Below are 57,671 nucleotides of genomic sequence, written 5' to 3'. Positions count from 1 at the left end.
TTTCAGGATCCGCACCAGGCCTTCCCGACGATCTCCCAGCAGAACTATTTGTTCACTGACTTTACCCTCGACCACTTTCCAGACTTTTTCCGAGCCCGCAAACTGAACGACCGCATCAACGGGAATGACGACGGCCTGAGCATCTGGATCGACAATCACGCTAGCCTCAGCAAACAGACCGGCTCGCAATATCCCCTCGGAATTTTCCACAACCGCTTCAAACATTAGTGCTCGGCTCATTTGATCGAGCAAAGGGCTGATACGGGTAACATTTGTTTTTTGAGGATCAGAAATCGATTCAATTTCAAGTTCGACCGGCTGGCCGATATTAATCATTTGAGACAATCGTTCCGGGACTGTGCCGCGATAACGAAGTTTGTCGACGCGAACGAGGACAACCAGCGGGTCTCCCACTTTGACATAGGTTCCGGGTGCAACTATCCGACGCTGTACTACCGCATTGAACGGAGATTTAAGGACGGTATTCGCCAGATCTTCTTTGGCCAGTTCGTACATCGCCTGCTGGACACTGATATTGGCAATCTTCTCCTGCACACTGTTTAACGAAGAATCATATCGAGCGGCAGCAACTCGCTCGGCGGAGGCGATCTGATCGTATTCGGCTCTGACTATTGCATTTTGAGCAAGCAGTTCATCGGCTCGTCTTAAGTTGGCAGTGGCTTCATCCCATAACGCCCGTTGTTCTTTGACGGGTGGAGCATTAACTGGCTGAAGTTTTTCGATGGGATCATCCGGCTTGAGTCCGACAGCCGAGCGTGCTTGCCGCAGTTGAGCCTCGGCCTGATCAACCATCAGTTTGAAATCGTCCTGATATACAGTGACCAGCGGTTCGCCAGCGGAAACAACATCTCCCAGGTCGACATGCACATCGACCACACGACCTTCAACTTTTATTCCCAGCGTGGCGACTTCATCCGGAAACAGACTCCCCTGACTCCGCACGATTCGCGGCCAGTCCATTTCTGATACGGTAATCGTTTCTGCTTCAATTACAGGTAATTCAGTCGATTTAGCAGAACTTTTCGGAGCTTCTGATTCGGAACAGCCAATCAGCATCAGCGCAATAAGCAGGAAGTATCGGGGCATGATAGTCACAAGTCGTCAGGCAGGGTGGATACGAGGCGTGGCAGTCTTTCCAAACATAGCCTAATGTCTAATCAATGTCTATGAATTTGTAGTTATTGGGCCATCGATACTTTAATAAACCGGTCTTATTGGATTTTGTTCCGATTCGCATCGTATGTCCACCAGATAAGGAGAAGTGCTACGGTTTGATTTTTTCGCTAGTGCGATACTATTAACCACATGAGCATGACATCGACATCACCAGTGACCGTTTCGGAATTGACGCGGGAAATCCGCGATTTGTTGCAGGCGAATTTTGACAGTGTCGCTTGCGTGGGCGAGGTCTCGAATTTGATTCTGGCTCGTTCCGGGCATCTCTATTTTACGCTCAAAGATGACAAAGCTCAGATTTCAGCAGTCATGTGGAAGAGCAGGGCGGAACGGCTCAAGTTTGATTTGCAGGATGGTCTCGAAATCGTAGTCATGGGGCCGATCGAAGTTTATCCACCCCGCGGAAGTTATCAGCTGATTGTCGAGCAAGCCTTTCCTCAGGGGATTGGCCCACTCGAACTCGCGTTTCGACAACTGCAGGAAAAACTGGCCGCCGAGGGGCTGTTCGATCCCGATCGAAAAAAAACACTTCCTCGCTTTCCACGCAAGATCGCACTGGTCACAAGCCCAACAGGGGCGGCTGTTCGCGACATGCTGCAAGTACTGACGAAACGCTGGTCACTCGCGGAAATTATTGTCGTACCTGTTCCCGTACAGGGAGCAACCGCTGCTCCCAAGATTGCCCAAGGAATTGAATTGGCGGGCAGAATCCCCGATCTCGATTTAATCATCACGGGCCGCGGCGGGGGAAGCCTCGAAGACTTGTGGCCTTTCAATGAAGAAGTAGTCGCCCGAGCGATTGCCGCTTCGGAGATTCCGATTATCAGTGCGGTTGGTCACGAAATTGATGTCAGCATCGCCGATCTGGTCGCCGACCGTCGCGCATTGACGCCGACCGAAGCAGCTGAGATGTCGGTTCCCGATCAGGCCGATCTCCTCAGCTTTCTGAGCGAAACCCGGGGACGTTTGCGGCAACTTCTGATCAATCAAGCCCGGCAGGCTCGTTTCGCGATTGAATCACTGGCCAACCGTCGGTTGTTTACCAAGCCAGGCGAGTTGTTCAGCGATGTCCGCCGCAAGCTCGATGAACTCGATGAACAATTGAATCGGCGGATGAGAGATCGATGTGAGCAGAGCCAGTCCCGTCTGCAACTGATCGCGTCTCAACTTGAGGCCTTAAGCCCACTTCGTGTACTGGCACGAGGTTACAGTTTGACACGCGATGCCGAAACTGGAGCAACTCTCCGCTCGGCGGATCAAGTTGAAATTGGCCAGACCGTTAAAACCAAACTCGCAACCGGAGAAATCACCTGCGAAGTCAAGCAGCGGGAACTTGCGAGTAAATAACAAGTACAGGGAACACTTTACAAGCACGAAGCGCAAGCGAGTGTGTTTATCATCATTACAAGTCAACACACTCGCTTGCGCTTCTTGCTTGTATAAATATTACTCATCAGGGTTCAAGTAAACGAAATTGATCATGGCAAAAAAGAAAACTACACCTAAACAGGAAATGCCCACTTTTGAAGAGGCACTCTCTGACCTGCAGACGATCGTCGGGCAACTTGAAGAGGGAGAACTCGGCCTGGAAGAATCCCTCGAACAATATGAAAAGGGGACCGGACTTCTGCGTCAATGCTTCTCGGTATTGAAGAATGCTGAACAGCGAATCGAACTGTTAACCGGAGAAGATGCTGAGGGGAATCTGGAAACCGAACCTTTCGACGCGTCCGCGACTCTTGATCAACGGGAACAATCAGCCGGTCGACGCAAACAGAACAAATCGGCTTCCACAAAAGAAGACGAAGCCGCCGGTCGAAATCTGTTTGGGGAATGATTGCTTTCCAATCGACTCTGTAATTCACTTTTTGAGATGACTATGAAATCGATCGAAAAATTATTCCGTCCCGCTGTTCAAGCACTTGAGGGATACATCCCCGGCGAGCAGCCTCAGGATGCGGGCTGGACGAAACTGAATACAAACGAGAACCCGTTTCCGCCGACACCTGCAGTCGTGGCCGCAATGCGGGAAGCGGCTGAATCGTCGTTGAATAAATATCCCGATCCCCTCGTCACCTCGTTCCGCAAAGCGGCTGCGGAATTGTTTGATGTCGATCCCGAATGGATCATCCCCGGCAACGGCAGCGACGAGATTTTAACAATTCTCTTCCGCACTTTTGTCGATCCTCATGAGACCATCGCATTTCCCTATCCCAGTTACGTGTTATATGGCACGCTGGCCGAAATTCAGGGTTCGAAGTATAAACATCTGGCTCTCAATGCCGACTGGTCACTCACAAGAGAGGCGATCGCAACCGCGAAGCAGCAGAAGATGGTACTGATTCCCAATCCGAATTCGCCGTCGGGAACTGTCTGGACAACTGAGGAAATTCTGGAACTCGTCCCTGAACAAGGGGTCCTGGTTCACGATGAAGCGTACGGCGACTTCAGAACGGAATCAATTTCTCGAAACTTACTCGATAGTGATGTCGGCAAGCAGATTATTGTGACTCGTACGCTGAGTAAGTCTTATTCATTAGCTGGCATTCGCTTTGGTTTCGCTGTTGCTCACCCGGAAGTGATTGCCGGGATGCGAAAAGTCAAAGACAGTTATAACTGTGACGCGATTTCAATTGCAGCCGCGACCGCTGCCATTAAAGATCAGCAGGGCATGCGGGAGCATGTCGAGACCATCCGTAAAACTCGCCAATCTTTAACGGCCAGCCTGGCAAAACTTGGCTTCCATGTCCAACCCAGCCAAGCCAACTTTGTCTGGACGACGCACCCCGAACGCTCCCATGCCGAGATCTTTGAAGCACTCAAGAAACGAAAAATCCTCGTCCGCTTCATGAAGTTCCCGAATGCCGGGCCAGAACTCGATCAACTCGTCGATGGTCTGAGAATTACGATAGGTACTGACGAGCAGATCGCCACACTCGTCAACGCCCTGCAGGAAATTATGTAGTTCACGAGAGAATTCATGTCCCATTCCATTCGACTGATTGGCCCTTGGATCGTGCAACCGCAAAACGGTTTACGGTTTGTCGACCAGAAGGGGGATTCGACAGCGAGTCGACGCATCAAGATGCCTGCCTCGTGGACAGAACTCTTTGGGACAACATCCGGTAAGGCAACATTCACGCGGACTTTCAACTCCCCCACAGGCATCGACAAGCAAACTCTCATAATATCCCTGGAAGAACTCCACGGCTATGGAACGGTAAGTTTCAACGGTGAGCAGCTCATCGAATTTGGTATGGATGATCAACGATTGCAGATTGATGTTACCAGTCAACTTGTGTTGAATAACAAAATTGTTGTGGAGATGGTTTGCGATCCTTCGGGGCATCCACTGTGCGGATTGCATCGCCCGGTGATCCTGGTGATTGAAGAAACGTAATCCTTTTTACAAGCACGAAGCGCAAGCGAGTGTGTCATCACGCTAATCTACACACTCGCTTGCGCTTCGTGCTTGTACACATGTGGGGCTCCATGCGAAATTTGGAAACGTGATTGACCCTTCAATCGTTTTGACATTTCTTGAGTTTCAAGCCACAATGCAATTACTCATCAATTGTCTTGATTTATCATTCAACTGATGAGAAGACTCGCTCGAAGACGACCAGACCGTCCTTATTGCCCCTCAGTGAAGGTTACTCCTATGACGTATCATCAATCACTCAGCCGTCGAGGTTTTCTGCAAGGTTCTGCTGCCCTGGCCGCGTCCCTTCCTATGCTCGGCTACGCCATGCCTGTTCAATACGACTCTCTTCAGGGGAGATTCTACAAGACCCTCAAAATCGGCATGGTTGGCGTGAAGGGCTCGCTGGTCGATAAGTTTCGAGCCGCTAAAGATGCTGGATTTGATGGCATTGAACTCAGCGCTCCCGGCTTCAATATCGATGAAGTTAATCACGCCATTCAGGAAGTTGATTTTCCTGTCGATGGAAACGTTTGTGCGGGGCATTGGGGAGTGCGACATACAGACCCAGACCCTGCCGTCCGAGCTGAAGCCCTGAAAACTCTCAAGCAGGCCTTACGGGATACACACGCCATCGGAGGGCATACGGTTCTATTGGTTGTTGGACATGGAAAAGATGGAACCCCCGAGGAATGCTGGGATCGTTCCGTCGAGAACATTGCTCAGGCGGTTCCGCTGGCTGCAGAACTCGGTGTTCACATTGCCATTGAAAATGTCTGGAATCAATTCTTGTACGATCACGACGGCAACGAAAAACAATCCGCCGATTTGTTCATCAAATATGTCGATGAATTCCATTCCCCATGGGTTGGCATGCAGTTCGATATTGGCAACCACTGGAAATACGGAAATGCAGCCGAGTGGATCGAGCAACTCGACCATCGCATCATTAAACTTGATGTGAAAGGCTTCTCCCGCAAAGACGATAAGTTCACAAAAATCGGTGAAGGCGATATCGACTGGCCTGCGATTCAAAAAGCTCTGCTGAAAATCAATTTCCAGGGCTGGTGTGCCGCCGAAGTCGGCGGAGGGGATTTGGAACGCCTCAAAGAAGTCTCTGCGAATATGGACAAAGCTTTTGGTTTGGTTTGATATAGCACCTATGAAATGGGATGGGATGGCCTGGATTTGTGCGCCTTGGCCATCCCTTATTTAAAACTCTGTGATTAATAAAATACTCCGATACGAAATCTATTTGAAAAATGAACGAACGTTACGAACAACTTGTCAGTCAATTGCACAAACTCGCACTCCTCGGCTCCACAGGCAGCGTCCTAGGTTGGGAGCAGGAAACTTATATGCCTGAAGGCGGGGCGGAACTGCGGTCGCAACAGCTCAGTCTGCTTGCCGGCATGGCTCATCAGGCGGCGACCTCTTCGCAACTGGGCGAGATTCTCGACGAACTCTCCACGGAAAAGTTTGACGATCCGCACTGCCCAGAAGCAGTCAACATTCGGCAGGCCAAACGGGAATTTGAACAAGCCACCAAACTCCCACAACGACTCGTCGAAGAGATGACCCGTGTAACTGCCTTGTCTCAACAAAAGTGGAGTCGTGCTAAGAAAGCCAACGATTTCAAATCCTTCGAGCCTTGGCTGCAGCAGGTCATCGATCTAAAACGGGAAGAAGCCCAGTGCCTGCGAAATGGCGATGGTCCACTCTACGATGCCTTGCTCGATCGCTACGAACCGGAAATGACGACCGCTCAGGTGCAGGAAACGTTCCAGCCGTTGCGGGAAAAGCTTGTTCCACTGGTTGCTGAAATTGCTGAGGCTTCCAATCGTCCCGATGCCTCCATAGTCTCTCGCAACTTCCCCGCTGAAGAGCAGAAGAAGTTTGCAGCCGAGGCTGCTAAGGCAATTGGCTTTGATTTCGAACGTGGCCGCATCGATGAATCTGCTCATCCTTTCTGCAGCGGTTTTGGCCCTGGCGATTGTCGTTTAACGACCCGTTACGATGAAAACTTCTTCAACATGGCCTTCTTCGGCACCTTGCATGAAGCTGGTCATGGTCTGTATGAACAAGGCTTGAATCCAGAAGCCTTCGGCTTGGGAATGGGTTCATCTGTCTCGCTCGGAATCCACGAGTCGCAGTCCCGTATGTGGGAAAATCTGGTCGGACGCTCGCACGCCTTCTGGAAACATTTCTACCCCCAGGCTCAGGCTCACTTCCCGACCGCCTTGAAGGATGTGTCGCTCGATGACTTCTATCGGTCGATCAATGTCGTCGAGCCCTCTTTCATTCGTGTTGAAGCCGATGAGGTCACTTACAACCTGCATATCATGCTGCGATTTGAATTGGAGCAGATGCTGATCAGCGGGGAATTGAACGCCGCTGAGGTGCCGGACGTCTGGAACGAGAAGTTCGAAACCTACCTCGGCATCACCCCTCCCGATGACACTCACGGCTGCCTGCAAGATGTGCACTGGTCAGCCGGTCTGATTGGCTACTTCCCAACCTACGCCCTGGGCAACGTCTACGCCTCCCAATTCTACGCCGCAGCCGGAGACCAACTCGGAGACCTCTCCCTCCAGTTCAAACAGGGTAAGTTCGACACACTGAAAACCTGGCTCAACAAAAACATCCACGAACGAGGCCAGCAATACCCGGCCGCCGAACTCGTCAAAGTCGTCACCGAAAACGAATTCGACGCTCAACCGCTGGTGGATCATTTAACGACGAAGTTTCGAGCGGTTTATGTGCTCGGTTGAATTTCTATTTCATTCTCTTTTTTAAGTGTGCAGAAGTTCGGAATTCTTCAAGTTTGTTAATCAACAAAACCATATCTTCCGGGATTTCGTGAAGTTTCATAGAGTTAATTATCTTTGATGGACTAATTGTTTTATTATGCTTATTCTGGATTTCACGATTTACAATAGATAAAAACTTCTTCCCCGATACTATATTCATTCGTGTTTCTAATGTGTTCCACATGCTTTCAAATCTCTTGTTCGATTCGGTAATTGATGTAACCGGATCAATACCAGATTTCTGAAAATATGTACTATGACATGCAGAATATTTAGCCATTAAGTCAGAACGAACTTCATTTGACAAACTGTCAATTATTTTGAGAAAATCATCTTCATTTCCAGAGATTTTATCTACGAATCTCTTTAATACAGATGGCACAAGAAAATAATTTTCTATTTCCTTCCTTTTATGTATATGCACGAAATTGAGCTTGTCGCTTAGCTGATTTTCGATTTCTTGAATTTCTTCATTACTTCTAAAATCACGATCTAATACAACACCAAATATCATCTTCTCTCCCACAGATTGCTCAAACGCCCATTTATAAGCATCTATACGAGGCCATCCACTAAATCCACCTATTGGGATGAAAATAATTTGATCGCTACTGGCCAGTTCATTTTTTGACAATGTTCGGGCAAACATTCTCAGCATTCTGCTATCGGTACCCTCTACAAAGCAGACTCTTTTACTTCGAGCGATTCTTGCTAGTATTAAATTATGTCCAGAACCCAAAACATCCAATGCATCCTGAACTTGAGCTGCCTTTCTTATTCTCCTACCGGAACTCGATTCTTTATCTATGATTACTACTTCATTTGGTTCAGTTTCAGATAGAATTTCGCTTGAATGAGTAGCAATGACAAAGTTAGGCCCCATTTCTCTTAAAATATGAATTAATTGTCGTTGGAGATCTGCATGCAGATAAATTTCTGGCTCATCAACTACCACTAAATCAGAATTTCTAGTTCTAATGAGATGAGTTAATAGCTGACACCATACTTGAAATCCAAATCCTGCCCAGAAAACTTCTCTTGACATTCGATTCTCTTTACAGGTCATGAATATTGCAGAAGCGTGACTGCCAAAATCTAGATATGGAAATTCAATTTCCATCGATGGCCATGTCTCATGCAATTTATTTGCAAACAGTGCGAAGTCTTTTCCATGGTGATACCAATAGTTACGGAAATTAGCAGAAGCTCGGTGAGAATTTAAATTGCGACGTACTGTAACTTTCTCCAATGGGCGTTCTTCTGGATCTAGTGGTCCAAGAGTTGGGATATGATCAACTACAAAGGGGAAAGCTTTCTTGAATGCTGATACGGATGTAGGGATTTTGTCACAATTTCTTGCAAACATCATACAACCGCCACTCTCTGGGAACTCAATTTCAATTGATGTTGAGTTCTGAAATTCAAATTCAATTGAAGTGTCTGTGTCTTGTAAATCTGTGTGAATATTGCCTGTAATAATTGGAAGATCGGCATTCGCCAACTGATACCCTCGAGAAGGCCCCTTTGAACTATCTAAAACTTCTGGATTTCTACTTCGTGCTTTTGAGAGTCCAGCGGCCAGAACTCGTAATGCAGATAATACAGTGGATTTACCACAGTTATTTGGCCCAACTAATACATTCATTGAACGTATGTCTAAGCGGAAATTCCTAAGTGCTTTGTACTTTTTGAAGACAATACGTTTAAGCACATTGTCAGCTACCATAAAATCACCTCTGCAACAAATGTCAATAGTCTGAGTTTTTTAAGTAATGTAGTCGAGTAGGGTTCGTCTGGACGTACTTTTCATGATATTCAGTTTTGAATTGACTTATTCTTGCATCGGCAATGGAAGTCTTTTTCGTATATTGAGTTTGCGTCAAGCGTAACTCAATTTGCTTGTAATTGTGGTTAGTAAGAGTTTTATTCTGTCTTTACGGTGTTTCACTATGCTATCCGAACATGTAAGTGAATCATGCTCCAAAAACATCCTCTAACGCCTTTCGCATCACACCCGCATCAGGATCAACTCCCGTCCAGAGTTTGAAGCCGATGACGCCTTGGTTGACGAGCATGCCAAGACCGTCGAGGACGTGGCAGCCGGCTTTACGTGCGTCTCGTACGAGGCGGGTTTCAGGGGGATTGGGGATGACATCGGCTACGACCATGTTCGGGCTGAGTGTCGTTGTGTTGAGAGCGATGCGGGCATCGACATCGGGAAACAGGCCGATGGACGTTGCATTGATGACGATATCGGTTCCCTCAGGAATATCGTAGTCGCCCTCCCAGTTGACGAATTCTGCATGCACATCTGCAAGTTCACGAACCTTGGTGTTGAGCAGTTCAACGAGCGATTCTCCTCGACTGGCAGAGCGATTCACGATGGTGAAGTTTGAGGCCCCTGCCAGGGCAAGTTCAACAGCAATTGCGCGAGCGGCCCCGCCGGCTCCCAATATGACAACTCGTTTTCCGGACGGATCAGTCACCCCGCGGAGGGATTCAACGAAGCCTTTGCCGTCGGTGTTTTCGCCGATCAGTTTGTCGCCGTCCCGCACGATACAATTAACGGCTCCCATCAGGCTGGCCGCTTCGGAAAGTCCATCGAGCAGCGGAATGACGGCGACTTTATGCGGAATCGTCAAATTGCCGCCCCGAAAATTCATCGCCCGCATCCCCTGAACCGCAGCTGGCAAATCCTCGGGAGCGACTTCTATCGTCAGGTATCGCCAGTCGAGATTGTGATGGCGATAAGCGGCTTCAATCATCGCCTGCGTCGGATTCTCGGCCACCGGTTGCCCGAAAACACTCGTCAATTCCTGCTTGAAATTCAGCTCAGCCATCGATTCTATCTCGCTAATTAATGTGTACTGTTTTGATACTTGGATCTGTCATATTGCCAGATATTGATGTTACAGTTTCGACTTCAAACTCGCGAGTCATGAATACATGTTCGAATCGCTGCTGTACGAACATGATCGTCATGTCATTTTGATTCAGTTTTCCATGATCCAGGATGTCATCACTTTCGTTACTGAAGTCGATGTGTCGAGTGCGATCAAGATTGCATTCGCGTCATGAAACCGTCACGATACTTGAACAACATTGAATCAATCGCAAATTCCAAGAGACGGCTCGCAAAGGATATATCATGTCGGACGATCATTCGATTTCTCCAGAAGCTAAAAAAACGCTCGAACGCCAGGGATTGCCGAAAAGCATTTATCTGGTGTCGTATCCCAAAATTGTGTTCATGTATCCAACTGTCCTGACGGCTCTGATCGTTGCGATCTGGATGCATCTTTCGCATGGGCTTTATGCCACGGAAGATATGGGAAAGATCTCCTACTTTCTCGGGACTGCGTTTCTGGCAATTTTCACATTGAATATGGTCGTGATCTCGTTCGATTTTCCTCGGACGACTTCGCTGACCCTCTTTTTCTTCATCGCAGCTTTTGCGCTTGGAGGCTACGTCATGCTGGTGAATTATCCCAACATGGTGCCATTTTTCAGTGGGCTGGTTATGGGCATCCGCCCGGTGGCGAATGCTCAGTTTTATTACCTGATCTTTGGGATGTTTGTCGTTCTCTTTTTGCTGGTCAAAATGGGCGTGCAATTTGACTATTGGGAAGTCCGTCCGAACGAACTTTTGCATCATCACGGATTCCTGAGCGACATGGAGCGGTTCTCAGCTCCGAACTTGCGTATTGATAAAGAGATCAACGACCTGTTCGAGTACATGCTACTCGGCTCAGGACGTCTCATTCTGCATCCGAGCAACGAACGCCGTGTGATTGTGCTCGAAAACGTCTTTTTTATCGGCAATAAAGAAAAGACAATCACCAAAATGCTGGGAGCTCTGCAGGTGCAGGTTAGGGATGACTCGAACTAAAGCAGGTGACTTTAAATGACAAAGTGGAGGGTGGCACCGGTTGACGCAAAGCGGCTACCGGTGTGACGAAGTCACAAGAGCCAGTGACTGAAGAATCTATCGTTGAAACTTAGGTGACATCGCCGCTTTGATTTCCCGCTGGACGTCGTCTTTTTTGAGCTTTTGGCGCTTGTCGTAAAGTTTGCGACCGCGGGCGACTCCGATGTTAATTTTGACAATGCCGCGAACGAAGTAAGCCGAGAGCGGAATGAGCGTCAGTCCCTTCTGGGTCGCTGTCTCGGCAAACTTGCGAAATTCTTTTTTGTGGAGCAGCAATTTCCGATGGCGTCGAGGGATGTGATTCATCACATTTGCCTGTGGATATTCGCCAATATGACAGCCCATCAACCAGAGTTCCCCATCTCTGATGTGCGCGTAGCTTTCCTCCAGCGAAATCTGACCATCACGGATGCTTTTGACTTCACTGCCGTGGAGAACGATGCCACATTCGAGTTCGTCCAGAATTTCATAGTCGTGCCGGGCTTTGCGATTGACGGCTGCCGTCTGTGAATTCGGATCTCCTTTTGGCGTTTTCTTTTTCTTAGTCGCCATCGTAATGGACTTTCCTGCCTTTTGAACTGATCGAGTGCACTGCTTGATTGTCGCAGCAATTTGAGCACTCTCTATTGTATGATTCTCACATCATGAGTTGCAAAGCCTGACTCAGGTTCAGATGTATTTCAAGTCAATGGGAGAAATCTCAATTCTTGGCCTGATCGGACGTCTTGAGTTGGTCCAGAATTCCGTTCACAAAGGAGGCGGAATTTTCGGCTCCGAACTTTTTGGCCAGATCGATCGCTTCGTTGATGACCACCGAGGACGGTGTATCGAGATGCTGGAGTTCGAAACAACCCAGTCGCAGCAGATTTCGATCTGTCGGAGCCATCCGCTTGATGGACCAGTTTTTTGCAACAGCGGTAATTGCCGCATCGATTTCTTCGGTATGGGATTGCGTGCCTGAAAAGAGCTGCCAGCTGAAGCGGGAAACCTCGGGATCGTCAATCCGATCCTGAATCATGTGCAGAATCGCGTCGCCGTCGACATCGGGATTCATGTCGACAAGAAACAACATTTGCAGTGCTAATTCACGGGCTTTGGAGCGTTTCGACATGCGGTCTCAGATAAATAATAATGTGTTAACGACGATTACAGGATGATTTAAAAAATGTTGATACTGCTTAAGTCCAAGTGAAAATCAGGGTGGCACTGGCTCTGCCAGTGCATAGTACATCATTTCTGGACTCGACTTGCACTCGCGAAGCCAGTGGCACACAACCCGGTGTATTAACGGGAACGATCACTATGGGTTCGTGGATTTAACCGTCAGTGGGGCCTGGGATTTTCGTCAGCAGGCTCGTCATTTCGATGGCGGCCAGGGCGGCTTCTTCCCCTTTGTTGCCTGCTTTTCCGCCAGCTCGATTGAGAGCCTGATCCAGATTTTCGCAAGTCAGAATCCCAAAGGCAATTGGAACACCTGTCCGCTGCATCGCAGTCATTAACCCCTGAGCGACCGCATGATTGATGTAATCGTGATGCTGGGTTTCTCCCTGCACGACGGCTCCCAGGCAACAGACAGCCACATATTTTCCAGACGAAGCGGCTGTTTCGGCGGCCAATGGAATTTCAAAGGATCCTGGCACATGGATCACTGTAATACGATCTTCAGCCACGCCGTGACGACGAAAGGTATCGATGGCAGCAGAAAGTAATCGGCCGGTGACCAGTTCGTTCCAGCGGGCCACAACAATGGCAAAGTTGCCACTCTCGGAAAGCATCTGTCCAGAAATCGTGTGCGTCATGGGAGCGTTCTAAATGTTTCAAGTTTGTAAGTGAAAAATGCGGTGTGAAGAAATGTCTCAGGCGAGCCGTGAAAGTTATGCCACGGGTGTTGTCAAGATCTTTGGAGCCCGCATGGTTGAGCAACATATCCGAGTCAAGACTGACTTGTCTCCCTTTGCTCTAGTGCGACTTCCACACTCATTATTTGGGTACATTTTTTATCAAGCATGACAACGGAGTGCGTTACAGTTATTTGAGGCCCAAATCTAAGGCCTGAAAGGGCACTAGCTCAAGTTCATACTTTTGAGAAATTCTTCGTTGGTTTTGGTTCGTCTCATGCGATTGACGAGCAAATCCATCGCTTCGACAGGATTCATATCGTTGAGAACACGACGCAGAATCCAGACGCGTCGCAGTTCTTCTTCGTCCATCAGCAATTCTTCGCGGCGAGTTCCCGATTTGTTAACATCAATCGCAGGCCAGATTCGTTTCTCAACCATCCGTCGATCCAGATGCAATTCTGTGTTACCAGTCCCTTTGAACTCTTCGAAAATTACGTCGTCCATTTTGCTGCCGGTATCGACCAAAGCGGTTGCGATGATGGTCAGGCTGCCGCCTTCTTCCACATTTCGGGCAGCTCCGAAGAAACGTTTCGGATGCTGCAGCGCGTTGGCATCAACACCACCTGTCAGAATTTTTCCAGAGTGAGGAACTTCGGTATTCCAGGCACGAGCCAGACGAGTGATTGAATCGAGGAAGATAATGACATCCTGACCGTACTCTACCATCCGTTTGGCTTTTTCAATGACCATTTCCGAAACTTGGATATGTCGGCTCGGCGGCTCATCAAATGTACTGCTCACAACCTCGCATTGAGGGCCTTTGACCTGACGTTCCATGTCCGTCACTTCTTCCGGACGCTCGTCAATCAACAGCATAATCACGTAGGCATCGGGATGATTTCTAATGACTGACTTTGCCAGATTCTGCAACAGAATCGTTTTACCTGCTCGTGGTGGAGAAACAATCAACCCGCGTTGACCCATTCCAATTGGAGCAACGATATCAACAATCCGTGAACTCAAGTCATTTGGATCAGCAGAAAGTCGCAGACGAGTTTCCGGATGCAGTGGTGTTAAATCATCAAAGAAGACTTTGTCAGACAGCAGATTCGGATCCTGTCCGTTGATCGCTTCAACGCGGAGCAGAGCAAAATAACGTTCATTTTCTTTAGGTGGACGAATCTGACCGGCTACCGTCGCTCCATTTCGCAGGCCGAAACGACGAATCTGACTGGGCGAAACGTAAATATCGTCGGGGCAGGGCAGATAGTGATAGTCTGGACTTCGCAGGAAGCCGAAACCATCCGGCAGAATTTCGAGGGTCCCTTCCCCAAACATCAGACCATTCATTTTGGTCCGCTCTTTGAGGATTTTGAAAATCAGATCCTGCTTCTTCAACCCGGTGTAATCGGAAAGCTTTTCGCTGCGGGCCAGTTCCAGCAGATCTTTCATCGTCAGACGCTGCAATTCCGCGATATTCACTTCATTCGCATCGAGCGATTCAAAAGCTTTATCGGTATCGTTGTTCGATTTCGAACGGGAAGTGCGTGAGGAAGATGTTTCCTGTCGGGTTTCAGTAGCCATGATCGAATTCCAGAAAGGACGTCTGCTCGGAAGAGCCAGGGATGTGAGAGAAAGGTATGGTGTTGAGGTCGTGAAGTATCAAAATTATCGAGAAGTGATCTGATTAGCCCATTATGATCACAGGAAAGTTGTTCAATTATGGCCTGATTCGGGAGGAAATCACCCGATACAAGCCGACAAAAAATCCAATTGTGACTATAACCATCCGAATGTGCGTTCTACGTAGTTTAAAAGTTGTTGAAATGAATTATTTAAAGGTCCAGAATTATCGATTGTGACATCACAGTGACTTTTCTTGTCTTCCAGACTCCATTGACTCTGTTCCCGTTTCTGCAGTTGCTCCAATGTCCAGTTGCGTGATTCCGTCACATTTTGCAGCCGCTGATTCTGAGAGGTCTCAATAAAAACGATTTTGTCGCAAACATTTCCCCAACCCGTTTCGAGCATGACAGCTGCATCCAGAAGGACACCTCTGACTCCCTGTTCTCGAGCAGAGTCAATTTGTTGCTGCATCAGATTCTTAATCTCGGGATGAACAATGATTTCCAGCTGTTTTCTATTTTGTATCGCTGTATTGTCTTCTCCCCACACTTTTTTACCGAGGGTCGGGCGATCGACTTCTCCCTGTTGATTCAAAATTTCTGATCCAAAGATCGTTGTCAGTTGATCTCGAACCGTATTAAGTTTCAAAACCTGGTGCCCAAGTTCGTCTCCATCGATACGGGGGATCGATAATTTTTCAGCCAACATCCGACTGAGTGTACTTTTTCCCGAGCCAACACCTCCCGCAAAACCTAACACTGCAAATCGGGAATCGGTCTGAGGCATTTAACTCGGTGATCATCAAAAATTCGAAATGACTGATTCAAAACGCTGTAACAGGGTTCTATTGATATACGTTTGAGTTCTCGAAGTGGTTCACAGAGAACGGACCGCCTCATCAAATGCTGGCAGATTTCTGGAATTCTTAGGGATTGGATACCTTCAGCAGAAAGCTGCAGGGAAAATATGAAACCGACAGAACGTCATCCATGTACGATACTGAGATGTGGATTAAAAGGTGTGATACACTATGTTCAGCATCACAAATCCATTTGTCAACCTTCAAATTGACCCGGATTGCAATTTTTACATAATCAAAACATAAGTGGTCTCTTGTGTGATGTGTCGGCTCTGTAAAAATAGCATTTGAGTTTGGCCGAGATACGACTCGATCGTTGCTAATGCAAAGTGCAATCGGTATGCCATAAGAAATGAAAAAGCCGCGAGGGGATGATTCTCACGGCTATCATTGAATTTTAAACCCGTTCCAAATGCAAACCGGACTTCCAATGGTAGATGGGATAAGCATCTACCAAGTGGCGGGGGCGCTCCGCTTTAGTGGAAGCCCCCCGGAAGTTCAACGGTTCGGGGGCTTCTCTTCGAGAGCGCCCCCACCACCCGGGTCTATATCCGTGATTCAAAGAGTGATTTATTTCTCATCGAGAACTTCAACGGCTGCAAAAGTCTGACCTTCGAGCATTGCCAAAGAGGCTCCGCCGCCTGTGCTCACATGAGAGACCTGATCAGCAAATCCGAGTTGCTGAACCGCAGCTGCACTGTCACCGCCTCCGATAATACTGACTCCATCGCCATCGGCAATCGCCTGAGCGACGGCCTTGGTTCCTTCATCGAAAGGAGGCATTTCAAATACGCCCATTGGACCGTTCCAGACAATCGTCTTGGCTGATTTCACAGTCTCTGCATACAGCTTGGCCGTTTCAGGACCAATATCCAGACCTTCGTATCCATCCGGAATTTCTCCCGCATTGACAACCAGCTTGTTGCAACTGGAGCTGAAATCATCACCACAATGAGTATCGACTGGCAGCATCAACACGCCTTCGCCTTTTTCCATCAACTCTTTAGCAAGATCGACCTTGTCTTTCTCGACAAGACTTCCACCAACTTTTCCGCCCTGGGCCAGTGAGAATGTATAAGCCATCGCTCCGCCAATCAGAACTTTGTCGCAAATCGAAAGCAGATTGTCGATGACTTTGATTTTGTCGGAGACCTTAGCGCCGCCCAGAATCGCGACGAATGGGCGTTGAGGATTGCTGATGGTCTCAGTCAGGTACTTGATCTCTTTATTCACCAGGAAGCCAACAACTTTCGGCTTACTTCCCATTGCTTTAGGAACGCCAACCATTGAAGCATCTTTACGATGGCAGGTGCCGAAGGCGTCGTTGCAGTAAATGTCTGCATAGCTGGCCAGTTTGGCAGCAAAATCGGCATCTCCCTTTTTCTCGCCCTTGTTAAATCGCAGATTTTCCAGAACCAGAGTCATTCCCGGTTCCAGTGCAGAAACTTTAGAATCGGCATAGGAACCGACAGTGTCTGTTGAAAATACAACAGGAGTACCGAGAATTTCCCCGAGACGATCAGCAACCGGTTTCAAGCTATATTTCTGATCTTCTGGAGATCCATTCCCTTCCGGACGTCCCAGGTGGCTCATCAGAATCAGTTTGCCACCACGATCCAGAACCGATTTGATGGAATCGAGTGCCATCACAATTCGCCGATCATCAGTAATGTTCTGTGAGTCATCCAGCGGGACATTGAAGTCCACTCGCATCAGCACAGTTTTGCCGGAGACATCGACATCTTCAATTGTTTTCTTAGCCATTAGGACACCTGATTATTCGTAGGAAAGAGTTGTGATTTCATTTTTGCTGAATTCTAAATGGTTCCCAGAACAGTTCCAACCAACACAGGAGAGAAAACTATTCTTAGAAGATTGAAATGGCGAAGATTCCCGCACGCTTTCAGAATAACTCCTCAATAATTAGCAATCTCTTGGGCTGTAAACCTTGATAACTCTTGGAATAGTGGTTCTGGCATGTCATAATATATACGAGATGTTTGATGTCATCTTGCCTGCCTGAATTCATGCCTCACGTTCCCTCTGAGCTTAACTCTGGAAGTTGTGATCACTCCATGAAATCTCAAGTCCATATTTTCCTGACCTGCCTGTTCCTCATTTTTGCTGCTCCCGGTATGGGATTGGCCGAGGATTCCAAGCCGATTGATTTCACAACGCAAATTCGGCCTATCCTGTCCAACAAGTGTTTCCATTGCCACGGACCAGACGAGGCCGAACGTTACGGCGGATTACGTCTCGACACCAAAGCCGGCGCTCTCGGCGAAACCGATTCCGGCTTGCCAGCCATTGTTGAAGGAAGTCTCGAAGAAAGCGAACTGTATCGCCGGATTACCAGCTCCGATGAATCCGAGCGCATGCCACCGCCGGAATCGGGCGTAGTACTCGATCAGAAATCAATCGATTTGATTCGCCGCTGGATTAAACAGGGAGGGGAATATGCCGGTCACTGGGCATATCAACAACCACAACGGCCTGAACTCCCTAAAGTTGAACAAACAGACTGGCCACGAAATGAAATCGATTATTTCATTCTCCAGCGACTCGAACAGGAAGGTCTCAAACCACAAGCGGTCGCCGAAAAAACAGCCCTCATTCGACGATTGACCCTCGACCTCACCGGCCTACCACCGACACCAGAAGAGGTTCATGCATTCCTTCTAAATGAGAATTCAGATGCTTATGAGCAAGTGGTCGATGAACTCTTGAGCCGGCCTACTTTCGGCGAACACTGGGCCCGCATGTGGCTCGACCTGGCCCGCTATGCCGACTCGGCTGGCTATGCCGACGATCCTTCCCGAACCATCTGGGCGTTCCGGGATTATGTCATCAAGTCGCTAAATGAAAACAAGCCTTTCGATCTGTTCACGAAAGAGCAACTGGCGGGAGACTTGTTTCCAGATCCCACAGACGAACAACTCATTGCGACGGCTTTTCATCGAAATACGCTCACGAACAACGAAGGCGGGACCATTGACGAGGAGTTCCGCAACGCAGCAATCATCGATCGCGTGAATACGACATTCGCCGTCTGGATGGGCACGACTATGGCTTGTGCTCAATGTCATACACATAAGTACGACCCCATCAGCCAGAGAGAATATTTTCAATTGTTTGCCATCTTCAATAATACGGAAGACGCAGATAAGCGGGATGAATCTCCGTTGCTGCAGTATTACACACCCGAACAGAAGCAGCAGCAGATCGAGTGGAAGCAGCAGATTGAAGAACTCAAAAAAACTCTGCAGACTCCAACTCCTGCTCTTCGTGATGAGTTAGCCCAGTGGGAATCACGACTCTCAAAGCCACTGGAGTTGACTCCACTGGCTGTAACTGAATTCACAGCAGAAAGTAAGACATCTGGAGAACTGACTCCAGATCATGCTGTACTCGTACCGGAAGCTCATGAAACCGACCGCTATACTCTGAAACTACAGCCAGCTAAAGCGACCGTAGAAAAATACTATGCCCTGCAACTGCAGACGCTTCCACTGGAAACGCTCCCCGGCCAGGGGGCAGGTCATGCTAATGGCAATTTTGTGGTGACTGACTTGAAAGCAACAATCAATTCGGCAGGAAGTCAATCCGCTAATGGTCGTTATGTGCGTGTCGAAATGCCTGGAAACGAAAAACTGTTATCGCTGGCCGAAGTACAGGTTCTTTCCGGGGCTCAGAACATTGCGAAGAACGGAAAAGCGACTCAAAGCAGTACCGATTACAACGGACTGCCAGAACGAGCAATCGATGGAAACACGAATGGCGACTATGCAGTCAATTCGACAACGCACACAACCGTTTCAAAAGATCCCTGGTGGGAAGTCGATCTCACATCGGCTCAGCCGATTGATCAAATTGTTATCTGGAATCGAACGGATAATAACCTGCACACACGACTGAAAGACTTTCGCATTTCCGTTCTCGATGCCGACCGAAATGTCGTCTGGCAGCAGATGGAAAGCGATTCGCCAAATCCCAGCAAGTCATATGATATTTCTGGAGACAGAACGGTTGTCTTCTCTTCTGCTCTTGCTGACTACAGTCAATCTGGTTTTGATCCAGCAGGGGTGATCGACTCGCCGGTAAATCATGAAACGGGCTGGGCCGTTGCCGGTCAGGCCTCGCAGGCTCATCAACTTACGTTGATTTCGTCGGCTCCCTTTGAGTTGAAAGAAAATGAATTTCTGACGGTGACGATCGATCAGAAATCCAAGTATGCTCAGCACACGCTCGGACATTTTCGTCTGCAGTTGATCTCCGATCCACGAACTTCCGAGTTAGCAGGATTACCCACGGAAATATTAGCTCTCGTCCAGAAAACAGGGGATGAACGAACGACAGCTGAAGAGAAACAATTGACAGAATACTTTCTGGCAAATGTTGCCCCCGGCTTAAAAGCGGAAAGAAAGCAACTTTCCAAATTAGAAAACCAATTGAAAAATATGAAGCCGACGACCACAGTCCCTGTCATGCAACAACTCCCTGAAGAGAAGCACAGGAAGTCTCATATTCAAATTCGCGGTAACTACACTTCATTAGGAGACGAAGTTCAGGAGGGCTTGCCTGATCTGATTCAGGTTCCGATGGAGTCAGAACAACCGAGTCGGCTCGAGTTGGCAGAATGGCTGGTACACCCAGAGAATCCGCTCACTGCTCGTGTGATTGCCAATCGCTATTGGGAAAAGCTGTTCGGCATCGGACTGGTCAGTACCAGTGAAGAGTTCGGCTCTCAGGGTGAACTCCCTTCGCATCCTGAATTACTTGACTGGATGGCGACGGAATTGCATCGACTCAATTGGGACTCTAAAGCCTTCATCAAAACGCTCGTCATGTCGGCTGCCTATCGACAGTCGTCGCGTTCGACGCCCGAGTTACTCGAGATCGATCCCGATAATCGTCTCGTCTCACGCGGCCCGCGATTTCGCCTCTCTGCGGAAATGGTGCGGGACCAGGCTCTGTTTGTGAGTGGCCTGCTCAGCGAGAAAATGTTTGGTCCACCTGTTAATCCTCCTCAGCCCGACATCGGCTTGAAAGCTGCGTTTGGTGGAGGGATCGATTGGAAAACAAGTTCAGGAGAAGATCGATATCGCCGAGCATTATATACAACGTGGCGAAGATCAAATCCCTATCCTTCGATGGCGGCCTTCGATGCCCCCAATCGGGAAACATGCATCGTTCGACGTGACAGGACGAATACTCCGCTGCAGGCGTTTGTCACATTGAATGACCCCGTTTACGTCGAAGCAGCCCAGGCTTTGGGACGTCGCATGCAAGAACAATCTGATGAGGGGATTTCCGAAAAAATCGCTTTTGGGTTTGAATTGTGCACATCGAGAAAGCCGACTCATCTGGAAACGAATCGGCTGGTATCTCTGTACCAAACCGCTCAAGAGGAATATGCAAAAACACCAGAGGAAGCCCTGAAACTGGCAACGGATCCCTTAGGTCCGTTACCTGAAGGAGCGAGTCCTGCGGAATTCGCCGCCTGGACACTGGTTGGAAATGTGCTGTTGAATCTCGACGAAATCCTGATGAAACCGTAATACAAATCGCGGAAAGAAATACGAAATGTCGACACAACATGATCACTTACTGAATGTGACGCGACGTCATTTTCTGAATCGATCCGGCGTCGGGCTAGGTAGTATGGCTCTGGCATCTATGATGCCGGGCAGTACCCTGGGGGCTCCGACAGGCGGGGATAATCCATTGGCTCCCAAAAAACCGCATTTTGAGCCGAAAGCCAAGCGGGTTATCTATCTGCATATGACTGGCTCTCCGCCGAACCTCGATCTGTTCGATTACAAACCGGAACTGATCACACGAGACGGCGAAGATTGTCCGCAGTCTTTCCTGGAAGGCAAAAAGTTTGCCTTCACATCGGGGGTGCCGAAATTGCTGGGAACTCCTCAGAAATTTCAACAGGTTGGCGAAGCAGGCACCTGGATGTCGGAAGCGATACCGCATTTGCAGGAGGTCGCCGACGAAATGTGCCTCGTACATTCGATGACGACCGATCAGTTCAATCACGCACCTGCTGAACTTCTGCTGTATACGGGCTCTCCACAGTCCGGGCGTCCCTCCCTCGGTTCCTGGACCACTTATGGCTTAGGTTCCGAAAGTGACAACCTCCCCGGCTTTGTCGTACTGATTTCCAGTGGCGTTCAACCAAACGGCGGCAACAAATCTTTTGGAAGTGGTTTCCTGCCTTCGGTTTATCAGGGTGTGCAATGCAGAACCCAGGGAGATCCCGTCCTGTATGTTTCAAATCCTGATGGTATGAGTCGTGATATACGGCGGATGAGTCTGGATGCGTTGAAAGATCTGAACGAAATGCAAGCCGAGCGTGTCGGACATCCAGAAACGCTCACGAGAATCGCTCAATACGAACTGGCATTTCGGATGCAGGTTTCCGTGCCGGAAGTGATGGACATCACGAAAGAAACAAAGCAGACTTTGGAAAATTATGGAGCAGAACCAGGAAAATCTTCACTGGCGAACAACTGTCTGCTCGCGCGCAGGCTGGTCGAATCTGGGGTCCGGTTTGTGCAACTATTTGACTGGGGCTGGGATTACCACGGCACTAGCGCTGGTTCGGGGATCGGTGAAGGCCTTCGAGACAAATGCACAACAATGGATAAACCTGTCGCCGCCTTAATCAAAGACTTGAAACAGCGAGGACTTCTTGAAGATACGCTCATCGTCTGGGGCGGAGAATTTGGACGAACTCCCTTCCGGGAAGGCCGGACTGCGAAGAGTAAAATACTCGGACGCGATCATTACCCCGATTGCTACACAATGTGGATGGCAGGGGGTGGAGTCAAAGCCGGATACAACCATGGACAGACCGACGAACTCGGTTTCGGTGTGGTCGAAAACAAAGTTCACATCCACGATTTCCAGGCGACGATTCTGCACCTTTTAGGATTCGATCACGAGCGACTCACCTACCGCTTCCAGGGACGCGACTATCGCCTGACCGATGTGCATGGACATGTAGTTAAAGAGATTCTCGCCTGATGTAATTACACCATTATTATATTTTTTGAACCGCAGATGAACGCAGATGTTGAATATCCGCGTTTATCTGCGTTCAAAAAATGATGTTTCAATTATCAACAAAAAAACGCCGCAGTGTATGCGGCGTTTTTTATTGAGTGAATATGAAGTCTATTTTTACAGATTCGGTACTTTGATCTGATCTCGCATTGAGTCGTAGCGAGGGTCACGGAAGACATCGCGGAATTCGAAGCCGAAGCCATTGTTCAATTCCCAGTTTGCACGTTGTGCCCAGGGAGTTCCAGGATGTTGCTTGTTGACGAAGGCAAATTGCTCCTTCGCTTTTTCAAGCTGTTTGTTCAACTCGTCCATATCGACTTTTGTTCGCTTGATCTGATCCGCGTCAGGTTCCTTCATCTTCTTGGTACGCACCACATTCCATTTGTTGGATTGTGGACTTTTCGGCTTGGGGAAGTCTTTCAATTGAGTGTCGACGGCCAACATGAACTGGAATAGGCGGACACGAAACGCAAGGCACTGGGCATAAGCCAAATCGTAAGCGGCACGCCACCGCTGCGAATCTTCCCGAGCTCGCAGGGGTTGAATCTCTTCAAGCCGACGGATGGCTTCGTTCATAATACCGAATGCTCGTAATGCACGGCTGGCATGCTCCAAAGCCTCTGGTCGGAATTCATCAGGAGTAAATGGATACCAGATTTCCTTGATGTTGAGCTTGTCATCCTGATATGGGTTGAGCACATTGATGATGTTCCAGATTTCTGCGCGGAACTTGCTCTTGGATCGCTCCTGCTCATAGTCTCGACGCGCAAGCAGGAGTGGTTGATACTCCTTCATCGCCAGAAATTCAAATTTACGTTCCAGATGAGCAGCACGTCCAACGAGATTTTCTTCATCGCCCGGAAGCATGAAGTAAACACCACCCGATTCCCGAGCCAGACGAACCTGCTCATAGCAGCCGAATCCACTGGAGAATGAATCCCAGCGTCGGTGAAGACCATCGTACTGCAGTGCTTCCACGAACGCGGTTTCGGGGCCTCGTTTAACATCAATCCAGAAATTGAGACCGAATTTAGGATCGGTCCACCTCATCCGTGCAAAAGGATAACCGAAAATCGCCTCTCGTCCCATAATATAAACAGGGGCTTTGAAACGCTTCACGCGGGAAATCGCTTCTTCAACTGCTCCACCATCGTCTCCCCCTTCATCGGAAAGAACGACCAGAACAAGTTTCCGCTGAGCTCGAAATGCCAGCTGGCCATATTTGTCGCAGACTGCCATGATTGACTGGAAGAGATTCTCTTCGCCGGTTTGATCTACAGGGATATTGTCAATCGCTTTTTGAATTTCAGGAATGTTGCCTGTTGGATTAGCTGTATGAGTATGTATTCCTGCACCATAGCTCAGAATTGTCGTCAGTAATGTTTCATCAGAAGCCTTACTTTTGAGTTTTTCATCCTGTTCCTGAGCAATTTTCAGCTCCTCGTAAACTTTAGCAAACTGATCGCGAATTTCTTTCTGATCATCTTTCATACTGCCGGATTCATCGAACAGCCAGACGACATGCACTTTATCATTTCGCATCAGTCGAATGAGCTCCTGAGTTAACCGGCTCATGGCTGCTCCATAACCTTCAACGACGGCTCCGGCTTCTCCTTTGATTTCCGACTCGCCTAAGTCCGTACCGAGCATATTTGCACCAGGCATGGTGACTGAGGCAACATTGACCTGAATTTCAGGTTCGTTGAGAGATTCAGATTGTTCTATTTTTGTTTGACTGACTGCCGGTGCAGAGGATCCACCAGAAGCCGTTGAAATTGTAGCGCCTGAGATCACCGAAAGGTTCTCGGAAACCTCTGTGTTGATATCGAGTTCCTGAGTGAACTCCTGTTGTTCCCGCTCGTCAGTAAAGACGGTTTCGACAGCAACCTCGCTGCCGTCATCGAGCAATGTGAATTTGATCAGGGCCATGAGGACAAGAATGACGACATGAACGCCGACAGACATTGTCAACGCGGTCGAGTCACTGGATATTTTCGACATATGATTTGTTCGCGGGAGCAGCCGCGATCCTTTAAATGGAATACAACGTAGTTCTAAGTGAAATGAATCTGTAGGACTATATTATGAGTAAAACAGAACCGTTTCATTCATTCTTAAATTTCAGTCAGCAAAGTCAACTCTGTTTTGAGTTTACTCGAGTCTATTCAATTCCATTTGATTGCTCGAAATTCCGTTCTGTACTCGAAGAAAAATTACCAGCTCGATACTAAAGTTTTGGTACGTTCTTTGGTTTTGGAGGCTGCTTAGCCATCTTCTTTTTCTTTTCTTCTTCAGCCAGTAGTAGCATGGGGTCATCGGGATTCATGCCATTCATTGATGACACTTCCCGTTTGAATTCACGCCATTCCCAACCCAGAGGTTGTTCACGTTCTCGCGTGGCGAGCATTTCCCATGGGGTGCCTGGGTGCTCTGTGATCACACGGCTGAGATATTCATCAGCCTTGTCGGCAAACTTTTTCACGGTGGAACCAGCTGAGATTTCAGCAGAAGGAACGAGTCGCCAGTGATTGTTTCCTTCCTCTTCGAACTTCTTGGGAACGGATTTCATTTCCGCACACATTTCGTTGTAACCTAATGCTCGGGCACGCATCGCCAGCACACGACCAGCAGCCAGATCGTACCCAGCACGCCACCGCGGTTCGACAAGTTTGTCTCGATCTTTGACGCCGTTTTCGAGGATTGACATCAATTCCTGCAGTTTGTAATCGAGGACTGCCAGTGGCTTCTGGGCTTCGGTCAATTGTTGACGCAAAATCGTATCGGTATCAGCCCGGAACTGAAGTGTGGGAATTGGAATGTCACCCACGCGGGATCGCTGAGCGGCCATCAAGAGGGACTGCTTAGCGTTATTTTGTCGCAAATCGAGATCAACAAGTCGAATCGGTCGATAGTCGGGAGAATAACTTCGCATGATCGAGGGATCGAAGGTCGGACCATTCTGTACATCTGTTGAAACCAGATACAATCCGCCAGTTTCTGCGCACAAACGTGTCAGAGCATACGGGCCGTAACTGGCCGACATGCGATCGTATTGACGTTGATCCCCACCGAAGAAGGGAAGTTGCAGTCGTTCGGGATAAATGGTCTCCGGCCCTTGATCCGCAGGCAGGTCTTCTGTGAAAGTATTTTCCCCTTCTGTCCAGGTGGTCGGCATATACCCTTTATCACGACCAAAAACCGCAGCATTGCCGACGCAATAAATGGGAATGCCTAATCGCTTATTGAAGGCGATTGTTTTTTCAAGATGATCAACATCATCCCCTTTTTCATCGGTGACGATGATCATCATCACATTGCGGCGAAGTTTTGTTTTGTAGCTCGACCATTTGAAACTGGCTTTGTCGACGGCATCAAAAACAAACTCTTTCCCACTGACATCGGATTTGATTTCGCGAATTGCTTTCACGAGATCCTTAACATCCTCGACTGGTTTTTCAGTAATGAAATTGGTCGATTCCCCGTAGCTGACGACCGCAGTTTCCAGCGGGATTTTATGCTGTTTCTGTTCATCGAACATGCCGAGTTGCTTGTAGACGATTTCAAATCTCTTCGCGATGGCTTCGCGTCGTTCATCTAGAGAAAGTGAGGCATCGAACAACCAGATGACCAGGGTCGGTTTGTCGTTCAGGGAAGAAGCAATTTCGAGTGTCAGTCGATCCATTGCTCCTTCGACACCACCCGTATGTTCGGTTTGGCCTGCCACTTCGACAGATTCGACCAGTTCCGCATCACTGGGACGCGAGACCAGATCGGTATTTGGCATTTCGACTTCGAGTAATTCTTCCTGCAGTTTTTCCTGAACAGGATCGACATCGGCTTTTGTAGGATCCTGAGTTGCGGCCAGGGAAGCCGTCAGGGAATCGAAGTTTGACTCCGTTCCCAACTGATCGGAAACCGTGACATCAAACTGAAATTTGTTGTCGAGCGGTTCATCGATCGTGCTGGAGAGCAGCAAGTTTCGGTCTGGATTTTGAGCCACATAAGTGATACTCGCCATCAGCATCAGAATGACAACATGAATTGCCAGACTGACCGCCCATGCGGGGGCATCCTTGATGTGATCCAAATAGACATTGTCAAATTTGTTCATCATGTATCGGGACTCCGAACATTCCTGATCGAGAATAGTGCCCTGTCAGGGCTTTGTTTTGGTATTCGAACAACTGCTGAACAATTCGCTATTGTGTCTAACAACTATTCTACCGGAAAATAAAGCAGAAACGGAACTCTAGTGAACGTAGCTCCTCTATTTCAAATAACGATAACCTGAATCCGCCGAAATCTCAAGCAGATCTTACGGAAATCCCTGCAAGTTCAAGACTTGTGCAATATTCGTAAAATACGAGGTGACCATTTATGAATCTCTACTATTATAAACCTCAGATAGTGAAGAAATCTATCGAAAAAAATGCATCAGTTCCGGTAGTTTCGTAAAATTCACCACGGGTGAAGCTAAGGATTGAGCCGATAGTATCAATTACGACCTCCGAGGAAATTTTCTATTTTTAGAGGAGTTGGCATGAGTATGAGCCACTCTGACGTGACAAAAACCAGTTTCCAGGTATCCGCAGATGTTGGAATTACCCTGCATGCTCGTAAATGGGAACCGAAACTGTCGGAAGGAGAAAGAAAATTTCTCATCGTCACTCACGGAGCCTGCGAGCACGGTGGTCGTTATAATGATCTGCTCGAACGAGCCGCCCGGCAAGGGTGGACTGCCATTGCAATCGATTTGCGAGGACATGGGCAATCGACGGGTGATTACGTACATGTCCAGCAATTTGCGGAATATTCTCAGGATTTACTGGCTGTCATGAATCATGTTGAGGCTCCCCCGGAATCAACCGTATTGCTGGGTTGCAGCATGGGGGGATTAGTTTCGATTCGAACACTGCAGAATTATTGGCGAGACCACAACTGCTGCCCATGTAAGGGTTTAGTATTGCTGTCTCCTTTGCTGGGGATTCGGCATCCGATTGAAATGTGGAAGAAAATCGTTGCCCGTGGATTGAGTGCCACTTTTCCGAGAACGCGTTTTCGCAGCACGATTGATTTGACATTGCTTTCGCACGATCCTGAAGTGGTCGAATCCAAAAGATCCGACCCGCGAATTCGAGGAGCGGTCACTGCCAGGTGGTTCTGGGAAATGCGTAGAGCGATCAATGACGCTTTCAGTGATGTGGATTGCATTCAGGTCCCTACGCTGTTGTTCCAGAGCGGGGCAGATTACGTGGTCGATCCTCTGGCCTCAAAAGTGTGGGGAAGTCTGGTGAATAACAGTGAGGCCACCGGGGCTTCACAAAAGGTCCAATTTCGAATGCTGGAAAACTGGTATCACGAGATCTTGAATGAACCACAAGGGGCAGTTGTCGCTGATGCGATTTTAAAATTTGGTTCAAGCCTTTTGGAGACCAGAGATTCCAAACTCACACTTTCTGAACTTCCTGCTGCCCATCAAGTGGCTTCCTGAGGTTGAATCAGTCCGAGATTTTAGATTGAACATTGAACATTGAAGATTTGAGAAATCTGAACTTCACAATACTGCCATTCCCTTCGATTAATTCATCGAGATGATTAGACTGAACCAGCTCATTATTTTGATGAGAGGATGTTCACTTTTCTGGGAGATCTCTCGTGAAGACTTTGCTTTTCTCAACTGCTGTTCTGGTTTGTTGTTCGTCATTTGTGCAAGCCGAGCCTCAAGCGAAGCCGATATTATCCGATCAATTTGAACGTTCGGAAAAGAATGATGCCAAAGAACAGGTTGGCAATGGCTGGACGACGAACAGCAAATCACGCGCGATGGGGGATAAGCAGGTCGACCTGCAGGATGGCACTCTGGTTGTGAAAATTTCGCCGCGAGCCGATCACGCGGTCACTGTTGTGCATCAACTCGACTTTGCAGACTGCTATGTCAAATTCCGCTTCCAGATTGCTGATAAGCATCAACTTGGATTCAACTTCAGCGACCCGGAATTGAAAACTGTCCATGCTGGTCACATAGCCGGGGTGAAGGTGACAACAAACCGGTTAGCGGTTGAGGATCACAAATATGGCAACTTTGAGATTGAGCGATACAATCGCAAAAAGGCAGGAGCCGATAAAAAGGAAATCGCCAAAGAGGTCGCACTTTATAATCGAGCCGAGAAAATTTCGATCACTCCCGATCAGTGGCATGAAATGGTGATTGTCATCGAAGGCGATCGCATTACTGCGACCGTCGATGGCAAACAAACCATTTCCCATCAGTCACCTGGCTTTGCCCATCCAACGAAACGAAAAATCGCTTTCAGTGTGCCTAAAGAAGCCGTGATTGATGACGTGACAATCTGGGATGTTGCGAAGCCTAACTTGTGAATTGCGGGTTTATCCTGCTTGGATCATGCTGATTAGGTCTCCCGAAGTCACCAGGTTTTTAATTCATAATCAGGAATTCATTTCCTGCAGCATTGGAAGAATTCTGGGGATCTTCAATTGACCCACCCAGCAGGTTATCTCGAAGCATATTTTTATTGCTATTCAGAATACGGATAGATGGCGTGACTTCCGATTGTTCCTGCTGATCGATCAGGCAATCGGAGATTCGCGATCTGGAGACATTTTCCAATTGGAGTCCGCACTGGCCGTATTCCAGGATTGAGCAATTGGTAATGTTGAAACGATCACATTCAATCAGATGGACGGCCGCCGTCTTGTGCTGTGTGCCGGTTATCAGGTTCCCATTCAGGCTGCAATCCTGACAGGATTGAATGAGAATTCCCTGCTTTGCTTCTGTCCCATCTCCATAATGATATCTTGGGTTCCGATCGAACGCGTTATTGGCGAGCACAATATCTTTGCAGTTCTCCATGTGCAAATCGCGGTTGTACCCTTTCCAGATTGTGTTGCCGGTAATCGTGACACCACGGCTGTTGATCAGCTCGATATTGGTTTGCACATCCGAAAGGATATTGTCGGCAATCGTAATGTGTCCGTGACGGAGTTCGTCGGTAAATTTCTGGAGTGTTCCGATTCCATTGATGCGGATGTTGGCAGAGTCATTCGCCACATGTGAATGTTGGATCGTGCAGCCGACAATCGTTACTTCGCCAATGGAACTTTCACTGCCATCGATTTCGATATTGGCAGAAGGTGGAGCATTTTCATCGCCCATGTTGCCTTCAATATCGCAGGTTCCGATTTGCAGATTTCGGATTTCTGAATGTCGACTGACAATTCCCCCGCCCGCATTATAACTGATGTGGCAGTTGGCGATGTTGATCTGGTGGAGGTTCAAATGATCGAGAAAAACGCCGACTCCCTGATTTTCGTAAATGTGACACTCCGAGAGTGTCACATTTCGATTGCGATCGATCAGATGCACGGCATGTCGGCATTTGCGAATCGTCATTCGCGATAATGTCAATTGCATGGTTCCATGGGCTTCCACCCCATCGGCTTCTGCGTGCTGACCGACAATTTCCAGAGCGTCCATCAATGGAGTGCGCTGGCGATCCCAGACTTCTTCCTTAACGGTCTTCGGAGCAGCTGTCCCGCCATGAGTTCCAATCCAGCGAACAGCCGGACCGGGACCGGTCATGACAATTCTGGCGACCCCCTCACCATGAAGTGACGTAAAACCGACTCGATTGAGATGAATTTCAATAGGCTTGGAAATTCGATAAGTCCCTTTGGAAAAGCGAATCGAGCCGACGCCGCGATCAATTGCCTGCTGAATTCGTTCTGTGTCATCGGCTGAACCGGGTATCGCTGCAATTTCTATGAAGCCGGGGGTCGTCGATTCGGAAGGATCGGAACTGGCTGGGTTGCTGAGCATCCAGGGCAGGATCAAAACAAAAAGAATCAACAACATTCCCAAACGAGAATAAGACATACGAACGCCCCCGGCTTTCAAAATCTGTGTCTGTTAGGTGAGAATTTCTCCTGGTGGAGAAGATTGCAGTCTGCCAGCGAATCATCATAATGGGTTTGAGATGCGAAATCATTTGTCACACTGACAGGAAAGCGAAACCATGACAAACGAATCCCCCGAAGAAAAACCAGAACTGGTTGTCGATAGCGACTGGAAATCTCAGGTGGAAGCGGAAAACGCAGCGATCGATGAAAAAAACAGGAGTGAAAAGAACCCTTCGGTTGAAGAAGAGGGGCAATCTCAGGACATCGATCCTTCACAAATTCCCCCTCCAAGCTTCACACTGCTGGTCACAATGTTCTCGACACAGGCGATGTCGGCTCTGGGCTTGATCCCGCATCCGATTACCGGCAAACGCGAAATACAGCTGGCTCTGGCCAAGCATTACATCGATTTGCTCGCCGTGATCGACGAAAAGAGTAAGGGCAACTTGGACGACAACGAAGACAAGCTCATCGAAACAACATTGCACGAATTGCGTATGATCTACGTTCAGCAATCCAGTACGATTGCCTGATCGACCGACTAAACCTGAATTTACAGATTCATCAAGTTTTCAATATGCCGACAAGTTCTCCATCTCAGAATCCTGAACAGATCGAAGAACTTCGTTTTGCATTTGGGAAAAACTGGAAGCAATTCCTGCGGATTCTCGATGGGGAACGTCTGGAAAAGGCTGAGTATTCACTGAAAGAGTTCTGGCCTGATCAGTCGCAGCCACTCACATTTCTGGACGTCGGGTCTGGCAGCGGTACGTTCAGTCTGGCTGCCCGTAATCTCGGGGCAGAGGTGCATTCGTTTGATTACGATGACGATTCGGTCGCCTGCACGCGTGCGTTAAAAGCCAGATATTTTCCGGACGATCCCAACTGGAATGTGGAGCAGGGGTCCATTCTCGACCAGCAATATCTCAGTTCGCTGGGGCAGTTCGACATCGTTTATAGCTGGGGTGTCCTGCATCACACCGGTCAAATGTGGTCGGCTCTCGATAATATCATTAAGATGGTTAAACCGGGTGGCTTGCTGGTGATTGCCCTGTATAACGATCAAGGCTGGAAATCGAAGTTCTGGAAAGTCGTCAAGCAGATATATTGTAGCGGCTTACCGGGACGTTGGCTGATGAATGCGATATTCATCCCCTTTTTCCTGATTGGATTTCTGGTCAGCGATCTAATTCGACTCAGAAATCCTCTCGCCCGCTACCACTCCCGGCACGATGCCCGAGGAATGTCGGTCGTGACGGACATTATCGACTGGATTGGGGGATATCCATTTGAAGTGGCGACACCGGAAGAGGTCCGGGAATTCTACTCTCAACGGGGTTTCCAACTTGTGCAGGAGAAATTGACGGTTGGACTGGGGTGTAATGAGTTTGTCTTCTGCCGAGAACCGAGGGGAGATACTTAAAACATTACCAGCTCGACGGAATTATTCAGAGACGCTCTCTCTTTCTCTTTCTTTTGGTAACGGTTCCCACCATTTGCACAAATCGATACGATTCGGCTAATAACTTCAATTTTTACAACACCATGAAGTACTTGAAGATAAAGTCGTTGAGATGATTACTGTCGAACATCTTTCCAAGCATTTTGAAGACCTCAAACGAGGTCGTGTCTATGCGTTGAAGGATGTCTCATTTGATGTTCAGCCGGGTGAAATCTTTGGCCTGCTTGGTCCCAATGGAGCCGGGAAGACGACGGCTCTACGAATTCTCAGTACGGTCCTTAAGCCGTCTGAAGGCGAAGTGGTTGTTTCAGGTTTTAATGTGGTCACGCATCCGACAGAAGTTCGTCAGAATATTGGCTTTATGTCCGGAAATACCGGCATTTACGATCGCATGACAGGCTGGGAACTTGTGCAATACTTTGGCAGATTGTACGGCTTGCCTGAAGATTTGCTGCAGCATCGATTGCATGAAGTCTTCGACACATTGCAGATGAACGATGTCCGCGATGTGCTCGGCTCCAAAATGTCGACTGGGATGAAACAGAAGGTTTCCATCGCCCGCACAATTATTCACGATCCCCCCGTCCTGATTTTTGATGAACCGACTTCCGGTCTCGATGTGCTGGTCGCGCGAGCCTTGCTCGAAGCGATCAATTCGCTGCGGACTCAGGGAAAATCGATTATTTTCTCGACACATATTATGCGAGAAGTCGAGAAACTGTGTGATCGCATCGCCATTATTCATAAAGGTCAGATCCTCGCGATGGGGACTCGGGAGGAATTAGCCGAGGAACATCAGCAGCCGGATATGGAAGAACTCTTCTTTGATCTGATCAAAGAATTTGAAACGAAGCAGAAGGAACTCAACCAAAAAGTATGAAGCTCAATTCTAAACCCTATTTCATATGGAAACCACATTTCTTGTTTCACGACCACAAGTACAACTGAAAACTTGAACTATATTTTATTCGGGGTGGCGGGGGCGCTCCGCTTTTGCGGAAGCCCCCGGAAGTTCAAAGATTCGGGGGCTTCTCTTCGAGAGCGCCCCCGCCACCCAGCTTAAGCATATTTTGCTGATAGACTTGATCTACTATAATCTCATCGATTAACAACCACGGACGAACCAGACGGCAACCGGATGACCTGGCGAAATATTCAACTGATTTTTTCCCGCGAAGTCGCAGATCAAATGCGCGACCGCCGCACGTTATTCATGGTGGTCGTCCTCCCACTGTTGCTCTACCCGGCACTCGGCATCGGCATGATGCAGATGACGCTCCTGTTCTCCGAACAATCGCGAACGGTTGTCATTTTGGGAGCAAATGATCTTCCTGCCCCACCGCTCCTTAACAAAGATGGCACGCGAATTATTGACCAGTGGTTCGTCAATGAGGGAGATTCGCTCACGCTGAATGTCGTTTCGGATTTATCGGTTGATCAACAGATGATTCCCGATCCTGAGGGAAAATCCACAGAAGTACCAACGAATACTTCCTCTGAAGAAAACAAATTCGATGCACGTGAAACAATTCTTCAGGTCGCTCGTGATATCCGACTCCGGCTCGATGAACTCAAACGACTCAAAGAAGAAATCGCTCAAGCCGACGAGAGTGCGAAACCCGATGTTATCGCCATGAAACAGGGGCAGATTGAAGCCTTGACCGAACAGGTCAGTACGCTGTTTGCCCGGTCGGATATCCAGGTATTGATTCTGATCCCTGAAGGTTTTGACGAATATATTCGCTCAGAAAACGAACGGCTTGCCTCCCGGGAGTCTGAAGATGATCTTACTCGAATGCGTCCGATCTTCATCCGGAATTCCGCCAATGAAAAATCGCTCATCGCTTACGGCCGCGTTCGCGAAGCCCTCGATAACTGGGAGCAGGCGATTCTCAGCGAGCGACTGCAAATGGCAAACCTGCCGACCGATCTTACACGGCCTGTCAACGAGGAACTCGTCGATTTGGCTAAGGGGGAAGAACTCGCGGCTAATGTCTGGAGTAAACTCTTCCCTGCGATGCTGGTTGTGATGGCGATGACTGGGGCGTTTTATCCGGCAGTCGATTTGGGAGCGGGTGAAAAAGAGCGGGGCACGATGGAAACCCTACTCATCTGCCCGGCTCTTCGCAGTGAAATTGTGATCGGAAAGTTTCTGACAGTCCTGCTTTTCAGTCTCGTCACGGCTCTGCTCAATCTGATCAGCATGGGGATGACAGGTCTCCACGTTTTGAATACCGCCAGCAGTGGACAACTCTCGGCTCTGGGCGACTCGGCTATTCCCGGATTTGAAGTACTGATCTGGGTCGGAATTCTTGCAATTCCCCTCGCCGCTCTGTTCGCGTCACTCAGTCTGGCATTTGCTCTGTTTGCCAAGAGTACAAAAGAGGGGCAATATTATTTGACACCACTTCTGACGGTGACAATGGGGCTGACTGTCTTCTGTCTTTCGCCAGCCGTCGAATTGACACCCTTTTACAGTTTGATTCCGGTCATGGGGCCAGCTTTGCTGCTCAAGGGGATGCTGCTTGACCCCAATGGTCAAATGCAATTGATGTGGTATGTTGTCCCCGTTTTGCTGAGTAGCTTCATGTACAGCGGACTCGCCTTGATGTGGGCCATCGATCAGTTTCAGCGGGAAGAAGTTCTGTTCCGCGAAGCTGAACGCTTTGATATGCGCCTCTGGCTCAAACATTTGCTCCGCGACAAAGAACGATTGCCAAGCTTTTCGGAGTCCATCTTCTGCTTCGTGCTGATCATGCTGTTACAGTTCGCAATGCTGAAAACCTTCGGCAACGCGTTACAGAATGCACCGGCTGGTCAGGAAAGCTGGACGATGATGCGGCTGCTGGTCATCCAGCAACTGGCAATCATCGCCTGCCCGGCTCTGTTTATGGGCATACTCCTGACGAGCAGTCCACTCTCAACGTTTCAACTGCGAATCCCGCACTGGAAATATCTGGCCTTGGGTCTCTTTCTACCGCTCATTATGCACCCGCTGGTCGTGGAACTGGCCGTGCGGCTTGCCTGGTTTTTCCCCTCATTACCGGAACACGCCAAAGCCGCGTTGGCAACCATGGCTGATGGCAGTGTTCCCTGGTTCTGGGTTGTGTTGACATTCGCCGTCACTCCTGCAATTTGCGAAGAACTCGCTTTCCGAGGATTCATTCTGGCGGGCTTTCGCAAGACAGGCCGGCATACACTGGCGATCGTTTTTTCCGGACTCCTTTTCGGGATCATGCACATGATCCCCCAACAGGTCTTCAATGCCGCATTACTCGGAATGCTGCTTGGCTTACTCGTCGTCAAAAGCGGCAGCATCTTTCCGGCCATGCTGTTCCACTTCGGCAATAATGCCCTCGGAGTACTGCACGGAAATCTGGAATCGATGCGTCAAACCTCTTCACTGACAAAAACGCTCACCGTCAGCGACGAATTCGGCGTCCACTACCCCCTCTGGCTTATCGCAATCGCAGTCGGACTGGCTATCCCGATGATTGTGTATCTGTGCCGACAAAAAACCGCGAGAATGTAATCCCGCCTTTGGTTTAAAAGGGGACCGGGTACCCCAGAGAATCTCGAAGAGTTCTCTGGGTGGCGCAGCCACAAGAGGTATTTGTACTTTTGAAGTTCTTGAATATTTATTAAATTCAGAAACTGCGGGGTGGTATCTTGGTATCGATAAGAGATTTCGCCAAACGCAGGGTTGTCCGCGGTCGTAAGATCCTTATTGTACAACTCACTCGCAATCAGAAAGCCTCTTATAGATTTCGTCCACCCAGATAGCGAAGCTGTCTGGGTCACTCGCGATACATAGACCCAAACAAATATTGGCCAGAAGATTGGTTGGAAAACCAAGGCCACAAATGGGAATGATGCGGATGGATGATTTTTTTCAAAATGTGCGATTTGATGGCTATGAAGCATTGTCAGCGCTTAAGAAACTCGATGATGTAAACATAAGGAATGATGATGGCGAAAATCTCCTACATGTTGCAATAGCCTACGCGAATACCGATGTTGCCGTTGAACTCATTCAGCGAGGAATTGATGTCAACGCTCAGGATCGAAAGGGCTCAACGCCACTGCATGTTGCATGTGCCTATCAGAATGCGATGGTTGCTCAGCAAATACTTGACCACTGCGGGGATATTGTGATTGTGGACGAACATGGGAATACGCCTCTTTGGACGGCAGTGTTCAACGCAAGAGGCAAATTTGATGTCGTGGATGTGCTGTTAGCGAAAGGTGCGGCGAAAACCGCACACCAAAAGAATAAATATGGGCGATCACCAATCGATTTCGCCAAGCAAATTGGTGACACTGATTTGGTGAAGCTGATAGAAAACCACTCCTGAGTCACTACCCTAAAACAGTCGCAGGTGGCCCCGAAAGATTCATTTGGGGTGGCGCAGTCGTAAGATTCTTCTTTTACAGCGGGTAGCGGGTAGCCCAGAGAATCTCGAAGAGTTCTCTGGGTGGCGCAGCCACAAGAGGTTGCATTTCCAAGCCCCATTTGATCATCATAAATCGATGATAACAAAATCAAGCCATGACGATGCTTTGTATGCTCATTTCGTAACGTTCTCATGTTATCGAAATCGAAACTTACTTGATCACGATCAGGCAAAACGCGTGGTGCTTGGTGTCCTCGATTCTCAACGACTAATCCAGTCGGCAAGAATATTGGGATTTGTGATGATGCCGAATCATGTGCATGCATTGATCTGGTTTCCGCAAACAGGCCAGCTCTCACAATTCATGAAACAGTGGAAACAACGAACCTCAAAAATTATCCGTCGTGATGTGATGCCGATGTTACCGGCTTACCAGAAACAAATCGAAGATGGGAGTGCCTTCTGGCAACGCAAATATCATGCGTTTCAAGTCTGGTCCGATGAAAAACTGATCGAGAAACTAAACTACATGCATCTCAATCCCGTTCGTGCAGGTTTCGTTGATAGAGCGACTGACTGGAGATGGAGTTCTGCCCGACATTATGAGTGGAATCGAACCGTTGGAATTCCGATCGAATGGTGTCCAACGGGATAAGATCATGACCTCTTGTGGCTGCGCCACCCAGAGAACCTTTCAGGATTCTCTGGGCTACCCGGTAAGACTACGATTTTTCAATCGAGGATCGTCCCAGCGCCAAATCGAATTCGCTGATGGCGGGGACGAGCATGGCCAGGGCGGTGAAGCCGTAGGCGACGCAGACGCAGAGGAAGACGCTGAAGGATTCTCCCAGCAGGAACGCGGTGATCGCGTAAAAGGTGCCGAAGGGGAGGACGCCGGCTGCCAGTGTTAAGGCAGGTGAGGGGTTTTTGTGTGTCAGAGAGACCCACAGGCCAATACTTCCGCCGACGATAAAGATCAGGAAACTCGGCAACTGCAGAGCAAACGAAGAGCGGGCTTCGACGATCAGGATCATACAGATGAAAATTCCGATGAACAGGAAAAAGACCGTCCCCATGCTGTTTATGATTGCAGTTCGCGAGTTCTCAAAACTGATCGCCGCATGCATGCCGAGCATCGCACAAAAGATACTGAGCATCAGGTAACCCGTCACCACATAAAAGGTTTGTGTTCCGGAAATCGCCCCAAATCCGTACATCGTTAAAACATAAATCAACGGCAGCAAAATCGCTTCTTTGGCATTGTAGAACACACCCGCGAGCTTGCCGTAAATGAATTGGCTGGCGCTGATTTCCGTCACCAGCAGCACTTCGAGCGTCTGCCCATCTCGCTCACTTGTCACGGACGTCACCGCTTGAGCATTGATTAACAACAGGGACAGCAAGCCGAGCAAAATGAATCCCAGCCCCGGCCAGGAAATCATGCCGAGCACGAGAGCCGAGGAGGGGGTGCCGAGCATCGCGTAGCCAATGAAAATGGCGAAAATGACATAGGCGAGTTTGATCAGAAAGACCTTACGCCCGTATGCTTTCGTCATGATTTCGCGCCAGATAATCGGCTGCGACCAGACGGTCCGCGCTTCACGGGTTCGGCCACCCGATTCGTTATTCTTCGCGGCAATATAAATCGTCTTCGAAGGATTCCAGCGTCGTAAATTGACGATCGTGGCCACGTTCAAGATCAACGCCAGTCCGACGAGCACGCTGAAAGTTGGCCACATCGAAAGCTGGCCGATGCGGGTCAAATCGGTCGAAGAAAATGGACTGACGACCGTCAGCAAGGCTCGATAAGGATCCAAAGCTCCAATCCACCGCCCGGCTGTCGTCTCTGCCCCGACCAGAAATGTGATCAGTTCAACGAAAGCCAGAAACGCGACAAAGCCGAGCAAGCCAACGGAAAGTGTCTGAAATGTCTTTTCCCGCCAGAACGCCACAAACACGCCCCAACTTCCGGCCACATAGGTCGAGGCAGCGGTGATTGCCAGCGCCCAGCCGATTTGCGAAAGACTGACCCCACCCAGAATCCGGATAAAAATAAACATCGGCAGCGAGCAGAGGAGCAATGTGAAGACATTCAGCAAACTCGCCAGCAGCTTTCCGATGACTAACTCACGATCTTTCAGATCGGTCATCAGCAGCAGGAGCATCGTCCGGCGATCTTTCTCCGCAGCGACATTCCCGGCAGAGAACAGCAGGCCAGCAAAAATCAGCAACGTCAGCTGAACGAAGGCAAAAATCTGGAAGACGTAGGCTCCAAATCGAGCGGTCGCACCAATACTGCGATATTGCTGCCAGCCGAATGTTGCCTGGGAAGCAGTGTACAAAAGAACGAAGAACGCGAACAGATACCCGGCTCGAATCAGATAACTCTTCATCTGACGGGGCAGCGTTAAGGCTTCTCGGGTAAAAATCGGTCCGGCTAACAAGGAGAGCTCCGTTGGTTTAGGGTTTAGGGTTGAGTGTTGAAGGTTATTGAGCGATTGAGAGTCAATTTATGAAATTAGTACCCTCAACCTTCAACTTTAAACCTTCAACAATTTCCCCTGAGAATACCGAGTTACGGCCTGAGAAAAAAACGTGGGGGGCGGTTTTATGGGGAATCGAAGTGAGATTAAGAAAACTTCATTTCAATGAACATCGATCCCGGTTTGAAATCGGGCTGTTTCTGCAATACTCTTACGGGACGATCTTTTCACTATGACGGATAGAAATCTGGATTTTCTCCTGATTCGTCATATTTCCTACTTTCGATTTGAATTTGCGAGCTCTCATGCAAGTTGCCCTGTTTGTTCCCTGCTATATCGATCAGCTCTATCCCAATGTGGCCTGGGCGACTCTCGAATTGCTCGAAAAGCTCGGTTGTGAAGTTACCATTCCCGATGCCCCCGTCTGCTGCGGACAACCGATGGCCAATACGGGCTGCTGGGACGATGCCCGGCCTCTGGCGAAAAGTTTCATCGAGCAGTACGACCAATACGAATACATCGTCTGTCCCTCCGGAAGCTGCACCTCGATGATCGTCAATCACTATCACGATCTCGTTGGTGAAGATGCCCAATACGAACGTATCCGCCTCAAAACGTTTGAACTCTGTGCGTTTCTGACCGATGTTCTCAAAGTCGAGAAACTAGACGTTTCGTTTCCGCACAAAGTGGGACTGCATCAAAGTTGCCACGGTTTGCGGGAACTTCAACTCGGCTCCTGCAGTGAAGTGATGGGCGAAGAGTTCAGCAAAGCCCGCACGCTCTTGGAAATGGTCGACGGGATTGAACTGGTCGATTTAACCCGTAAAGACGAATGCTGTGGATTCGGTGGAACATTTGCCGTTTCGGAGGAAGCGGTTTCCTGCATGATGGGAAATGACCGAATTCACGACCATGAACATGCCGGAGCCGAGGTGATTACTGCGGGAGATATGTCCTGCCTGATGCACCTGGATGGCTTGATCAAACGCCAGAAAAAACCAATCCGCACAATGCATATTGCCGAAATCCTGGCTGGTCGAGATGTTGCTGTTCAAACATAACATTAAGTCTGATTAAATGAATGGGGTGGTGGGTCGCTCTCGAAGAGAAGCCCCCAAACGGTATAATTCCGGGGGCTTCCGCTAAAGCGGAGCGCCCCCGACACCCGTCGTAAATAGATCGAAACCTGAAGTGTCGGACGCTCCCCCAGAAGAATATCTGATTCTACACATGCGGCTGGCTCGTCGTGTCTTTTTGTTTTTGACCGCACTCTCATTCGGTGGCCTGCTCGGAGCGGGGGCGTTATACATTCCCGAATTTCTGTCTCTGGTCGGCTGGCCTCCGCGGATGAGCAGTCTGAAAATCATTATTGAGACAAATGCTATTATCCTGCTCAGCTGGCTGGCGGTTTCGTTTGTGCTGTTGTTGCTCACTTTGATCACCTATCGCGAGTATTGGATTCTTAATGATGAATCCCTCACGCACATCGGCTTTTTTCGTAAAAAACAGATTCCGCTTGATGGTATCACAAAACTATCGTGGTGGCCTATGAGCCGGGTGATTGTGGTGAAAGATGCTCGGCAGCGGATCCCGCTGTTTATTGAAGGAATGCCGATTCAACAGAGGCTCGATGTCATTGAGCATTTGCATAACCGCGTCCCAGAGGAACACCAGAAGTATTGGCCAATGTTCGAACGGATGATTGTTCAGAAATTGAAAAACAAACTGAAACAGCTGTAGCTAACGAGCAAACAGTCGCCCGATTAACATTCCAATCAGTATTGCGACAATGCCTAGAATCAGATTGCTGGCCACATTCACTGTTGCCCAACCGAAGCTGCGGTCTCGGGCGAGTACGACTGTCTGATAGCCGAAGGTTGAAAACGTAGTGAGAGAGCCGAGGCAGCCAGTGATGGCAAACGCTCGCCATTTCCGGCCGGTCATTACGTTTTGCATCTCCAATGCGACCAGCAAGCCGATCAGAAAACAGCCCAGCACATTCACTAGCAATGTGCCGGCTGGTTCAAACTGAGGATATTTCTGCATCATCCAACCGGAAAGAAAGTATCGGGAAACTGCCCCGACTGCTCCCCCTAAACCGACTGCGATGACATCGAGAAACATACGATTCGTTCTAACGACTGATTGGAAAGCGGATGACGGAAAGCCGAAAGCGGAAACATCAAATTGCCGATGGATGACTTTCCTAACGCCCAACGACTAATAACTAACGCCTATTACTCCACCTTCCACAACTGATTATCACCCCGAAAATAAATCGCACCATCAGCTGCGGCTGGGGCGGCGAGGATTGTTGTTGAGAAATCGTGGCTGTTGATTACAGAGCCTTCTTCTGGTCCTAACTGTACGACTTGGGCAACTCCCTGTTCGTTGATGCAGTACAGTTTGTCGCCGGAGATAATCGGCGTTGCACTAAATTTTCCGGAAAGTCGACACTGCCAGAGTCGTTCGCCTGTTGTTGCATCCGCACAACTGAGCACACCCGCTCCATTGATGACGAATGCCTGAGTGTCAGTCACCACTGGACTGACCGTCGACGGATTCAATTGACTTCCCTGCCAGACGATTTCTGGAACCGTAGAATCACTCACGCCTGGCTTGATAGCCGTCAGGCCGTTCGAGGGGACAAACGCCACGCCATTGAGAACCGTTAACGAGGGAATTGTCGAGGCTCCATCGAGATATTCCCAGACCGTTTTGCCGGATTGAGCTTCAACGGCGGTCACCCCTTCCGACGATTGCAACAAGACCAGCGACTCCTCTCCCGGCCAGACGGCTGGCGAAGTCCAGTTCGCTGCTCGGGGACGTTCTAACTGCCAGCGGGTGGTGCCATCTTCGGCATTCAAGCCGAAGGTCATCGATTGGGTATCGTTCTCAGCCATGCAGACAACGGTTCCATCTTTGACAACGACAGAGGACGACATCCCGAGGCTATTACTCACATTCGGATAGTCGAACGTCAACCCGCGATACCACAACAGATTTCCTTCCAGATCGAGGCAAGCGACATCGTTCGATGAGTAGAACGCAAAAATACGTTCGCTATCGCTGGCTGGAGTTGGAGTGGCGACGGACATTTTCTCGTGGCAGATTGTGCGTCCGGTCGCCCAGAATTCACGATGCCACATCTGTGAACCATCAGCTGTATTGAAGCAGGTGACAGTCAATCGATCCTGCCGCGGTCCTTTACAGCCGGTGACAATCACTCGATCTCTCACAACAATTGGAGAAGACGTCCCTCGACCTTCGAGAGGAGCGGTCCAGGAAATGTTGTCGAATGAATCGGGGAGTTGTGGCCCCGTGACTATGGCGTTATTCAATGTGCCCCGAAACTGCAGCCAGTCGTCTGCTTGAACGGTAGCAGTGCCAAAGAGCATCAAAGTACAAATTATAAATGTTCTCATTGAATTATTCCTTTTCCGGGCGAAGAGCCATGCCGGTGGGTTGGCAGATGCGGAACTGGAATTGCCAGTCCTGAGCCCACGATTGATCCTGTTCGTTTTGCAAAACTTTGATCAGCAGGGTATTTTTACCCTCTTTCATCAGCGCAGGAATGCGATACTGATCAAAAAATGTGCCACGATGATACTCTTCCCGTTCGAAAACGAGCTCTCCGTTCAACCAGATTTTCCAGGCATTGGGAGTCGCCAGACGAAATTCGACTGGTTGTTCATCTTTAGAGACAAATTCCCGATACGCGTAAACAACCGCCCCTTTATGCGGGCCGACTTTTTCGGCGATGCTGAGCTTGCCGTAATCGTCCTCGGTTTCGTGTTTCTGCCAGGTCACTTTGCCCAGCTGACCATCGTACTCGGCATCCAGTTTGATCTCATTTTCAGGAGGATAAGCGACATCGAACCCCTTTTCGTCTTTGTTGTCGAAGGGGCCAATCAGATACCAGTCACTGAGAAAACCATAATGTTCCTGCAGATCGACTTTGATCTCAAAGGCTTCGAGACCTTTGACAATTTTCCGAACCTGATCATCATCGCTCGCGCCCGATAACGCCTGCAGATAACGTGAGCGTTTCAGCGCCTCAGCAGAGGAATCATTTTTGGCCAGTTCGTCAACCTCTTTGAGGATTTTTGCCACGGCTTCCCGACGAAGTTCATCACTTGGATCATTCAGAAAGTTTGAAACGAGTTGGTCAGCTTCTTCTGGCGACTCTTTCCGGACCCATTCAAAAGCAAGGCGACGAGCTTTAGAATCGTTTTTTGTCCGACGGACGAAATTCAAAAGGTCTTCCAGCGGCAGCGATTTCTTATCGGCTAGCGTTTTGTTCGCGATGACTTCAAACGAATTTCGTAGATAATTCGCTGCGAGAGGATTGGCATCTCCCAGACTGTAAAGAATCGGCAACAGAGCCTCGGGGCCACTGGATTGCAGACTGTCCAACGCCTTTTGAGCAGCCGCGTAGTTCTCAGCATTGTGGCCAACCTGCTGAATCGTCTGGATATCGGAAGACACATCAGCTTTCATTTCTGAAGTGCTGAGCATGAGAATGCTAAAGGTAATCACCCCCAGCAAAATGAAGTTTCGTATTTGCATATCAGGCTTCTCCATGATTGAATGCGGGAGTTACAACTCGAATTCTAAATTTATCAGGTATAAATCTTGCTGATCAATAGTGAGGCGGTTTTTCCTGTAAAGGATCTGGCAGTTCGAAGCCGTCGGATTCAGACTGTTCTACCCACAAATCTATCTGCCGCTGCAGATCATCGATTTTCTGTTGCTGGCTATGCACTACTTTGCTGATCTGTTCGAGATCATACTGCAGATGCGTCACGAGCGATTCGAGGCTCACAATCCGCTCGAGGGAAGAATCCTGATCCTGCGTCACGTTTTTCGCCTTTGGGTCAATGTTCTGAGACTATTACTGTTCGTGTCGTCCTGCGACTCTATAATGTTGATTAGATTATATGGCATACAACGGTCAAATTCACAGTCTCCACAGAGATCTCTCTGCAGTTGCCGGATTGATGGGCTGGTGTTAGCCTGACGACAATTGAAAACACTCGATACAGGTGATTCCTGAACATATTTAATCCTGAACACTTTTCCCAACAGACACGCTCAATATCTATGACTCAATATTCCAAAGTAAAAGCCCGTTCGACAACCATACTTACCGTTCGGCATCAAGGTAAGGTTGCCATTGGTGGAGATGGCCAGGTGACTTACGGTGATAATGTCCTCAAGAACGATACGAAAAAAGTTCGCCGCATTCTCAATGGCGATGTCATCGTCGGCTTCGCAGGATCGACCGCCGATGCATTCGCCCTGATGGAACGCTTTGAAACGAAAGCCAAAGACTTTCCCGGTAACATTCCTAGAGCCGCCACCGAACTGGCCCGCGACTGGCGGACAGATCGTGTGCTGCGGAAATTGGAAGCGTTGATGATTGTGGTGAACCCTGATCATTCCCTGTTAATCACTGGCCAGGGCGATGTGGTCAGTCCTCAGGATGACATCATTGGAATTGGATCGGGAGGTAATTATGCCGTCGCCGCTGCACGGGCACTTGTCCGACATTCTAATTTGTCCGCCAAAGAAATTGTTGAACAGTCATTAACGATCGCTTCGGAAATTGACATTTACACGAACAGCAATCTGACAATCGAAGAAATTGATGAAGCCAAATAAATAAGGTCGAGACTGAGAATGACATCTAATTTATGGACTGTCATTTTCAGTTTTACTTTGAGAATCAATCTTTTTGTCGCTTGTTTTTTATACCACAGAGGCACAGAGATCACAGAGACTGCCCATGCTGATCACTTTAAAAGAGATCAAATCAACGAGAATATTGAATTGATTATCAGCTCTCTGTGTCCTCTGTGTCTCTGTGGTTTTACATTTTAATGATCTAGTCAAGTATTCCTTGACTCAGCAAAATACCATCGGAACAGCTCATGAGCACAACTGATCAACCCACCCCGGCTTCCTACTTCGAAATGACACCACAGGAAATTGTCGACTCACTCGATCGTCATATCATTGGACAACAACAGGCCAAACGAGCAGTCGCGATTGCTCTGCGAAATCGATACCGCTGGCGTCAACTTGAAGATGATGTCCGTAAAGAGATCACGCCGAAAAATATTATCATGATTGGACCGACTGGCGTCGGGAAAACGGAAATCACTCGTCGACTGGCCAGCATGGCCGGGGCTCCGTTTATCAAAATTGAAGCGACGAAGTATACCGAAGTTGGTTATTACGGTCGCGATGTCGAGAGCATGATTCGCGATCTGGTCGAAGCTTCGATCACGCTTGTACGAAACAAGAAGAGTATCGAAGTTCGCAGCAAAGCCGAACAGCGAGTTGAAGATCGTCTTCTGGAATTGCTGCTGCCAGATGCTCCGACGTCCTGGAATCCTGATGTGAAATCCGAAGACTTCGACGACAAGCACGCGCGCAGCCGTGAGAAATTTCGCGAGATGCTCAAGAATGGCTCTCTGGAAGAACGTGAAGTCGAACTACAGGTGGAACAACGCTCCTCTCCCGTGCAGGTATTTTCCAACATGGGCATGGATCAAATGGATATGGATGTCCAGAACATGTTTGAGAAGATCATGCCGAAGAAGCAGAAGAATCGCAAAGTTTCGATTGCCGATGCCCGCAAGATTCTGCTCGAACAGGAAACCGATGCGCTGATGGATCGCGACGCGATTGCAGAGGAAGCGATCGCTCTGGCGGAAAACTCCGGTATCGTCTTCATCGATGAGATCGACAAAATCTGCGGCTCTCAGGATTCTGGTAAGAATTCGGATGTGAGCCGTCAGGGAGTGCAGCGGGATCTGCTGCCGATAGTTGAAGGAACCACCGTGCAAACCAAGCATGGTTCCATCAAAACCGAATACATGCTGTTCATTGCAGCTGGGGCTTTTCATCGGTCTCGTCCAGCAGACCTGATGCCGGAACTGCAGGGTCGATTTCCAATCCGCGTGGAACTGCAGGATTTGAATCGTGATGACTTACTGCGAATTTTAACCGAACCCACAAACTCATTGACGACTCAGTATCAACAACTGCTGGCGATTGACGGGGTTACTCTGACTTATACTCAAGATGGAATCGATGCTTTGGCTGATATGGCTTATCAGGTGAATCAATCCACCCAGAACATTGGAGCCCGCCGCCTGCATACGATGTTGGAACGCTTGCTTGAAGATGTCAGTTTCCAGGCACCCAATGACGATTTAAAAGAAGTTGTGATCGATGCCGTGTATGTTAAAAAGCAATTGAGCGAAATTGCGAGTGATGAAGATTTGAGTAAGTTTATTTTGTAGTCGAGCTTAAATAACCGGGTGGCGGGGGCGCTCCGCTTTAGCGGAAGCCCCCGGAAGTTAATGTTTCCTTCTCCTTGGGAGCGCGATTTACTTTCCTTCTCCCTGGGGAGCGGTTTACTTCCTTCTCCCTGGGGAGCGGTTTACTTCCTTCTCCCTGGGGAGAAAGTGGCCAAAGGCCTGATGAGGGGGGACTTCAGCGATTTTAATGCATTCGACATCGATTTCCCCTCACCCTAACCCTCTCCCCGAGGGAGAGGGGACTCTGTTGATCTTAAGTTTTGGTCTTTTTTAACTGACAAATCATTGATTTGAATCAATTCTTTGATCACACCTCTGTTTAGAATTATAACTGAAATTTATTCCCACCAATCCTGCGATTATCGGTAACCCATGGCGAAACTTCCTGAGCATGTTTTAATTGTTGGTGGCGGTATCATCGGATTATCTTCGGCTCATTTTTTGAGTGAAGCCGGCGTGCAGGTGACGGTGATCGATCAGGGAAAGATCGGGGCGGCTTGTTCGCATGGGAATTGTGGTCTGATCAATCCGAGCCATGTTTTTCCGCTGCCGCGTCCGGGGGCATTCAAGAATGCGATTAAGGCTTTGTTAAAGCCCAATGGGCCATTTCGTGTTCAGCCAACACTCAATCCCCAACTCTATTTCTGGTTGCTGCGCTTTGCCAGAAATGGGAATTTGAAAGCAATGCGTCATGCCGGCTGGGCCCGGCATCATTTATTGACATTTTCGAGGGAGTTTTATCGAGATTTTATCTCAGGCAATCAAATCGATTGCGACTTCGAAGAACGGGGCTGCCTGTTCGTTTACGGCACGAAGCACACGCTCGATGAGCACGATCAATTTGATGCAATGATGACAAAAGAGTACGGCGTTGGTGCCGAGAAATTGACTGGCGATGAACTGGAGAAGATGGAACCAGCATTCTTGCCGGGAGTTGCAGCGGGAGCGTGGTTTTACCCACAGGATGCTCATTTACGAGCCGATAAACTGATCAAAGGCTGGCGGAAACTTCTCGAAGAACGCGGAGTGAAGTTTCGTGAAATGACACGCGTTTCAGAATTTGTACCAGCTCAAAGACAAATCAAATCGATTGAAGTTTGCGACGTCAATTCGAATGCAACGGAAACTCTGCCTTGCGATGCCCTTGTAGTTGCGACAGGCTCGTGGACTCCAATGCTGAATAAGCAACTCGGTTATAAAATTCCGATTCAGCCGGGCAAAGGCTATTCGCTGACCATGCCTCGCCCTGAAATCTGTCCGAAAATTCCGATGATTCTGGAAGATGAAAAAGTCGCCATCACACCAATGGCAAGTGGTTATCGACTCGGCTCGACAATGGAATTTGTTGGCTACGATACGACGATCAATCCGAAACGTCTTGAATTGTTGACCAAAGGAGCCACGAAGTATATGCGGGATCCTGTCGGGAAAATGATCGAAGAACAATGGTACGGCTGGCGACCAATGACTCCGAACGGCTTACCCTTGATTGGCCCGACTCCGAAATATCAAAATGTCTTCGTTGCAGCAGGCCACAATATGATCGGCATTATGACTGCCCCCGCCACGGGCCGACTAGTTTCAGAATTGATTTTGCAGAAGCAGCCGAGCATTGATCCGAAGCCGTATGCAGTCGCCTGACCTACGGGTTAGGAATATTACTTTGTCGAATTGGTTTGAGCATTTTCTCAAGGGCACGCAGATATTCGGTTTCTGCCATCATGAAAATATCATTATGGCCGGCTCCGGGAATTTCGAGGAATGTTTTTGAGATTCCAGCAGAGGAATGATCGGGAGCCGTTTCGAATAATTGTTGAGCTTGGGCAAAAGGGATGATGGAATCCTGCCGTCCATGAATGATAGTGATGGGGCAGGTCACTTCCGGAATTCGTTCGATAGACGGATATCGATCAACCATCATCCAGTCGACCGGTAGCCACGGAAAGCGTTCTCCAGCTATCGCAACCAGCGAACTGAACGGAGCCTGCAGAAACAAGCCTGCCAGTTCCGTTCCTTCCTGGGATAACTGGTTGGCAAGAGCGGTCGCAATGCCTCCGCCGAGCGATTCCCCCAATAGCACAAATCGTGCAGGTTCAATTTGATACTCTGCGACGAGAGCATCTAAAATGAATCGGGCATCGTGAAGATAAGCTTTTTCACTGGGACTGCCGGGATTCTCGGCATAGCCTCGGTAGTCGATAAGGAAGATGTCTGCATTTAGAGAACTGAGTCGTTTTAATTGATCAGCCCGGTAGCCACGATGCCCGGCATTGCCCGGATAGTAAATGATGACAGGACGCCCCGCATCCAGTTCCTGTTGCTGCTCTTTGCGATTGAGAGCCTGATGACTTGGCGGCAGCACATGCCAGCCATGCAGTGTGTAACCAGGTTCCACTTCAAAGGTTACGGGTAGACAGCGTCCTTCGGCAAATTCCCAGTCTTTTACATTTAAAGTTGCGACCTTCGTGGGATGATAAATCAATTTTCTTTGGATCAGCGTGAGCACCAGAATGACTCCCACATATAAAATCAGTAGCAATAGAAGGAATCGCCCGAGACGATTCTGCCAGGATCTGGGCGAAGATTTTATTGTGTCAGGTGTTATGATTTCAGCTTGACTCACAGCAGACTTTCAATGAAATCGAATATCTAAAACTCGTAGGACAGGCTTCCAGCCTGTCTAAATCGCTCATCGCTCTTATTGACAGTCATAGGTCAAGCAACGCCTGTCTTACACCTTTTTGAACATTGAGAAGGGAGTGTCCTGGTGAAATCATCACGCCCAACACTTCGTTCTGGGACGTGCCATCCATGGTGAAGTTTTACTTTCTACTACTCTCGAAAATAGACAGGCTGGATGCCTGTCCTACTTGTCTGGATTGCTAACTTACTCTTTCGTCGACTGCATACGAGCAGCCTGAAGTCTTTTCCTGGCGGCATAGCGTTTGATCAATTCGTCGGCGATCACTCCTCCCAGAATCACCATGCCAATGATTGCGAAGTCGAGTTGCGAAGGAATGTCGGCCATGATGATAGCATTGTAGAGGACGCGTAATAACGCGGCTCCAATTGCAACGCCGATAATACTTCCTTCTCCACCACGCAGACTACATCCCCCAAGCACAGCTGCGGCTATGGCGTAGAGTTCGTAAAAGTTTCCATGGGCACTTGGCTGGACAGTGTTTTGATCCAGTGCAAACAGCACCCCACCCAAACCAGCCAATCCTGCACAAAACACATAGGCGAGAATGGTCAGCCGGTCGGTGGCGATTCCGCTGAATCGGGCGGCTTGTTCATTACGTCCGAGAGCCATCAGGTGACGTCCCCAGATGGTTCGGTTCAGAAAAATCCAGGAGAGGATTGCCAGAATCAGAAAGATGATCGCTGGCACTGGAATGGCGACCGGTAAGCCAATCTCCAGTTTCGATTTCACATACCACATCAGACCCGGATAATCCGATCCAAACCGCAGGTTGCTGTCTTCCGTGATCCAACGGGCGAGGCCACGATAGAGGAGCAGTCCGCAGAGAGTCACAATGAATGGCTGGATTTTTAATTTCGTGATTAACAGTCCATGCGCCAAGCCAATAACAAGAGAGAGACTTCCGACAAATGCGATTGTCCCTGGGACTGACCAATGTTTTTCGACTAACAGGAGTGGCATCAGTGAACCTGTCAATCCAATGACAGAACCAATCGAAAGATCGATTCCGCCCGTCATAATCACGAATGCAGCTCCCAGGCTGATGATGCCGAACAGAGCCGTCCGATGCAGGAGTTGTTCAATGTTGTTGGCCAGCAGAAATTTGGGATTGTTAATCGCTGTGATCACGCAGACAAAAATCAATAATCCCAAGATTCCCAGAATTTTCTTCATGCCCGTTGTTCCATAAACTTCGTAATCGAGAGTGCATCGCAAGAGGTCGCAGCATAGCAACGAACACTGGAATGATAAACGTAGAATGACGTTCTCATTGTTCAATAAGATGTTACGCTAATGAGAAAATCGATGTGCGTCAAAGCTATTCAGAGACTGACATTCCATTCACTGATCGATTCAAAGCTGAAAACTCTGCAAATCTTTCGCAAACTCAATTTCTGAAAAGACGGTTTTCACTTCCGTCAAATCCCAGGGTTCCTCAGTATTTTCTCTGGGATCGATATGCGTAAGCAGAAGTTTTTTGACGTCTGTTCTGCTGGCCAGTTCGGCGACTTGTGTCAGATAACTGTGTCCGGTTTTCTCAGCCCATTCGGAGGTTTCGTCACTGAAGTAGCATTCATGAATGAGCAAATCAGCATCGCGAATGAAATCTTCATACGATCCATCGACATAAGTATCGGTCACGTAAGCAAACTTTTGGCCATTTTCTTCGACGACATAAGCGGTCGATCCTCCCGGATGACTCGGCAGTGGTTGCCAGCGGACCAGATACGAATCAATTTGAACTTCCGGCTGCTCAAACGATTCCAGCTCGATCAGTTCAAAAGCCGGCATGTGCGAAAATGTCGGCTCGGCAAACAGATGTTTTTTGACTGCTTCCAACGTGTAGCGATTGCCATACAGTTTGATGGATTGAATCTGCTCCAGCAGCATCGGCACATACAAATAAGTCAAACCAATAATATGATCCCAGTGCGGATGCGTCAGAAACAGATGCAGATCTTTACGCAGGAGTCGTTCAGTGACACGGAATGTGGCTGTCCCGGCATCAAACAGAATTCCAGCCTCGGGCAGTAAGAACGAAGCGGTGTGCCGGACTTCGTTGGGATGATAACCGCCTGTTCCTAAGGCATGAATTTGCATGTTTTGGTTTCCTCTTAGAGTGTACGATTCGAACTAAACTTACTTCTCTTCAGGCTGTGACTTCAACCTTTCATCTGGAAAATCATTGAAGCCAGTCACTCTTAATGGACTCCGCCTGATCCCGCACTGCTTCCATCTCATCCGATTTCTTCCGGAGTTTTTCCAGATTCTTCACCTGAAAATTCATCCGCGGATTGTTTTTGAGTTTGTTATAATTTCTGTCGAGGAAGTCCCAGTAAAGAGTTGTGATGGGGCAGGCTTTTTCCCCGGTTTTCTCTTTAAAGTTATAGCGGCAGTTTTTGCAGAAGTTGCTCATTTTGTTGATGTAGTTGCCCGACGAGCAGTACGGTTTGGAGCCAACGATGCCGCCGTCGCCGTATTGACTCATGCCGAGAGTGTTCGGAAGTGAAACCCAGTCGATGGCATCGAGATACATTGCCATGTGCCATTCGTGGAATTTGTAGGGATCGACCCCGGCAAGCATGCTCAGATTCCCGAGGACCATCAGGCGATGGATATGATGGGCGTAACCATGATTGATGACGGAATTCATCGACTGACGGACACATTCCATATCGGTCTGACCATCCCAGAAAAACTGGGGAACGTCATGCGTGGTTTCAAAATGATTGAGCGATTCATACTTCGGCATCTTCGACCAGTAAACACAGCGAATGAATTCCCGCCAGCCGAGAATCTGCCGGATAAAGCCTTCCACCGAATTCAAGGGCGCTTCGTCGTTCTGCCAGGCTTTGAGGGCTCGGTCGACACAGTCGCGGGGGTTGAGCAGTTTGAGATTCAGACAAGCAGAGAGTTGTGAGTGATAAAGGGTCGTTTCGTCGGTCCACATGGCATCTTCATATTTACCGAAGTTGGGAAGATACTCTTTGATGAAGTGGTTCAACTTCTTCAACGATTCGGATCGTGTGACCGGAATGTCAAAGTGATCGAGAGAGCCGGGATGATCTTTGAAACGAGCGGAGACCATTTCGATCACCTGTTTTGTGATGTCATCCGGTCGGAATCGTCTCGGCTTCAATCCGGATTTCGGCCCCGATTTCGGAAACGCTTCCCGATTTTCATGATCCAGATTCCACTCCCCACCTTCGGGCTCTCCATTATCGTTGACGAGAATATTCTCTCGTTTCCGCAGCATCCGATAGAAGTATTCGAGCCGGAGTTCTTTGCGGTCAGCTGCGAATTCTTCAAACTCTTCAAGCGTGCAGTAAAAGTGTCGATCTTCACGGATCTCCAGAGGAATGTCCCATTCTTTGACAGCTCTTTGAAATGCTTTCAGCACCCGATGATCCCCCGGATGCACCAGGATGAGCTTCTGAGGCTGGAGACGTTCAATATCCAATTTAAGGACTTCCCTAAACGAGGAGCCGGAATCTTTAGAGGGTTGCTGGGGAAGTTGGTGGTAATGAACTGAGATTTCTTTTTCACGGAGTTCATCGCGAAAATGTCGCATCGCCGAGAAGAACATCGCAATGCGAAGCTTGTGACACCAGACGTGCGTCGCTTCCTCGGCAACTTCTGCCATCCAGACGGAATCCGTTTTGGCATCGAACTGATTGAAAACCGCTGAGTGATGATCGAGTTGATCGCCAAGAATAAGTATCAAATTTCGCATGGAAGTGAGTACGCTAAAATGGAGAGAATCGGGGTCAATCACATGTTAGAGCGAGTATGAAAATTTGCGACCCAAATTATCGTTGATAAGAAAATGAGAAGTTGAGTTTGCATCGTGATCGATACCTGCGAGAATAAGCGAGATTAATTGATACTTGACACCACTACTCTCTGGATTACGAAAGAGCCTCGCCGATGTCCAATCAGGATCACGAAATTATTTTTCAGGATGCGCTTGGCCGGTTGGATGTAGCCGGGAAGTATGCGGAGATTGATCAGGAAACCATTCAGCGGATGCAGCATCCGATTCAGATTATTCAGGTCGCAATTCCCGTTCGCATGGATGATGGATCGCTGAAAATCTTTCCGGGGTACCGGGTTCGACACGATGCGACACGAGGGCCGACGAAGGGCGGGATTCGTTTTCATCCGGAAGTGAATCTGGAGGAAGTGAAGGCTCTCTCGTTGTGGATGACCTGCAAATGTGCGGTGATGGATATTCCCTACGGCGGTGCCAAAGGGGGGGTGATTGTGAATCCGAAAGAACTCTCCCCTTTGGAACTGGAACGACTTTCGCGAGGCTTTATCGAACGAATTGCCGATTTCATTGGACCCGATACCGACATTCCTGCTCCCGATGTTTACACGAATGAACGTATCATGGGCTGGATGATGAATGAGTATTCGACGATTGTCCGCAAGCATTCGCCCGATGTCATCACAGGCAAGCCGATTGCACTGGGCGGTTCTCTGGGACGTTCCGCCGCAACCGGACGTGGGGCTTATCATTGTGTGAAACAGTTGGAAAAGAAGCGGGGCTGGAATCCGAAAGAGGTTACAGTGGCCGTCCAGGGGTTTGGGAATGCCGGTCAAAGTGTCGCGGAATTGCTACATGCAGATGGGTATCGCATTGTAGCCGTCAGTGATTCCAAAGGGGGCATCTATCGAGAGGAAGGTTTCGATGTGCCCAGCCTGATGCATGCAAAGAATGAAAGCCGAGAATTAAAAGCGGTCTATTGCGAAGGCTCGGTTTGTGAAGCGGTCGATGCGAAAACGATCTCCAATGAAGAACTGCTCGAACTGGATGTCGATATTCTCATTCCGGCTGCGTTGCAGGATGCGATCACCGAAGACAATGCCGAGAAAATATCTGCTCGTGTCATAGTCGAAGTGGCTAATGGTCCTGTTACCATTGAAGCCGATGCGATTCTCGATCGGAAAGAAGATTTGATCATCGTGCCGGACATTCTCGCGAATGCGGGGGGCGTGACGGTCAGTTACTTCGAATGGGTTCAGAATCGGGCAGGTGATTACTGGACAGAGGAAAAAGTGAATCATCGCCTGGAGGAAAACATGTGCAAACAGTTTGAACATGTCTATGAACTGATGGAGGAACATCGTGTTTCGATGCGAACGGCTGCTTATGTTCTCGCACTCAATCGGATTGGAGCAGCAGTGATGGCAACGGGCACATCCGCTTATTTTTCCGGCAAGGATTAACAAACGGATGTTGAATAGTCTCCTCATAGAGTCGCAAAAATCGCAAGCGAGTTTGTATTGAAAAATTCCAACACACTTGCTTGCGCTTCGTGCTTGTAATGCCATGAATTAATTCATTTCAAGGAAAAACAAATGACACAGTTACCCAACCCACTGGATCATCGTCAGTCAGATCATCCGATTAACGAATTGTTTTTGATGCGTTGGTCGCCGCGGGCGATTTCGGGGGAGGCGATTCCAGAGGCTCAATTGATGTCTCTGCTCGAAGCGGCTCGCTGGGCACCGAGTACATACAACGAGCAGGAATGGCGATTTCTGTATGCGACTCGCGATAGCGAGCACTGGCAGACATTCTTCAACCTGTTGATGGAAGCTAATCAAGCCTGGTGCGACAAGGCTGCCGTGCTGATGGTAGTAGTCTCGCACAAAGTCTTTTCCCGAAATGGCAATCCAAATCCAGTCCATACCTTTGATGCCGGGGCTGCTTTTGAGAATCTGGCTTTGCAGGGAGCAACCATGGGACTGGTCGTGCATGGCATGGCCGGGTTCAATCAGTCCAATGCTCGTCGCGAGTTGAAAATCCCGGACGACTATGCCGTCGAAGCAATGATTGCAATTGGCCAGCCGGGAGAACTGGAAGTGCTATCGGAAGAATTACGGGGACGAGAAGAACCGACGGGAAGAAAGCCGGTCGATGAGATCAGTTGTGAAGGGCCGTTTTCGTTTTGATCGATGTTTGTTGGGATAGCGAAGCGTAACCCAACAATACAGACGACTGACTCAGAATGGAGTTCTTTGCGAAAGTCATTAAACCCGGGTGGCGGGGGCGCTCTCGAAGAGAATCCCCCGAATCGTAAAACTTACGGGGGCTTCCGCTAAAGCGGAGCGCCCCCGCCACCCGGGTTCCAGGAAATCGACTCTCTCACCACTCGATACTGGCCACTCAAAGAGAGTTGATTTCAAAGTTGAGACATGTGAGAATCAAATGATAACTGAACTCTCCCCTGCTGACTGAAATTTGAGGAGCTCTCTCCATGAAATCGTTAATATTCTCTGCCTGTTTGCTGTTTGCTACTACGACGATGAGTTTCGCCCAGGCTCCCGTCTCACCGACCAAAGTTGCCCCCATCGAGTTAATTGTTGCTGGGATGGAGGATAAGGTCGAAACGCTTGAAAAATTACTGGCAGATCCTGAGAAGTATGATGACAATGAAGAATTCATTGTGCGAGCTGGCGGTGTGCTGGCTTGCTTCTCGCAGGCATTGATTGAACATGAGGGAGGAGCACAGACGAAAATTGCTGCTCCGACTCTCCGTGATGCCGGGCTCGCTTTGCAGGATTATGCAGGGCATGAAGCCTGTGTTGAGCAATTGCAGACAATCAAAACTGCCATGAAGGGGGAAGCTTCGGGCGAACATGAAGAGATGCATCCCTGGGATGAGTTGATCGGGATGTATGACATGATGGAAGAAATGAATGATCGCAATGGGGGTTTATCTCGTTCTTTGCTTCGTACACGCGGTAAAGCTTCAGAACAGCTGAATGCTGCGACCAATGCGATTCTTGGTTTGGCGATGCTGGCTGATCACAGCTATCTCGAAGAGGATTCCCAAGCTGAGCAATGGGACAAGTGGGCGAAGGATGGACAGCAGGCGATGACAAATATGATCGGAGCGATCAAAGAAAAGGACAAAGCGAAAATCGCTGAGTTTTACAAAATCAGTAATCATTCCTGTGATCAATGTCATGAAGTGTTTCGGGCGGAGTGATTGTCGCTTGAAGAAGATGATACACAGGACTCGTGAAAACCCCCGAGCCATGACTGGCTCGGCTCGCCTTTAGTCAGGAGAAGAGGATCAGTCATGATGAGGAACACGCGTTTTATCATTCCCGGTTTGATGATCCTCGTTGGCATCGGATTTTTTGCCGAAACGGTGCAGGCTCAGCGGAATCAACGAGCAAGACGGAGTCGCTCGGAGGAGATGTTGAGGGAGCGTCTTGAAGACCGCCTCAAGACAGACACCACTGATGCGATTAAATTGCTGAATCAGGACTTCACTGCTTTTACAGAGAAGTATCTCGATTCTGACGCCTTCGGCTATTCAGAAGAAAAGCCGGTTCCTTCTGAAATCGAGCGGATGCGAAATGTCCTCAACCTGTTTGCAGCAGCCCCTTTGCTCATAATGGATGAAAATCAGGAAGCAGTCCTGTTCGTCAAAATGACTGAGGAAGAATCGAAAGCGTTTGCCCCACCTTCACCAGTCAAAAAGAAAACCGAATTCGATGTCACCGGATACGGGGATGATATCTCAAAAGTCATAAGAAGTGGATTGGCCGATTTGCAGGCCAAGAATTACCAGGACTTCATCAATAAACTCTATCCTCTGGCCGAATTGGAACAGTTGAAAGAAGAGGAGCAGGAATCGTGGGTTGTTGAACAGCTTTCAGAAAATGAAATTCAATTGAAGCAACTGCAGCAGGATTTTCAGCAGTTGTTGAGCATCGAGGCAACGATCACAAATTTTCAGGGGATGACGTTAGCCGTTTTTCAGATCTCCACAGGCAAAAATTATCCGAATGCGAATCAGTACCGCTATCAATTTGATGAACTTGGTGCACCCAGCGATCGAATTGTTGCGTTCGAGAAGGTCGGCAAAAACTGGCGATTTGTCGATGGCAATAAGCAGGCACGCGAAGCATTGCAGTCAGCAAGAGGAGGCTTGTCACGGGATGGTTTCATTCAATTACGATGGGAACTGAAGGATTCAGAATGGCGAATCGTTGAAATTCCATTTTTTTAATATTTCTCGATGCACAATTCCTTCGTCTGTTTGAGTTAATCACGGAAATGCCAATTGGAGAAATACTATGGAATCGCAGAAACTCCATTCCCAAGGTTTCACAGTCATAGAACTGATGATTACTCTGGCGATCATTGTAGTCATCACGAGTTTAGTGTTACCTACAATCCAGGAATCGCGAAATCAGGCACGAGAACGAGAGTGCATTATCCACCTGAAACAGTTGGGGCTGGCAATGCATAACTATCACGATGTGTATCGCACTTTTCCACCAGGTTGGGTTCGTAAAACACCTTATGCACAATCTCCCAGTGGCTTTGGCTGGCAAGTTTCAATCCTGCCATTTGTTGAAGAGGCACCGTTATATGATGCCATTCGTCCTTCTGCCCCTAATAATGAGGGTGCATTGGAGTATGTGGAAGCGAAGTACCTGAAGAGAGAAATTTCAACTTATCGCTGTCCGGCAGACTCCACTCCAGTGACTAATCCGATGCGCGGCGACTGGGGGACTTCCAATTATTCAATGAATTATGGAACGGAACCTGTCCCGCGAATGACTCCTCTGGACGGCTCAATGAATTGGCCCGGAGC

Annotated in this window: 49 protein-coding genes (2 of these 49 running past the window's edge); 28 read left to right on the top strand and 21 right to left on the bottom strand. The window is 48.7% G+C overall.

The genetic code is table 11. From position 1 onward, the window contains the following. Nucleotides 1-1,107: the 5' portion of an efflux RND transporter periplasmic adaptor subunit gene (locus tag Pan54_RS14715; RefSeq protein WP_146504204.1), read on the bottom strand. Its footprint begins 108 nt before the window's first position; 1,107 of the gene's 1,215 nt are visible here — the first part of the coding sequence; its start codon is at nucleotides 1,105-1,107; the stop codon falls past the left edge of the window. A gap of 225 nt (nucleotides 1,108-1,332) precedes the next feature. Between Pan54_RS14715 and xseA the strand changes: the two genes are divergently transcribed. The 6 genes from xseA to Pan54_RS14685 all read left to right on the top strand — a co-directional run bounded on the left by xseA (nucleotide 1,333) and on the right by Pan54_RS14685 (nucleotide 7,389). Beyond that, on the top strand, nucleotides 1,333-2,544 hold the full coding sequence (xseA, locus tag Pan54_RS14710; RefSeq protein WP_242631333.1) for an exodeoxyribonuclease VII large subunit: 1,212 nt from the start codon (nucleotides 1,333-1,335) through the stop codon (nucleotides 2,542-2,544). 133 nt (nucleotides 2,545-2,677) lie between these two features. Further along, complete coding sequence (locus Pan54_RS26580) at nucleotides 2,678-3,034, top strand: exodeoxyribonuclease VII small subunit (protein WP_146504202.1); 357 nt, start codon at nucleotides 2,678-2,680, stop codon at nucleotides 3,032-3,034. A 42-nt stretch (nucleotides 3,035-3,076) separates the two neighbouring features. Next, entirely contained in the window at nucleotides 3,077-4,162 is a 1,086-nt protein-coding gene (gene hisC, locus Pan54_RS14700) for a histidinol-phosphate transaminase (protein WP_146504201.1), read from the top strand. 15 nt (nucleotides 4,163-4,177) lie between these two features. After that, a complete protein-coding gene (locus Pan54_RS14695) occupies nucleotides 4,178-4,597 on the top strand; it encodes a hypothetical protein (protein ID WP_146504200.1) in 420 nt (139 codons plus the stop codon). 261 nt (nucleotides 4,598-4,858) lie between these two features. Further along, on the top strand, nucleotides 4,859-5,770 hold the full coding sequence (locus Pan54_RS14690; RefSeq protein WP_146504199.1) for a sugar phosphate isomerase/epimerase family protein: 912 nt from the start codon (nucleotides 4,859-4,861) through the stop codon (nucleotides 5,768-5,770). Between the two features lie 110 nt (nucleotides 5,771-5,880). Beyond that, nucleotides 5,881-7,389, top strand: coding sequence for a carboxypeptidase M32 (locus Pan54_RS14685; RefSeq protein ID WP_146504198.1), 1,509 nt, complete (start codon nucleotides 5,881-5,883; stop codon nucleotides 7,387-7,389). A 4-nt stretch (nucleotides 7,390-7,393) separates the two neighbouring features. Here Pan54_RS14685 and Pan54_RS14680 read toward each other — a convergent pair whose 3' ends face one another. Further along, nucleotides 7,394-9,154 carry an ATP-dependent nuclease gene (locus Pan54_RS14680; RefSeq protein ID WP_146504197.1) on the bottom strand — a complete coding sequence of 587 codons (1,761 nt, stop codon included), beginning with the start codon at nucleotides 9,152-9,154 and terminating at the stop codon, nucleotides 7,394-7,396. A 247-nt stretch (nucleotides 9,155-9,401) separates the two neighbouring features. Then, the gene (aroE, locus tag Pan54_RS14675; RefSeq protein WP_146504196.1) at nucleotides 9,402-10,268 is read right to left on the bottom strand and encodes a shikimate dehydrogenase; all 867 of its coding nucleotides are present in this window, start codon (nucleotides 10,266-10,268) and stop codon (nucleotides 9,402-9,404) included. Between the two features lie 308 nt (nucleotides 10,269-10,576). Between aroE and Pan54_RS14670 the strand changes: the two genes are divergently transcribed. Continuing rightward, complete coding sequence (locus Pan54_RS14670; RefSeq protein WP_146504195.1) at nucleotides 10,577-11,317, top strand: hypothetical protein; 741 nt, start codon at nucleotides 10,577-10,579, stop codon at nucleotides 11,315-11,317. 96 nt (nucleotides 11,318-11,413) lie between these two features. Here the strand turns inward: Pan54_RS14670 and smpB are convergent, their stop codons facing one another. From smpB to Pan54_RS14640, 6 genes are all read right to left on the bottom strand, one after another. Next, the gene (gene smpB, locus Pan54_RS14665) at nucleotides 11,414-11,908 is read right to left on the bottom strand and encodes an SsrA-binding protein SmpB (protein ID WP_146504194.1); all 495 of its coding nucleotides are present in this window, start codon (nucleotides 11,906-11,908) and stop codon (nucleotides 11,414-11,416) included. Nucleotides 11,909-12,056: 148 nt separating this feature from the next. After that, nucleotides 12,057-12,467 carry a transcription antitermination factor NusB gene (nusB, locus tag Pan54_RS14660; protein ID WP_146504193.1) on the bottom strand — a complete coding sequence of 137 codons (411 nt, stop codon included), beginning with the start codon at nucleotides 12,465-12,467 and terminating at the stop codon, nucleotides 12,057-12,059. 205 nt (nucleotides 12,468-12,672) lie between these two features. Then, complete coding sequence (ribH, locus tag Pan54_RS14655) at nucleotides 12,673-13,155, bottom strand: 6,7-dimethyl-8-ribityllumazine synthase (RefSeq protein WP_146504192.1); 483 nt, start codon at nucleotides 13,153-13,155, stop codon at nucleotides 12,673-12,675. 264 nt (nucleotides 13,156-13,419) lie between these two features. Further along, nucleotides 13,420-14,781: a transcription termination factor Rho gene (rho, locus tag Pan54_RS14650; protein ID WP_146504191.1), complete on the bottom strand. Its 1,362-nt coding sequence runs from the start codon at nucleotides 14,779-14,781 to the stop codon at nucleotides 13,420-13,422. A 195-nt stretch (nucleotides 14,782-14,976) separates the two neighbouring features. Next, the gene (gene coaE, locus Pan54_RS14645; RefSeq protein WP_146504190.1) at nucleotides 14,977-15,609 is read right to left on the bottom strand and encodes a dephospho-CoA kinase; all 633 of its coding nucleotides are present in this window, start codon (nucleotides 15,607-15,609) and stop codon (nucleotides 14,977-14,979) included. Between the two features lie 643 nt (nucleotides 15,610-16,252). Continuing rightward, nucleotides 16,253-17,446, bottom strand: a complete 1,194-nt coding sequence (locus Pan54_RS14640; RefSeq protein WP_146504189.1) for a phosphoglycerate kinase — start codon at nucleotides 17,444-17,446, stop codon at nucleotides 16,253-16,255. A 311-nt stretch (nucleotides 17,447-17,757) separates the two neighbouring features. Here Pan54_RS14640 and Pan54_RS14635 point away from each other — a divergent pair, with 311 nt between their 5' ends. Both Pan54_RS14635 and Pan54_RS14630 read left to right on the top strand, forming a co-directional pair. Beyond that, entirely contained in the window at nucleotides 17,758-21,240 is a 3,483-nt protein-coding gene (locus Pan54_RS14635) for a DUF1553 domain-containing protein (protein ID WP_242631332.1), read from the top strand. Nucleotides 21,241-21,265: 25 nt separating this feature from the next. Next, entirely contained in the window at nucleotides 21,266-22,717 is a 1,452-nt protein-coding gene (locus Pan54_RS14630; RefSeq protein WP_146504188.1) for a DUF1501 domain-containing protein, read from the top strand. A 156-nt stretch (nucleotides 22,718-22,873) separates the two neighbouring features. Here Pan54_RS14630 and Pan54_RS14625 read toward each other — a convergent pair whose 3' ends face one another. Both Pan54_RS14625 and Pan54_RS14620 read right to left on the bottom strand, forming a co-directional pair. Further along, nucleotides 22,874-24,757: a vWA domain-containing protein gene (locus tag Pan54_RS14625; RefSeq protein ID WP_146504187.1), complete on the bottom strand. Its 1,884-nt coding sequence runs from the start codon at nucleotides 24,755-24,757 to the stop codon at nucleotides 22,874-22,876. A gap of 226 nt (nucleotides 24,758-24,983) precedes the next feature. Continuing rightward, a complete protein-coding gene (locus Pan54_RS14620; RefSeq protein ID WP_146504186.1) occupies nucleotides 24,984-26,870 on the bottom strand; it encodes a vWA domain-containing protein in 1,887 nt (628 codons plus the stop codon). Between the two features lie 432 nt (nucleotides 26,871-27,302). Here Pan54_RS14620 and Pan54_RS14615 point away from each other — a divergent pair, with 432 nt between their 5' ends. Both Pan54_RS14615 and Pan54_RS14610 read left to right on the top strand, forming a co-directional pair. Then, nucleotides 27,303-28,247: an alpha/beta hydrolase gene (locus Pan54_RS14615; RefSeq protein WP_165441784.1), complete on the top strand. Its 945-nt coding sequence runs from the start codon at nucleotides 27,303-27,305 to the stop codon at nucleotides 28,245-28,247. Nucleotides 28,248-28,411: 164 nt separating this feature from the next. Next, nucleotides 28,412-29,134 carry a family 16 glycoside hydrolase gene (locus Pan54_RS14610; RefSeq protein ID WP_146504184.1) on the top strand — a complete coding sequence of 241 codons (723 nt, stop codon included), beginning with the start codon at nucleotides 28,412-28,414 and terminating at the stop codon, nucleotides 29,132-29,134. A 58-nt stretch (nucleotides 29,135-29,192) separates the two neighbouring features. On the opposite strand, the gene Pan54_RS14605 is transcribed toward Pan54_RS14610, so the two are convergent. Further along, nucleotides 29,193-30,650, bottom strand: coding sequence for a right-handed parallel beta-helix repeat-containing protein (locus Pan54_RS14605; RefSeq protein WP_146504183.1), 1,458 nt, complete (start codon nucleotides 30,648-30,650; stop codon nucleotides 29,193-29,195). A gap of 139 nt (nucleotides 30,651-30,789) precedes the next feature. On the opposite strand from Pan54_RS14605, the gene Pan54_RS14600 reads away from it, so the two are divergent. From Pan54_RS14600 to Pan54_RS14575, 6 genes are all read left to right on the top strand, one after another. Then, nucleotides 30,790-31,206 (top strand): DUF1844 domain-containing protein, encoded by a 417-nt coding sequence (locus Pan54_RS14600; protein WP_146504182.1) that lies wholly within the window; start codon nucleotides 30,790-30,792, stop codon nucleotides 31,204-31,206. Nucleotides 31,207-31,250: 44 nt separating this feature from the next. After that, nucleotides 31,251-32,096, top strand: coding sequence for a class I SAM-dependent methyltransferase (locus tag Pan54_RS14595; RefSeq protein ID WP_146504181.1), 846 nt, complete (start codon nucleotides 31,251-31,253; stop codon nucleotides 32,094-32,096). A gap of 151 nt (nucleotides 32,097-32,247) precedes the next feature. Then, on the top strand, nucleotides 32,248-33,015 hold the full coding sequence (locus Pan54_RS14590; protein ID WP_146504180.1) for an ABC transporter ATP-binding protein: 768 nt from the start codon (nucleotides 32,248-32,250) through the stop codon (nucleotides 33,013-33,015). 258 nt (nucleotides 33,016-33,273) lie between these two features. Then, nucleotides 33,274-35,667, top strand: a complete 2,394-nt coding sequence (locus Pan54_RS14585) for an ABC transporter permease subunit/CPBP intramembrane protease (RefSeq protein ID WP_146504179.1) — start codon at nucleotides 33,274-33,276, stop codon at nucleotides 35,665-35,667. 346 nt (nucleotides 35,668-36,013) lie between these two features. Further along, a complete protein-coding gene (locus Pan54_RS14580; RefSeq protein WP_165441783.1) occupies nucleotides 36,014-36,490 on the top strand; it encodes an ankyrin repeat domain-containing protein in 477 nt (158 codons plus the stop codon). 175 nt (nucleotides 36,491-36,665) lie between these two features. Further along, nucleotides 36,666-37,184, top strand: a complete 519-nt coding sequence (locus Pan54_RS14575) for an REP-associated tyrosine transposase (RefSeq protein ID WP_146504177.1) — start codon at nucleotides 36,666-36,668, stop codon at nucleotides 37,182-37,184. 67 nt (nucleotides 37,185-37,251) lie between these two features. Here the strand turns inward: Pan54_RS14575 and Pan54_RS14570 are convergent, their stop codons facing one another. After that, nucleotides 37,252-38,973: an ABC transporter permease subunit gene (locus tag Pan54_RS14570; RefSeq protein ID WP_146504176.1), complete on the bottom strand. Its 1,722-nt coding sequence runs from the start codon at nucleotides 38,971-38,973 to the stop codon at nucleotides 37,252-37,254. A 344-nt stretch (nucleotides 38,974-39,317) separates the two neighbouring features. Here Pan54_RS14570 and Pan54_RS14565 point away from each other — a divergent pair, with 344 nt between their 5' ends. Continuing rightward, complete coding sequence (locus Pan54_RS14565) at nucleotides 39,318-40,073, top strand: (Fe-S)-binding protein (protein ID WP_146504175.1); 756 nt, start codon at nucleotides 39,318-39,320, stop codon at nucleotides 40,071-40,073. A 130-nt stretch (nucleotides 40,074-40,203) separates the two neighbouring features. Next, complete coding sequence (locus Pan54_RS14560) at nucleotides 40,204-40,752, top strand: hypothetical protein (protein WP_146504174.1); 549 nt, start codon at nucleotides 40,204-40,206, stop codon at nucleotides 40,750-40,752. Here the strand turns inward: Pan54_RS14560 and crcB are convergent, their stop codons facing one another. The 4 genes from crcB to Pan54_RS14540 all read right to left on the bottom strand — a co-directional run bounded on the left by crcB (nucleotide 40,753) and on the right by Pan54_RS14540 (nucleotide 43,873). Beyond that, nucleotides 40,753-41,136: a fluoride efflux transporter CrcB gene (gene crcB, locus Pan54_RS14555; RefSeq protein ID WP_146504173.1), complete on the bottom strand. Its 384-nt coding sequence runs from the start codon at nucleotides 41,134-41,136 to the stop codon at nucleotides 40,753-40,755. A gap of 113 nt (nucleotides 41,137-41,249) precedes the next feature. Beyond that, nucleotides 41,250-42,437, bottom strand: a complete 1,188-nt coding sequence (locus tag Pan54_RS14550) for an outer membrane protein assembly factor BamB family protein (protein WP_146504172.1) — start codon at nucleotides 42,435-42,437, stop codon at nucleotides 41,250-41,252. A 4-nt stretch (nucleotides 42,438-42,441) separates the two neighbouring features. Further along, nucleotides 42,442-43,581 carry a hypothetical protein gene (locus Pan54_RS14545; protein WP_146504171.1) on the bottom strand — a complete coding sequence of 380 codons (1,140 nt, stop codon included), beginning with the start codon at nucleotides 43,579-43,581 and terminating at the stop codon, nucleotides 42,442-42,444. A gap of 73 nt (nucleotides 43,582-43,654) precedes the next feature. Then, the gene (locus Pan54_RS14540) at nucleotides 43,655-43,873 is read right to left on the bottom strand and encodes a SlyX family protein (RefSeq protein WP_165441782.1); all 219 of its coding nucleotides are present in this window, start codon (nucleotides 43,871-43,873) and stop codon (nucleotides 43,655-43,657) included. A 242-nt stretch (nucleotides 43,874-44,115) separates the two neighbouring features. On the opposite strand from Pan54_RS14540, the gene hslV reads away from it, so the two are divergent. The 4 genes from hslV (at nucleotide 44,116) to Pan54_RS14525 (ending at nucleotide 47,984) form a co-directional block, all read left to right on the top strand. Then, nucleotides 44,116-44,676, top strand: a complete 561-nt coding sequence (gene hslV, locus Pan54_RS14535; protein ID WP_146504169.1) for an ATP-dependent protease subunit HslV — start codon at nucleotides 44,116-44,118, stop codon at nucleotides 44,674-44,676. 269 nt (nucleotides 44,677-44,945) lie between these two features. Next, complete coding sequence (gene hslU, locus Pan54_RS14530) at nucleotides 44,946-46,325, top strand: ATP-dependent protease ATPase subunit HslU (protein ID WP_242631331.1); 1,380 nt, start codon at nucleotides 44,946-44,948, stop codon at nucleotides 46,323-46,325. Nucleotides 46,326-46,385: 60 nt separating this feature from the next. Further along, nucleotides 46,386-46,562 (top strand): hypothetical protein, encoded by a 177-nt coding sequence (locus tag Pan54_RS25900; RefSeq protein WP_165441781.1) that lies wholly within the window; start codon nucleotides 46,386-46,388, stop codon nucleotides 46,560-46,562. Nucleotides 46,563-46,715: 153 nt separating this feature from the next. Continuing rightward, nucleotides 46,716-47,984: an NAD(P)/FAD-dependent oxidoreductase gene (locus tag Pan54_RS14525; protein WP_146504168.1), complete on the top strand. Its 1,269-nt coding sequence runs from the start codon at nucleotides 46,716-46,718 to the stop codon at nucleotides 47,982-47,984. Between the two features lies 1 nt (nucleotide 47,985). Here Pan54_RS14525 and Pan54_RS14520 read toward each other — a convergent pair whose 3' ends face one another. From Pan54_RS14520 to Pan54_RS14505, 4 genes are all read right to left on the bottom strand, one after another. After that, on the bottom strand, nucleotides 47,986-48,882 hold the full coding sequence (locus tag Pan54_RS14520; RefSeq protein WP_165441780.1) for an alpha/beta hydrolase: 897 nt from the start codon (nucleotides 48,880-48,882) through the stop codon (nucleotides 47,986-47,988). 348 nt (nucleotides 48,883-49,230) lie between these two features. After that, nucleotides 49,231-50,220, bottom strand: coding sequence for an ABC transporter permease (locus Pan54_RS14515; RefSeq protein WP_146504166.1), 990 nt, complete (start codon nucleotides 50,218-50,220; stop codon nucleotides 49,231-49,233). A 180-nt stretch (nucleotides 50,221-50,400) separates the two neighbouring features. Then, on the bottom strand, nucleotides 50,401-51,147 hold the full coding sequence (locus tag Pan54_RS14510; RefSeq protein ID WP_146504165.1) for an MBL fold metallo-hydrolase: 747 nt from the start codon (nucleotides 51,145-51,147) through the stop codon (nucleotides 50,401-50,403). 82 nt (nucleotides 51,148-51,229) lie between these two features. Continuing rightward, a complete protein-coding gene (locus Pan54_RS14505) occupies nucleotides 51,230-52,780 on the bottom strand; it encodes a cryptochrome/photolyase family protein (RefSeq protein ID WP_146504164.1) in 1,551 nt (516 codons plus the stop codon). Nucleotides 52,781-52,974: 194 nt separating this feature from the next. On the opposite strand from Pan54_RS14505, the gene Pan54_RS14500 reads away from it, so the two are divergent. From Pan54_RS14500 to Pan54_RS14480, 5 genes are all read left to right on the top strand, one after another. Continuing rightward, nucleotides 52,975-54,279, top strand: a complete 1,305-nt coding sequence (locus Pan54_RS14500; RefSeq protein WP_146504163.1) for a Glu/Leu/Phe/Val family dehydrogenase — start codon at nucleotides 52,975-52,977, stop codon at nucleotides 54,277-54,279. A gap of 132 nt (nucleotides 54,280-54,411) precedes the next feature. After that, nucleotides 54,412-55,008: a nitroreductase family protein gene (locus Pan54_RS14495; protein WP_146504162.1), complete on the top strand. Its 597-nt coding sequence runs from the start codon at nucleotides 54,412-54,414 to the stop codon at nucleotides 55,006-55,008. A gap of 305 nt (nucleotides 55,009-55,313) precedes the next feature. Then, nucleotides 55,314-56,048, top strand: coding sequence for a hypothetical protein (locus Pan54_RS14490; RefSeq protein WP_146504161.1), 735 nt, complete (start codon nucleotides 55,314-55,316; stop codon nucleotides 56,046-56,048). Nucleotides 56,049-56,141: 93 nt separating this feature from the next. After that, nucleotides 56,142-57,080, top strand: coding sequence for a hypothetical protein (locus Pan54_RS14485; protein ID WP_146504160.1), 939 nt, complete (start codon nucleotides 56,142-56,144; stop codon nucleotides 57,078-57,080). A gap of 67 nt (nucleotides 57,081-57,147) precedes the next feature. Further along, on the top strand, nucleotides 57,148-57,671 hold the 5' portion of the coding sequence (locus Pan54_RS14480; protein WP_146504159.1) for a DUF1559 family PulG-like putative transporter. Its footprint extends 397 nt past the window's final position; only the first 524 of its 921 coding nucleotides appear in the window; the start codon lies at nucleotides 57,148-57,150; its stop codon lies off the right edge, out of view.

It is taken from the genome of Rubinisphaera italica (assembly GCF_007859715.1).
Classification (GTDB): Bacteria; Planctomycetota; Planctomycetia; order Planctomycetales; family Planctomycetaceae; genus Rubinisphaera; species Rubinisphaera italica.
This window is presented reverse-complemented; position numbering and strand designations above follow the sequence as displayed.

Excerpts from the sequence above, each read along its gene's own strand:
- Pan54_RS14590 (WP_146504180.1), top strand. The coding sequence starts at position 32,248 with ATGATTACTGTCGAACATCTTTCCAAGCATTTTGAAGACCTCAAACGA.
- Pan54_RS26580 (WP_146504202.1), top strand. The coding sequence starts at position 2,678 with ATGGCAAAAAAGAAAACTACACCTAAACAGGAAATGCCCACTTTTGAA.
- Pan54_RS14595 (WP_146504181.1), top strand. The coding sequence starts at position 31,251 with ATGCCGACAAGTTCTCCATCTCAGAATCCTGAACAGATCGAAGAACTT.
- Pan54_RS14510 (WP_146504165.1), bottom strand. The coding sequence starts at position 51,147 with ATGCAAATTCATGCCTTAGGAACAGGCGGTTATCATCCCAACGAAGTC.
- Pan54_RS14670 (WP_146504195.1), top strand. The coding sequence starts at position 10,577 with ATGTCGGACGATCATTCGATTTCTCCAGAAGCTAAAAAAACGCTCGAA.
- Pan54_RS14550 (WP_146504172.1), bottom strand. The coding sequence starts at position 42,437 with ATGAGAACATTTATAATTTGTACTTTGATGCTCTTTGGCACTGCTACC.
- hslU (WP_242631331.1), top strand. The coding sequence starts at position 44,946 with ATGAGCACAACTGATCAACCCACCCCGGCTTCCTACTTCGAAATGACA.
- Pan54_RS14630 (WP_146504188.1), top strand. The coding sequence starts at position 21,266 with ATGTCGACACAACATGATCACTTACTGAATGTGACGCGACGTCATTTT.
- Pan54_RS14680 (WP_146504197.1), bottom strand. The coding sequence starts at position 9,154 with ATGGTAGCTGACAATGTGCTTAAACGTATTGTCTTCAAAAAGTACAAA.
- Pan54_RS14615 (WP_165441784.1), top strand. The coding sequence starts at position 27,303 with ATGAGCCACTCTGACGTGACAAAAACCAGTTTCCAGGTATCCGCAGAT.
- Pan54_RS14605 (WP_146504183.1), bottom strand. The coding sequence starts at position 30,650 with ATGTCTTATTCTCGTTTGGGAATGTTGTTGATTCTTTTTGTTTTGATC.
- Pan54_RS14490 (WP_146504161.1), top strand. The coding sequence starts at position 55,314 with ATGAAATCGTTAATATTCTCTGCCTGTTTGCTGTTTGCTACTACGACG.
- aroE (WP_146504196.1), bottom strand. The coding sequence starts at position 10,268 with ATGGCTGAGCTGAATTTCAAGCAGGAATTGACGAGTGTTTTCGGGCAA.
- Pan54_RS14600 (WP_146504182.1), top strand. The coding sequence starts at position 30,790 with ATGACAAACGAATCCCCCGAAGAAAAACCAGAACTGGTTGTCGATAGC.
- hisC (WP_146504201.1), top strand. The coding sequence starts at position 3,077 with ATGAAATCGATCGAAAAATTATTCCGTCCCGCTGTTCAAGCACTTGAG.
- Pan54_RS14565 (WP_146504175.1), top strand. The coding sequence starts at position 39,318 with ATGCAAGTTGCCCTGTTTGTTCCCTGCTATATCGATCAGCTCTATCCC.
- Pan54_RS14640 (WP_146504189.1), bottom strand. The coding sequence starts at position 17,446 with ATGGCTAAGAAAACAATTGAAGATGTCGATGTCTCCGGCAAAACTGTG.
- Pan54_RS14585 (WP_146504179.1), top strand. The coding sequence starts at position 33,274 with ATGACCTGGCGAAATATTCAACTGATTTTTTCCCGCGAAGTCGCAGAT.
- coaE (WP_146504190.1), bottom strand. The coding sequence starts at position 15,609 with ATGCCTCAGACCGATTCCCGATTTGCAGTGTTAGGTTTTGCGGGAGGT.
- smpB (WP_146504194.1), bottom strand. The coding sequence starts at position 11,908 with ATGGCGACTAAGAAAAAGAAAACGCCAAAAGGAGATCCGAATTCACAG.
- Pan54_RS14515 (WP_146504166.1), bottom strand. The coding sequence starts at position 50,220 with ATGAAGAAAATTCTGGGAATCTTGGGATTATTGATTTTTGTCTGCGTG.
- Pan54_RS14685 (WP_146504198.1), top strand. The coding sequence starts at position 5,881 with ATGAACGAACGTTACGAACAACTTGTCAGTCAATTGCACAAACTCGCA.
- Pan54_RS14620 (WP_146504186.1), bottom strand. The coding sequence starts at position 26,870 with ATGATGAACAAATTTGACAATGTCTATTTGGATCACATCAAGGATGCC.
- Pan54_RS14505 (WP_146504164.1), bottom strand. The coding sequence starts at position 52,780 with ATGCGAAATTTGATACTTATTCTTGGCGATCAACTCGATCATCACTCA.
- Pan54_RS14635 (WP_242631332.1), top strand. The coding sequence starts at position 17,758 with ATGAAATCTCAAGTCCATATTTTCCTGACCTGCCTGTTCCTCATTTTT.
- crcB (WP_146504173.1), bottom strand. The coding sequence starts at position 41,136 with ATGTTTCTCGATGTCATCGCAGTCGGTTTAGGGGGAGCAGTCGGGGCA.
- Pan54_RS14580 (WP_165441783.1), top strand. The coding sequence starts at position 36,014 with ATGGATGATTTTTTTCAAAATGTGCGATTTGATGGCTATGAAGCATTG.
- xseA (WP_242631333.1), top strand. The coding sequence starts at position 1,333 with ATGACATCGACATCACCAGTGACCGTTTCGGAATTGACGCGGGAAATC.
- Pan54_RS14575 (WP_146504177.1), top strand. The coding sequence starts at position 36,666 with ATGATAACAAAATCAAGCCATGACGATGCTTTGTATGCTCATTTCGTA.
- Pan54_RS25900 (WP_165441781.1), top strand. The coding sequence starts at position 46,386 with ATGTTTCCTTCTCCTTGGGAGCGCGATTTACTTTCCTTCTCCCTGGGG.
- Pan54_RS14500 (WP_146504163.1), top strand. The coding sequence starts at position 52,975 with ATGTCCAATCAGGATCACGAAATTATTTTTCAGGATGCGCTTGGCCGG.
- Pan54_RS14695 (WP_146504200.1), top strand. The coding sequence starts at position 4,178 with ATGTCCCATTCCATTCGACTGATTGGCCCTTGGATCGTGCAACCGCAA.
- Pan54_RS14525 (WP_146504168.1), top strand. The coding sequence starts at position 46,716 with ATGGCGAAACTTCCTGAGCATGTTTTAATTGTTGGTGGCGGTATCATC.
- Pan54_RS14625 (WP_146504187.1), bottom strand. The coding sequence starts at position 24,757 with ATGTCGAAAATATCCAGTGACTCGACCGCGTTGACAATGTCTGTCGGC.
- nusB (WP_146504193.1), bottom strand. The coding sequence starts at position 12,467 with ATGTCGAAACGCTCCAAAGCCCGTGAATTAGCACTGCAAATGTTGTTT.
- rho (WP_146504191.1), bottom strand. The coding sequence starts at position 14,781 with ATGGCTACTGAAACCCGACAGGAAACATCTTCCTCACGCACTTCCCGT.
- Pan54_RS14545 (WP_146504171.1), bottom strand. The coding sequence starts at position 43,581 with ATGCAAATACGAAACTTCATTTTGCTGGGGGTGATTACCTTTAGCATT.
- ribH (WP_146504192.1), bottom strand. The coding sequence starts at position 13,155 with ATGACGCACACGATTTCTGGACAGATGCTTTCCGAGAGTGGCAACTTT.
- hslV (WP_146504169.1), top strand. The coding sequence starts at position 44,116 with ATGACTCAATATTCCAAAGTAAAAGCCCGTTCGACAACCATACTTACC.
- Pan54_RS14485 (WP_146504160.1), top strand. The coding sequence starts at position 56,142 with ATGATGAGGAACACGCGTTTTATCATTCCCGGTTTGATGATCCTCGTT.
- Pan54_RS14495 (WP_146504162.1), top strand. The coding sequence starts at position 54,412 with ATGACACAGTTACCCAACCCACTGGATCATCGTCAGTCAGATCATCCG.
- Pan54_RS14690 (WP_146504199.1), top strand. The coding sequence starts at position 4,859 with ATGACGTATCATCAATCACTCAGCCGTCGAGGTTTTCTGCAAGGTTCT.